Source organism: Micromonospora sp. NPDC050397, assembly GCF_044901685.1.
Lineage (GTDB): Bacteria > Actinomycetota > Actinomycetes > Mycobacteriales > Micromonosporaceae > Micromonospora_G.
The window spans coordinates 1-57,671 of record NZ_JBJDPS010000016.1; the positions used below are offsets into that span (position 1 = coordinate 1).

24 protein-coding genes are annotated in these 57,671 nt (G+C 73.2%); 16 read left to right on the forward strand and 8 right to left on the reverse strand.

What is annotated here, in order from left to right; genetic code table 11:
- Positions 1-63 precede the first annotated feature (63 nt).
- Entirely contained in the window at positions 64-5,253 is a 5,190-nt protein-coding gene (locus tag ACI2K4_RS30920) for a type I polyketide synthase (protein WP_404516438.1), read from the forward strand.
- A gap of 89 nt (positions 5,254-5,342) precedes the next feature.
- Here ACI2K4_RS30920 and ACI2K4_RS30925 read toward each other — a convergent pair whose 3' ends face one another.
- On the reverse strand, positions 5,343-6,392 hold the full coding sequence (locus ACI2K4_RS30925; protein ID WP_404516440.1) for a methyltransferase: 1,050 nt from the start codon (positions 6,390-6,392) through the stop codon (positions 5,343-5,345).
- A gap of 449 nt (positions 6,393-6,841) precedes the next feature.
- Here ACI2K4_RS30925 and ACI2K4_RS30930 point away from each other — a divergent pair, with 449 nt between their 5' ends.
- From ACI2K4_RS30930 to ACI2K4_RS30990, 13 genes are all read left to right on the forward strand, one after another.
- Positions 6,842-25,642 (forward strand): non-ribosomal peptide synthase/polyketide synthase, encoded by an 18,801-nt coding sequence (locus ACI2K4_RS30930; protein ID WP_404516441.1) that lies wholly within the window; start codon positions 6,842-6,844, stop codon positions 25,640-25,642.
- A gap of 44 nt (positions 25,643-25,686) precedes the next feature.
- Positions 25,687-26,898: a cytochrome P450 gene (locus tag ACI2K4_RS30935; protein WP_404516443.1), complete on the forward strand. Its 1,212-nt coding sequence runs from the start codon at positions 25,687-25,689 to the stop codon at positions 26,896-26,898.
- Between the two features lie 89 nt (positions 26,899-26,987).
- Positions 26,988-27,917 (forward strand): sulfotransferase domain-containing protein, encoded by a 930-nt coding sequence (locus ACI2K4_RS30940; RefSeq protein ID WP_363306434.1) that lies wholly within the window; start codon positions 26,988-26,990, stop codon positions 27,915-27,917.
- A gap of 61 nt (positions 27,918-27,978) precedes the next feature.
- Complete coding sequence (locus tag ACI2K4_RS30945) at positions 27,979-28,878, forward strand: TauD/TfdA family dioxygenase (protein ID WP_363306435.1); 900 nt, start codon at positions 27,979-27,981, stop codon at positions 28,876-28,878.
- Between the two features lie 122 nt (positions 28,879-29,000).
- Positions 29,001-30,125 (forward strand): 3,5-dihydroxyphenylacetyl-CoA synthase DpgA, encoded by a 1,125-nt coding sequence (gene dpgA, locus ACI2K4_RS30950; RefSeq protein WP_404516444.1) that lies wholly within the window; start codon positions 29,001-29,003, stop codon positions 30,123-30,125.
- Between the two features lie 20 nt (positions 30,126-30,145).
- Entirely contained in the window at positions 30,146-30,862 is a 717-nt protein-coding gene (dpgB, locus tag ACI2K4_RS30955; protein ID WP_404516445.1) for an enoyl-CoA-hydratase DpgB, read from the forward strand.
- A complete protein-coding gene (dpgC, locus tag ACI2K4_RS30960; RefSeq protein ID WP_404516446.1) occupies positions 30,859-32,259 on the forward strand; it encodes a (3,5-dihydroxyphenyl)acetyl-CoA 1,2-dioxygenase DpgC in 1,401 nt (466 codons plus the stop codon). Before dpgB ends, dpgC begins: the two co-directional genes overlap by 4 nt.
- Positions 32,256-33,557 (forward strand): PLP-dependent aminotransferase family protein, encoded by a 1,302-nt coding sequence (locus tag ACI2K4_RS30965; RefSeq protein ID WP_404516447.1) that lies wholly within the window; start codon positions 32,256-32,258, stop codon positions 33,555-33,557. The genes dpgC and ACI2K4_RS30965 overlap by 4 nt, the downstream gene beginning before the upstream one ends.
- A 58-nt stretch (positions 33,558-33,615) precedes the next feature.
- Positions 33,616-34,764 carry a glycine amidinotransferase gene (locus tag ACI2K4_RS30970; RefSeq protein ID WP_363306438.1) on the forward strand — a complete coding sequence of 383 codons (1,149 nt, stop codon included), beginning with the start codon at positions 33,616-33,618 and terminating at the stop codon, positions 34,762-34,764.
- 50 nt (positions 34,765-34,814) lie between these two features.
- The gene (locus ACI2K4_RS30975) at positions 34,815-38,030 is read left to right on the forward strand and encodes an amino acid adenylation domain-containing protein (protein WP_404516448.1); all 3,216 of its coding nucleotides are present in this window, start codon (positions 34,815-34,817) and stop codon (positions 38,028-38,030) included.
- Positions 38,027-39,655, forward strand: a complete 1,629-nt coding sequence (locus tag ACI2K4_RS30980; protein WP_404516449.1) for a condensation domain-containing protein — start codon at positions 38,027-38,029, stop codon at positions 39,653-39,655. The genes ACI2K4_RS30975 and ACI2K4_RS30980 overlap by 4 nt, the downstream gene beginning before the upstream one ends.
- The gene (locus ACI2K4_RS30985) at positions 39,646-41,133 is read left to right on the forward strand and encodes an argininosuccinate lyase (RefSeq protein WP_404516451.1); all 1,488 of its coding nucleotides are present in this window, start codon (positions 39,646-39,648) and stop codon (positions 41,131-41,133) included. The genes ACI2K4_RS30980 and ACI2K4_RS30985 overlap by 10 nt, the downstream gene beginning before the upstream one ends.
- Complete coding sequence (locus tag ACI2K4_RS30990; RefSeq protein WP_404516453.1) at positions 41,130-42,035, forward strand: kinase; 906 nt, start codon at positions 41,130-41,132, stop codon at positions 42,033-42,035. The genes ACI2K4_RS30985 and ACI2K4_RS30990 overlap by 4 nt, the downstream gene beginning before the upstream one ends.
- A 24-nt stretch (positions 42,036-42,059) precedes the next feature.
- On the opposite strand, the gene ACI2K4_RS30995 is transcribed toward ACI2K4_RS30990, so the two are convergent.
- The 5 genes from ACI2K4_RS30995 to ACI2K4_RS31015 form a co-directional block, all read right to left on the reverse strand.
- Positions 42,060-43,502 (reverse strand): tryptophan 7-halogenase, encoded by a 1,443-nt coding sequence (locus tag ACI2K4_RS30995; RefSeq protein WP_363306443.1) that lies wholly within the window; start codon positions 43,500-43,502, stop codon positions 42,060-42,062.
- 145 nt (positions 43,503-43,647) lie between these two features.
- Entirely contained in the window at positions 43,648-44,019 is a 372-nt protein-coding gene (locus ACI2K4_RS31000) for a nuclear transport factor 2 family protein (protein WP_356536412.1), read from the reverse strand.
- A 235-nt stretch (positions 44,020-44,254) separates the two neighbouring features.
- Positions 44,255-47,293, reverse strand: coding sequence for an AAA family ATPase (locus ACI2K4_RS31005; RefSeq protein WP_404516454.1), 3,039 nt, complete (start codon positions 47,291-47,293; stop codon positions 44,255-44,257).
- Entirely contained in the window at positions 47,262-49,991 is a 2,730-nt protein-coding gene (locus ACI2K4_RS31010; RefSeq protein WP_404516456.1) for a LuxR C-terminal-related transcriptional regulator, read from the reverse strand. The genes ACI2K4_RS31005 and ACI2K4_RS31010 overlap by 32 nt, the downstream gene beginning before the upstream one ends.
- A 144-nt stretch (positions 49,992-50,135) precedes the next feature.
- Positions 50,136-50,735 (reverse strand): TetR/AcrR family transcriptional regulator, encoded by a 600-nt coding sequence (locus tag ACI2K4_RS31015; RefSeq protein WP_404516457.1) that lies wholly within the window; start codon positions 50,733-50,735, stop codon positions 50,136-50,138.
- A gap of 387 nt (positions 50,736-51,122) precedes the next feature.
- On the opposite strand from ACI2K4_RS31015, the gene ACI2K4_RS31020 reads away from it, so the two are divergent.
- Together ACI2K4_RS31020 and ACI2K4_RS31025 are read left to right on the forward strand one after the other, a co-directional pair.
- Complete coding sequence (locus ACI2K4_RS31020) at positions 51,123-51,329, forward strand: MbtH family protein (protein ID WP_356536418.1); 207 nt, start codon at positions 51,123-51,125, stop codon at positions 51,327-51,329.
- A 25-nt stretch (positions 51,330-51,354) separates the two neighbouring features.
- Complete coding sequence (locus ACI2K4_RS31025) at positions 51,355-53,589, forward strand: pyridoxal-phosphate dependent enzyme (RefSeq protein ID WP_404516458.1); 2,235 nt, start codon at positions 51,355-51,357, stop codon at positions 53,587-53,589.
- A 90-nt stretch (positions 53,590-53,679) separates the two neighbouring features.
- Here the strand turns inward: ACI2K4_RS31025 and ACI2K4_RS31030 are convergent, their stop codons facing one another.
- Both ACI2K4_RS31030 and ACI2K4_RS31035 read right to left on the reverse strand, forming a co-directional pair.
- Positions 53,680-56,181, reverse strand: a complete 2,502-nt coding sequence (locus ACI2K4_RS31030; RefSeq protein WP_404516459.1) for an ATP-binding protein — start codon at positions 56,179-56,181, stop codon at positions 53,680-53,682.
- A gap of 908 nt (positions 56,182-57,089) precedes the next feature.
- Positions 57,090-57,665: a hypothetical protein gene (locus ACI2K4_RS31035; RefSeq protein WP_404516460.1), complete on the reverse strand. Its 576-nt coding sequence runs from the start codon at positions 57,663-57,665 to the stop codon at positions 57,090-57,092.
- Positions 57,666-57,671: the final 6 nt, after the last annotated feature.

Below are 57,671 nucleotides of genomic sequence, written 5' to 3' on the forward strand. Positions count from 1 at the left end.
ATGTCGACCGAGGACGGGCTACGTCTCCTCGATATCGCGGAGCGGTCGGCGGACCCCCTGGTCGTGGCGGCGCGCTTCGACCCCCGATCCCTGGCGGCCGGCGACGCCTCCACCCACCCCGTGCTGCGCGGCCTGGTCCGGAAGCCGGCCGGACCCCTGCGCCGCACCGTTACCGGGGCCACCCCTGCGACCAGCACCCCGGACCGGGACACGAAGCTGCGGGACGCCCTGCTCCGGCAGGCCCCCGCCGGACGCCGGGCCACTCTGCTCGACCTGGTCCGTGCCCAGGTGGGCACGGTACTCGGACACACCGATGCCGACGCGATCGCGCCCGACCGTGCGTTCAGGGACCTCGGCCTGGACTCGCTCACCGCCGTCGACCTGCGGAACCGGCTCGCCTCCGCCACTGGCCTGCGGCTGTCCGCGACCCTCGCCTTCGACCACCCCGACTGCTCCGCCCTCGCAGGGCACCTCCTCGGCCTGCTGATCGGCGCCGAACGCACCGCCGCCCCCGGCCAGGACACCCACGGGACCTCCGGAACGCCCCCGGCCGACGACCCGATCGCCGTCGTCGGCATGGCCTGCCGCTACCCCGGCGGCGTCGCCACGCCGGAGGACCTGTGGCGCCTCGTCGACTCGGGCGGCGACGCCATGGGCCCGTTGCCCGCCAACCGGGGCTGGGACCTCGACACCCTGTACGACCCCGACCCCGACGCACCCGGCCGTGCCTACGTCCGGGAGGGCGGCTTCCTGCACGACGCCGGGAGCTTCGACGCCGAGTTCTTCGACATCTCGCCGGTGGAGGCACTGGCGACCGACCCCCAGCAGCGGCTGCTCCTCGAAACCGGCTGGGAGGCCTTCGAACGGGCCGGCATCGTCCCGGCGACCCTGCGCGGCAGCCGCACCGGAGTGTTCGTCGGCTCGCACTACCAGGAGTACGGCCCCCGCCTGCACCAGGCCGGTCAGGGCACCGAGGGCCACCTGATCACGGGCAATGCCGGCAGCGTGGTGTCCGGACGACTCGCTTACGTCCTGGGCCTCGAAGGCCCGGCCGTCACCGTGGACACCGCCTGCTCGTCGTCGCTCGTCGCCCTGCACATGGCCGTAGGTGCCCTGCGGTCCGGTGAGTGCGACCTCGCCCTGGCCGGGGGAGTCGCGGTCATGCCGGGACCCGGCGCCCTCATGGGCTTCAGCCGCCAGCGCGGTCTGGCACCGGACGGGCGCTGCAAGCCGTTCGCCGACGCGGCGGACGGGACCTCGCTCGCCGAGGGCGCGGGCGTGCTGCTGGTGGAACGGCTCTCGGACGCCCGCCGCAACGGACACCGCGTGCTCGCCCTGGTACGCGGCACGGCTACCAACCAGGACGGCGCCTCCAACGGGCTCTCCGCACCCAACGGTCCCTCCCAGCAACGCGTCATCCGCGCCGCCCTGGCCGACGCCCGACTGGCCACCTCCGACATCGACGCCGTGGAGGCGCACGGCACCGGCACCCGGCTCGGAGACCCGATCGAGGCGCAGGCCGTCCTCGCCACCTACGGCTCCGACCGCGGCGCCGAGGCGATTCCGGTGCGGTTGGGCTCGGTGAAGTCCAACATCGGACACACCCAGGCCGCCGCCGGGGCGGCCGGCGTCATCAAAATGGTGCAGGCGCTGCACCACGGAGTGCTGCCGCCCTCCCCGCACCTCGACAAGCCGTCGCACCACGTCGACTGGACGAGCGGCGCCGTCGAACTGCTGCGTGCCCCCGTGGCCTGGCCCGTCACCGACCGGCCCAGGCGCGCCGGGGTGTCCTCGTTCGGCATCAGCGGCACCAACGCCCACGTCATCCTGGAGGAGGCTCCCCGGGAGGAGCCCGCCCCGGCCGCCGACATCACCGGCGACGCCCCCGAGCCGGCCGGGAGCACCGTGCCCTGGGTGCTCTCCGGGCGCTCCCCGGCCGCGCTGCGCGACCAGGCCCGCCGCCTCCTTGCCCGGCTGAGGCAGCACCCGGACGAGGACGCGCCCGCCCCGCGTGACGTGGCCGTCGCCCTCGCGACCCGGCGAACGGCCTTCGCGCACCGGGCCGTCGTCACCGGCGAGCGACAAGAACAACTGGAGTCGGCGCTGGAAGCGCTCGCCGCAGGCCGGCCCGCGCCCCACCTGGTGACGGGAGGCGAACGGACCGGGCGTACGGCGGTGCTGTTCACCGGACAGGGCAGCCAGCGCGTCGGCATGGCCGCGGAGCTGCACCGCACCCACCCGGTCTTCGCCGACGCGTTCGACGCCGTGTGCGCTCTCTTCGACAGGCTGCTCCCCGGCGAACCGCCCCTGCGGGACGCCGTCTTCGACACGGGTGAGAGGGCCGCGCACCTCCTCACCGGAACGCTCCGGGCCCAGTGCGCGCTGTTCGCGGTCGAAGTCGCGCTGTACCGGCTCCTCGCCTCCTGGGGCCTGCGCCCCGACGTGGTCGCCGGCCACTCCCTCGGCGAGATCACCGCGGCCCACGTCGCGGGCGTACTCACCCTCGCCGACGCGTGCACACTCGTCACCGCCCGAGGCCGGCTGATGCGGGACCTGCCCGAAGGCGGCGCGATGGTCGCCGTACGGCTGACCGAGGCCGAGGTCGAGCCACTGCTGGTCGGCCGCGCCCACGAGGTCGGGCTCGCCGCCGTCAACGGCCCCGACTCCGTCGTCCTCTCCGGCACCGGGGACGCCGTCGCCGAGATCGCCGCCCGCCTCGAAGAACGCGGCGCTCGGACCCGTCGGCTGAGGGTGTCCCACGCCTTCCACTCGCCGCTGATGGATCCCGTCCTGGCCCCCCTCCGCGCCGAACTGGGCGGCCTCGTCTGCGCCGTGCCCGAGATCCCGGTCATGTCCCATCTGACGGGTGAACTCCTGCCATCGGACCGGCCGGTGGACCCGGAGCACTGGGTGCGGCACGTGCGCGAGCCGGTCCGCTTCGCCGACGGCGTCGCCGCGCTGGCCGCCCGGGGCGTGACCACCTTCCTGGAGATCGGGCCCGATGCCGTCCTGTCCGCCCAGGGCCAGGACAGCGCCCCCGGTGCCGAGTTCGTCCCGACGCTGCGCCATGAGGAGGGCGAGGCGGCCGCCGTGATCCGGGCGGCCGGACAGCTCTTCGCCCGTGGCGCCGCCATCGACTGGTCCGCCGCGCTCGCCGTTCCGGACGGCGCCCCGCACACCGTGGACCTCCCCACCTACGCCTTCCAGAGGGCCGACTACTGGCTGCCCTCGGACGGCCTGTCCCCGGACGGGAATCCCCGGGGCCGCACCGGCCGTCCCGGCGCCGCGCCCCACGAGGCGCTGTTCGACGCAGACGACACGGGGCTCCACGACGCCGCCCTCGCCGCCGAACTCGGCCTAGGGGACGCCGCGTCGACGGCCGTGCTGCTCCCCCTCCTGGCCGCCTACCGGCGTCGTCGCGACGAGGAGGCCCGCGTCGGCCGCCTGCGTCACCGCGCCGTCTGGACACCGACCACCGTCCCCTCGGCGGCACCGTCGGGCACCTGGCTGCTCCCCGTCCCCGCACAGCAGGCCACCGACCCCTGGGTCACCGGGCTCGTCGCGGCGCTGTCCGCCGGGGGCACGAAGCCGGTCCTCGTGCCTGTCGCGGACGAGGGGGCACTGGCCGGAGGGCTCCGCGCGTCCGTCGACCACCTCGGCCCGGTCTCCGGTGTCCTCTCCCTGCTCGCCCTCGCCCCCGGGCGGCATCCCGCCCACGAGGCGGTGCCGCAGGGGACCGTACTCACCCTGGCGCTCCTGCGCGCCTTGGAAGAGCGCGGAGGCCCAGCCACCGTCTGGCACGCCACCCGCGCCGCGGCGGCGGTCGGCGCCGCCGAGCACGTCCATGAACCCGGCCAGCTCGCCGTACAGGCACTCGGACGCGTCGCCGTACGGGAGTGCTCCGGCCACTGGACGGGCACCGTCGACCTGCCCCGGCGCATCGACGGCTGGACCGGCAGCCGGCTCGCCGCGGTCCTGGCCCACAGCGCGGCCGGCAACGAGTCCGAACACGACCTCGCCGTCCGCGGCGCCGGACTCTTCGCCCGCCGCATCGCCCCGTCCCCCGACGCCCCGACCTCCACTCCCACCGCCGAGTGGCCGCCCACCGGTACCGTGCTCGTCACCGACGGCACCGGACCGCTCGGCCGCCAGGTGGCCCTGCACCTCGCCCGCTCCGGCGCCGAACACCTCCTGCTGCTGTCCCACACGGCCCCGGAGCACGCGGCGTCCACGGACGCGAGCCGTGCTCTGTGCGCCGAACTCACCGCCCTCGGCGCACGCGCCGACGTCGTCGTCAGCGACCCCGGCGACCGCGCGCAGGCGGCGGTCCTGCTGGACGGGCTTCCCGCGAGCGGCCCGCTGACCGTCGTCGTGACCCCGGCGACCACCGCTCCCGACGACAGCCACCTCGCCCGGCGGACCGTCACCGCCCTCCGGGAATCGGTGCGCAACGATGCCCGTGCCGCCCGGAACCTCCACGAGCTCACCAAGGAACGGACCGAGCCGGTCGCCTTCGTCCTCCTCACCACCCTCACCGCCTTCGTGGGCGCCCCGGGACGGGCAGGACAGGCCTTGAGCGGCGCCCTCCTGGACGCCCTGGCCGAGGAGCGCCGGGCCACGGGACTGCCCGTGACCCACATCGCCTGGGGACCGTGGGCCGGTGCCGAGGGGGACACCGCGGTCCGTGACGACGGCCTGGTGCCGGTGGCCGCGGACCTCGCCCTACAGGCTCTCGACCGTGCCGCACGCGCCCGCGATACGGGGATCGCCGTTCTCGAAGCCGACGCGGAACGACTCGCGGCCCACGTGTCCGCCACTCCCGGAGCGCGGCCACTGGCCATGCTGTTCGACGGTGTCCCGGCGGTCCGCGACGCGATACGCGGGGCCGGCGGAGTGCGCGAGGACCCGTACACCGAGGACCCGGACGCGTTCCGGCGCCGCCTCGGGAGGCTGTCCGAGGGTGCGCGGAGAGCCGAGATGCTGCGGCTCGTGCGCACCCACGCCGCTCTGGTACTGGGGCATGCCACCGACGACGCGGTGGCCCCCGACCGCGGCTTCGTGGAGATGGGCTTCGACTCGCTCACCGCGACCCGCCTGCGCAACCGACTCGGCGCTGTGACCGGTCTCCAGATCAGCGCCGCCACCGTCCTGGACCGTCCCACCCCGGACACGCTGGCCGAGCACCTGCTCGCACTCTGCACGGCCTCACCGACCCGTACACGCCCCCGCCTGCGCCCCCGCGAACGCGGCTGACACCGAGGCCTCGGCAGTACGTCGCCGGGCGGGCACCACGACAGTGCGGGGCCGGCCCGAAGGCCGGCCCCGCACTGTCGCCCGAGGCGTCAGCGCTTGACGCCCAGACTCAGCCCGTGCTCGTAGGGCAGCCCCGCGACCGTGCCGACCTCCTCGAACCCGGCCTCGCGCAGCCAGCGTTCCCAGTCGCTCGCCGGGTAGGCCATGCCCCGGCCGCTCGCCAGCACGTTGAAGTACAGTCCGAGCCGGGCTCCGAATACCCCGTCCGTCTCGTCGTCCGAGACGTGGTAGCCGTACACCATCACCCTGCCGCCCGCCGGCAGCGCGTCGTACGCCTTCCTCAGCAGGAGCAGGATCGATTCCTCATCGAAGATCTCCAGCACATGGCTGAAGAGCACCGCGTCCGGGCCCTTCGGGAACGGATCGGTGAAGATGTCACCGGGCACCACACTCACCCGGTCGGACCGCGCCCCCGTCTCGGCGCCGGACGCGAGCCGGGAGACGCTCGGCATGTCGAACACCGTCGTCCTGAGCTTCGGACGGCGGGAGACCAGCCTCGCCGAGGTGCTGCCGTCCCCGCCGCCCACGTCGAGCACGTGCCGTACGTCCCCGAAGACCGGCTGCTCGATCAGGGCGTCGACCGAACGGAGCGTGAAGGCGGTCATCGCCCGGTGGAAGACCGCCTCCAGCGGAGGGTTGCGGGACAGCCGCCCGTACAGGGTCGGCTCGTCGCCGGGATGGGCGGCCAGGGCGGTGTTGGTGCCCGCCCGCAGAGCCTTCGTCAGCTCCGCGAACGCGGGGTAGTAGACCTCCTTCCAGCCGGTCAGGATGTGACTCCAGCTGTCCGGCTCCTCGTCCGAGGCCAGCAACTCCTCAGCTACCGAGGAGTTGTGGTAGACGCCCTCCCGACGCTCCAGCAGCCCGGTCGCACAGACCGCCTGGAGCAGCACCCGGAGCTGGTGCGCGGGCAGAGCGCAGAACGAACGGATCTCCGCCGCGCTCGCGCCGGGACTCTCCGACAGGAAGGCGAAGATCCTCAGCTCGGCGGCGGTGGTGACGGCGTTGAACAACGCCGGAGCGTTGACGAGGAAGTGGAAGCGTTCGAGGACCGGATCGTCCTCGCGGGCGGCGTTCTTCATCGTTCTCCCGGGAAGGAAAGGCGTCGGCCGGCGCGCCACGGTGGTTCCGGCGTGCTGAGGGCTGTCCCGCGATCCCTGGTGGATCGGCGCGCGGCGGACGCGGTGCGTGGCGAGGCGGAGGGACGTCCGCGTACGGGATGAGTTCGGGCGCTCCGACACCCGCGGCCAGGTGGCCGTAGCTGTCGTCGTGCGCCCGCCAGGGACTACGGGGCAGACCTTAAGCGGGCGAAAACCGGGCGGCAACGACGATGCCCGCCGTTACGGCCGCACGGCCCTACGCGACCCGGCGGTGCCCGCGCACCGGCACCGCACGTAACTGTGGCTCCCACCGATGCTGTTGCCTCCCCCTCCTCAGCACCATCTCTACTGCCCGCACCGGGCCGTGACCCGCTCGCGCGGACGGCCTGTCCGGAGGCAACGGACGACCCAGCCCGCATTGAGGAGTGCACGTGATTCCTGCGTCGTATGCGCAACGCCGGCTGTGGCTCGTGGACCGGCTGGAGGGTCCGAGCGCGCTCTACACCGTCCCGCTCGTCCTGAGGCTCTCCGGCCGACCGGACGTGAGCGCACTGCGGGCGGCGCTGCGCGACGTGGTGACCCGACACGAGGCGCTGCGAACGCGGTTCCCCCAGTTCGACGGCGAACCCGTCCAGGAGATCGTGCCCGCCGCCGCGCTCGACGGCCTGCTGACCGTCGACGAGGTCCGGGCCGACGACCTGGAGGCCGAGATCGGCCGCACCGCCCGGCACGTCTTCGACCTGACAGCCGCCATCCCCTTCCACGCCCGGCTGCTCACCGTCGACGAGCGGACGTCGGCGCTCGTGGTCGCCCTGCACCACATCGCCGCCGACGGCTGGTCCGCCGCCCCGCTCTGGCGGGACCTCTCCGCCGCCTACGCCGCCCGCCTGACCGGGACCGAGCCAGCCCTCGTGCCGCTGCCCGTGCAGTACGCCGACTACACCGTGTGGCAGCGCGAACTGCTCGGCGACTCCGACGACCCCGGCAGCCTGCTCTCCGAACAACTCGCCTACTGGCGGAAGGCGCTGGCCGGGGCTCCCCAGGAGCTCGCGCTGCCCGTCGACCGACCGCGGCCCGCCGTCTCCGCGCATGACGGGGGCACCGTACGCCTCGCCGTCCCGGCGGACCTGCACGCCCGGCTCGCCGAGTTCGCGCAGGCCCAGAACGCCACCATGTTCATGGTCTGGCACGCCGTGGTCGCCGTCCTGCTGTCCAAGCTCGGAGCCGGTCACGACATCCCAGTCGGCAGCCCGTTCGCCGGACGCGACGAGGCGGACCTCGAAGACCTCGTCGGCTTCTTCGTAAACACCCTCGTCCTGCGCACCGACCTGACCGGTGATCCCGCCTTCACCGAGGTCGTCCGGCGGGTGCGCGGCGCCGCCGTCGACGCCATGAACCACCAGGACGTGCCCTTCGAGCGGCTCGTGGAGGAGCTCGCCCCGTCCCGTTCCCTGACCCGGCACCCCCTCTTCCAGGTCAACCTCACCCTGCACAACACCCCACGCGTCCCCGTCGACCTGCCCGGTCTCGCGGCCGTCGCAGGGTTCGCGGAACTGCCGCTGGTCAAGTACGACCTCGACCTCCAGGTGCTGGAGCACTTCGACGAGCGAGGCCGTCCCACCGGTCAGCACGTCGAACTGCACTACTCCGCCGACCTGTTCGACCGCGCCACCGCCCAAGCCCTCGCGGATCGCCTCCTGCGTGTCATGCGCCAGGCCGTCCGCACCCCGCACCTCCAGCTCCACGCCTTCGACGTGCTCTCGCCCGCCGAGCACGAAGCACTGCTCGCCGCGGCGGGCGACACGGCGCCCCCGCCGCCCGCCGCGACCCTGCCCGACCTCTTCGCCGCCCGGGCCGCCGCCCACCCCGGCGCGCCGGCCGTCACCCACGACGCGGACGGCCTGACCTACGCCCGACTGGACGCCGAGTCCAACCGTCTCGCCCGACACCTGGTCGCCTGCGGCGCCGGCCCCGAAACCCTGGTCGCCGTGTCGCTGGACCGCAGCCCCGGCCTGGTCGTCGCTCTCCTCGCGGTGTTGAAGGCGGGCGCCGCGTACCTCCCGGCCGACCCCGCCTACCCGGCCGCCCGGATCGACGCCCTGCTCACGGACGCCGCCCCCGCCCTCCTGCTGACCACCGCCGTCACCGCCGCACACGCCGTCGGCGCACCCGGTCTGCGCCGTGTCCTCCTCGACGACGGGGACGTCCGCACCACCGTCGCCGCCCTCGACCCCGGTCCGCTCGTCCAGGACGAACGCCGGGCCCCGCTCCACCCCGACCACCCGGCCTACGTCATCCACACATCGGGCTCCACCGGGACACCCAAGGGGGTCGTGGTCGCCCACGCCCAGGCGACCGCGCTGTTGCGGGCGGCCGCCGACCGGTACGGCTTCGGCACCGACGACGTCTGGACCTGGTTCCACTCCTACGCCTTCGACTTCTCCGTGTGGGAACTGTGGGGTGCCCTCCTCACGGGCGGCCGGCTCGTCGTCGTCGGCCACGACACCTCCCGTTCCCCGGCCGACTTCCACGGCCTCCTGGTCCGCGAGGGCGTCACCGTCCTCAGCCAGACCCCCTCCGCCTTCCACCAGCTCGCCCGCGCCGACGCCCGCCAGGACGCCGCCGCGCTCGACGCCCGGCTCCGGCTCGTCGTGTTCGGCGGCGAGACCCTGGACCCCGCACGCCTCAGGGACTGGCACGCCCGCCACGGCGCCGACGGCCCAAGCCTGGTGAACATGTACGGCATCACCGAGACCACCGTCCACGTCACCCACCTCGACCTGGCCCCCGGCACCGGCGACGCACCCGGACCGCACGGCGGCAGCCCCGTGGGACGTCCCCTCGACCACACCCGTGTGCACGTCCTCGACGACGCGCTGCGGCCCGTGCCGCCCGGCGTACCCGGCGAGATGTACGTCACCGGCACCGGATTGGCCCGCGGCTACCTCGACCGGCCCGCGACGACCGCCGCCCGGTTCGTGGCCTGCCCCTTCGAACCGGGCACCCGCATGTACCGCACCGGCGACCGGGCTTGCCGCGCCGCCGACGGCACGCTCACCCACCTCGGCCGCACCGACGACCAGGTGAAGCTGCGCGGCTTCCGCATCGAGCCCGGCGAGGTCGAGGCCGCGCTTCTGGGACACCCCCCGGTCGCCGAGGCTGTCGTCGTGATCCGTACCGGCACGCCGGGCGACCGGCACCTCGTGGGCTATGTCGTCCCGAGCGACCCGGACGGCGCCACCGGCGACAAGGGCGCCGAGCTGGCACGCCGAGCACGTGAACACGCCGCCGCGGTGCTGCCCGCCCACATGGTGCCCTCCGCCTGCGTGGCGGTCGACCGGCTGCCGCTCACCGACAACGGGAAACTCGACCGCGCCGCGCTCCCCGCCCCGGACCGGGAGGACACCGTGGACGGACGGCCCCCCGCGACGGCGCGCGAGGAGATCCTCTGCGCGGCGTTCGCGAACGTCCTGGGTCTGCCCGAGGTCGGAGCCGACGACGACTTCTTCGCGCTCGGCGGCCACTCCATGCTCGCGGTTCGGCTCCTCGACGACCTCCGCGGCCAGGGTGTCAGCGTCGACATGCGGACCCTGTTCACCGCCCCGACACCGGCTCGGCTCGCCGCCGCCGCGGGCCCCGAGCCCGTCCTGGTCCCCGGGGGAGGCGTCCCGCCCGGCGCCACCCGGCTCACGCCCGGGATGGTCCCCCTCGCCGGCCTATCCGAGGACGAGCTGCGCACCCTCACAGACGCCCTGCCCGACGGCGCGGCCGGCGTCGCCGACATCTACCCCCTGGGCCCACTCCAGGAGGGACTCTTCTTCCACCACCGGCTCCACGCCGAGGCGGCCCCCGGGAACGGCGCCCTGAGCACGGCCGCGACCGGTACCGGCACCCGCTCCGGCGACGGGGACCCCTACGTCGTCCGCTACGTCCTGCGCTTCGGGACCGCGCAGCTCCTCGACTCCTTCCTCGCGGCCCTGTCCCAGGTGATCGACCGACACGACGTCCTGCGTACCTCCCTCGCATGGACTGACCTGCCGCACCCCGTGCAGGTCGTGCACCGGCACGCCGAACTCCCCGTCACAGAGACCGACCTGGGAGACGCACCCGACCCGGTGGAACACCTGCTGGCCCACGACGACGAACCGCTGGACCTGCGTCGCGCCCCGCTGATGGACGCCCGGACCGCCACCGAACCCGGCACCGGCCGCCGGCTCCTCGCCGTCCGCATGCACCACATCACCCAGGACCACACCACGCTGGACCTGGTCCTGCGCGAGGCCACCGCCCTGCTGGCCGGCCGCGGCGACGACCTGCCCGCCCCGCACCCCTACCGGGCCTTCGTCGGCCAGGCGCTGCTGAGCACCCCTGCCGAGGAGCACGAGGCCTACTTCGGCCGGCTCCTCGGCGACGTCACCGAACCCACCGCCCCCTTCGGTGTTTGGGAGGTGCGGGGCGACGGCGCCGACGTCACCGAACGCCGCACCGTTCTCGGCGAACCGGTGGCGGCCCGGCTGCGCGAACAGGCCCGGCGCGCCGGAGTGAGTGCCGCGACCGTCCTGCACGTCGTGTGGTCCCGGGTCCTGGCTGCCGTCTCCGGACGGGACGACGTCGTCTTCGGCACCCTGCTGCTCGGCCGCATGCAGGCCGGTTACGGCGCGGGGGACGTGCCCGGCCTGTTCATCAACACCCTCCCGGTCCGGGTCCGGACCGCCTGTACAGACGTGGCCGGCGCCCTCGACGACATGCACCACCAGCTCGCCGAACTCATGGTGCACGAGCACGCCTCGCTGGCCGCCGCCCAGCGCGCAGGCGGAGTGCGGGCCTCCGCGCCACTGTTCACCGCCGTGCTCAACTACCGGCACAACGCCACCGCGGGCCCCGGCACGGTCCTGCCGCCCGGCACGGAGATCCTCGCCTTCCGGGAGCGCACCAACTACCCGCTGCTGGTCTCCGTCGACGACGACGGCAGGACGCTCGCGTTCGACGTCCAGGCCGCCGCCCCGGTCGATCCCGACCTCGTCACCCGGCTGCTGCACGCCACCACCGAGCGCGTCGTCGACGCCCTCGAACAGGCCCGGGACACACCGCTGTCCGACCTCGACGTCCTGCCCGCCGCCGAGCGGCACCGCATCCTCACGGAGTGGAACGACACCGGCCGGCCCGGCGCGGCCGGTGTCCTCACCGACGTCCTCGACGACCGCGCGGCAGCCACCCCGCACGCCCCGGCCCTCATCCACGACCGGGGCGGCCCGTCCCGCGACGCGGTCAGCCCTCCGGACGCCGACCACGGTGTACCCCGACACCTCGACTACGCCGAGCTCGACGCCCGCGCCAACCGCCTCGCCCGTCACCTGATCGGACATGGCGTCGGGCCCGAGGACCGGGTCCTGATCCTCATGGACCGCTCGCCCGACCTCGTCGTCGCGCTCCTCGCGGTCCTCAAGGCCGGCGCGGCCTACGTTCCCGTCGACCCCGACCAGCCCGCCGGACGCATAGCCCACCTGTGCGCCGACGCCGCACCCGCGGCCGTCCTCACCGGCACCGCCCACGCCGAGGACGTGCCCGCCTCCGCCCCGGCGGCGATCGTCGTGGACGACCCCGCCGTGCGCTCCGCCGTCGCTGCCCACGCCCCGGGCCCGGTCACCCAGGAAGAGCGCACCAGTCCGCTCCGCCCCGCCCACCCGGCGTACGTCATCTACACCTCAGGTTCCACCGGCGCGCCCAAGGGCGTCGTCGTCCCCCACTCCGGAGCGGTCAACCTCCTCGCGTTCCGCTGGCCCGGCCTTACCGCCGAAAGCCGCCTGCTGCAGTTCGCGTCGATCGGCTTCGACGTGGCGACCTGGGAGATCCTGACCGCACTCGCCGCCGGCGCCTGCCTCGTCACGGCCCCCGCTGTCCGACTGCTGCCCGGCGCCGGCCTCGAGGACCTCGTGGAGCGGCAGGCCGTCACCCACCTTCAACTTCCGCCCACCGTCCTCGGCATGGTGGAGCGCGACCACCGGCTGAGCTCCGTTCAGACCCTGCTGGTCGCGGGCGAGGCACTCGGCCGGACGCTGGTTGACCGGTGGGGCGCCGACCGCTGGTTCGGCAACGCCTACGGCCCGACGGAGATCACCGTCATCGCCGCCGCCGACGGCCCCCTGTGCCCCGGCGACGCCCCCACCATCGGCCGTCCCCTGCCCGGCGTCCGCCTCTACGTCCTGGACGCCCGCCTCCGCCCCGTCCCCGACGGCGTCGACGGCGACCTGTACGTCGCCGGCGCAGGCGTGGCCCGCGGCTACCTCGGCCGGCCCGGCCTCAGCGCCGAACGCTTCGTCGCCGATCCCCACGGGGCCGCAGGCACCCGCATGTACCGCACCGGCGACACCGTGCGCCGCACCGCCGGAGGACGCCTGCTGTACGTCGGACGAACCGACGACCAGGTGAAGATCCGCGGCTTCCGCATCGAACCGGGCGAGATCGAGACCCGCCTAGCCGCGCACGAGGCCGTCGACCACGCCGTCGTCGTCGCCCGGGACGACATCCCCGGCGCCCACGGCGAAAAGCGCCTCGTCGCCTACGTCGTGCCGGCCCGACCCGCCGCCGCCCAGCCCGACATGCTGCGCGCCTACCTCGCGGCCGGGCTCCCGGGCCATCTGGTCCCGGCCGCGTTCGTCACCCTGGACCGGCTGCCGCTGTCGGTCAACGGCAAGCTCGACCGGTCCGCCCTGCCCACCCCGGACCCCACCACCGGCACGGGTGTCGCACGCCCTACGGGTACGTACGACGAACTGCTCTGCACCGCCTTCGCGCACGTCCTCGGGGTGCCGCGCATCGGCGTCGACGACGACTTCTTCGCGCTCGGCGGTCACTCGCTGCTCGCGGTCCGCCTGATCGCCCGCGTTCGCGCCGTACTGGGCGTCGAAATTCCCGTGCACGCCGTCTTCGAGGCTCCCACGCCCGCGCGACTGGCCGCCCGGTTGGCGGGGGCGGCGGGGGTCGGTGTGCGTCCGGGGGTGTGGGTGGGGGTGCGGCCGGAGCGGTTGCCGTTGTCGTACGCGCAGCGTCGGTTGTGGTTCGTGGACCGGTTGGAGGGTGCGAGCGCTCTGTACAACATTCCGTTGGTCGTGCGGTTGTCCGGGCTGGTGGATGTTCCGGCGCTGCGTGCCGCTCTGGGGGATGTGGTGGTGCGGCACGAGGCGTTGCGGACCCGGTTCCCGCAGGTGGAGGGGGAGCCGTACCAGGAGGTGGTGCCGGCCGGTGAGGCCCGGGTCGAACTGCCGGTGGTGCCCGTCGTGCCCGGTGAGCTGGAGTCGAGTGTCGACGCGGCCTGTGCGTACGTCTTCGATCTGGCCGGTGAACTCCCGGTGCGGGCAACGCTCCTGAGTATTGATGAGGAGAGTTCGGTCCTCGTGCTGGTCGTGCACCACATCGCCGGTGACGGATGGTCCCTGGCACCCCTGTGGCGGGACCTGACCACCGCCTACACCGCACACCGCTGCGGAACCGCCCCGCGCCTCGCGCCGCTCTCCGCCCAGTACGCCGACTACACCCTGTGGCAGCGCGACCTCCTCGGCGACGCGGACGACCCCGGCAGCGTGCTGGCGGAGCAGGTCGCTTACTGGCGCGGGGCGTTGGACGGCATCCCCGAGGAACTCTGCCTTCCCACCGACCGGCCGCGCCCGTCCGTCGAGAGCCACCGGGGGGCGGCCGTACCGGTCCTGGTGTCCGCCGAACTGCACGCGCGGATGGCGGAGCTGGCACGTGCCGAGGGTGTGACGATGTTCATGGTGTGGCAGGCGGCGGTGGCCGTGCTGCTGTCGCGTCTCGGCGCCGGGGAGGACATCCCGCTGGGCAGCCCCGTCGCGGGCCGTACCGACGAGTCCCTGGAGGGCCTGGTCGGTTTCTTCGTCAACACCCTGGTCCTGCGCACCGACCTGTCCGGCGACCCCACCTTCACCGACGTGCTCGCCCGGGTCCGCCGGGGCGCGCTGGGAGCCCTGCACCATCAGGACGTCCCGTTCGAGCGGCTGGTGGAGGAGCTGGCACCGCCACGGTCGATCGGCCGCCACCCCCTCTTCCAGACCGTTCTGGAAGTGCAGTCCACGCCCCTCCTCGTCCCGGAGCTGGACAGGGCGGAAGCGGAGGTGCTGCCGTACACGGCCCGCGACGCCAAGTTCGACCTCGACCTGCAGGTCGCGGAGCGCTTCGACGCCGAGGGGCGCCCCACCGGCATGGAGGGCGAACTCGTCTACGCGGCCGACCTCTTCGACCACTCCACGGCCGAGACGCTGACCACCCGGCTGCTGCGCGTCCTCGACGCCGTGGCCGCCGATCCGGGACGGCCCGTGCACACCGTCGACGTGCTCGACGGGGCCGAGCGGGAGCGGCTGGTGGGGGAGTGGTCCCGGAGGCAGCCGGAGATCACCGGCCCGGACGCCCGTGTGTTCGTACTCGACGACCGCCTCATGCCGGTTCCTCCCGGCGTCGTGGGACTGCTCCACACCACCTGCGACCAGGCCGCGGACGACGCGGTCGCCTGTCCGTTCACCGAGGAGGAGTCCGTCATGCGACCCACCGGCGCACACGCCCGCTGGGACGACGAGGGCTGCGTACACATCGTCACCCCCGGCGCCGGAACGGCGCCGGAGACCGACGCCGAACCGCCCGCCGCCCCCGCCCGGCGGGGGACCGGACTGCGCGAGGAACTGCTCTGCTCCGTCTTCGCCCAGGTGCTCGGTGTGCCGGAGGTCGGCACGGACGACGACTTCTTCGCCCTCGGCGGCCACTCCCTCCAGGCCGTGCGACTGGTCAGCCGCATCCGCGCCGTCCTCGGCGTCGAATTGCGCGTGCGGGACCTCTTCGAGACACCGAGCGCGGCCGGACTGGCCGCCCGGTTGGCGGGGGCGGCGGGGGTCGGTGTGCGTCCGGGGGTGTGGGTGGGGGTGCGGCCGGAGCGGTTGCCGTTGTCGTACGCGCAGCGTCGGTTGTGGTTCGTGGACCGGTTGGAGGGTGCGAGCGCTCTGTACAACATTCCGTTGGTCGTGCGGTTGTCCGGGCTGGTGGATGTTCCGGCGCTGCGTGCCGCTCTGGGGGATGTGGTGGTGCGGCACGAGGCGTTGCGGACCCGGTTCCCGCAGGTGGAGGGGGAGCCGTACCAGGAGGTGGTGCCGGCCGGTGAGGCCCGGGTCGAACTGCCGGTGGTGCCCGTCGTGCCCGGTGAACTGGAGTCGAGTGTCGACGCGGCCTGTGCGTACGTCTTCGATCTGGCCGGTGAACTCCCGGTGCGGGCAACGCTCCTGAGTATTGATGAGGAGAGTTCGGTCCTCGTGCTGGTCGTGCACCACATCGCCGGTGACGGATGGTCCCTGGCACCCCTGTGGCGGGACCTGACCACCGCCTACACCGCACACCGCTCGGGGAGGACCCCCGAGTTCCCGCCACTGCCGGTGCAGTACGCCGACTACGCGCTCTGGCAGCAGCGGCTGTTCGGCGACGAGAACGACTCCGACAGCCGGCTCACCGCACAGGTCGAGCACTGGCGGACCGCCCTCGACGGAGTCCCCCACGAGATCGCCCTGCCCTTCGACCGGCCCCGCCCGGGGAAACCCGGACGCGGCGGCGGCTGGGCCGACATCCACGTGCCCGCCGAACTGCACGCGCGGATGGCGGAGCTGGCACGTGCCGAGGGCGTGACGATGTTCATGGTGTGGCAGGCGGCGGTGGCCGTGCTGCTGTCACGTCTCGGCGCCGGGGAGGACATCCCGCTGGGCAGCCCCGTCGCGGGCCGTACCGACGAGTCCCTGGAGGACCTGGTCGGGTTCTTCCTCAACACCCTGGTGCTGCGCACCGACCTGTCCGGCGACCCCAGTTTCACCGAGGTGCTCGCCCGCGTCCGGGCCACGGCGCTGGACGCCCTCGACCACCAGGACATCCCCTTCGACCGGCTCGTCGAGAAGCTGGCCCCCGCCCGCTACACCGACCGCGTGCCCTTCTTCCAGGTGCTGGTCGCCGTGCAGAACATGCCGCAGGCCCACGTCGCGCTGCCCGGCCTCGAGGTGGCGGCCGGACCCGGCAAACCCACCACGGCCAAGGTCGACCTCGACGTCCAGGTCGTCGAACTCCATGACGAGGAGGGCGCGCCGAGCGGCATGACCGGCGGCCTCACCTACGCCACCGACCTCTTCGACCACTCCACCGCCGAGACCCTCGTCGCCCGGCTGCTGCGCGTCCTGGAAGCCGCCACCGCCGACCCCGCCCGGCACGTCTCCCGCATCGACGTCTTCGACTCCGCCGAACGGCGCCGCCTGCTCACCGAGTCCAGCGGCGCCCGCAGCGACACCCTGGCGCTCACCGTCCCCGAACTGTTCACCGTCCGCGCCTCCCGCGCACCGAAGGCCGTAGCCCTCGACACCGGCGCAGGCCCCGTCACCTACGGAGACCTGGAGGCCCGCTCCAACCGCCTCGCCCACCACCTCATGGACCTCGGCGTCGGCCCGGAGACCGTGGTAGCCGTCGTCATGGACCGCTCCCCGGACGTGGTCACCACCCTGCTGGCGATCCTCAAGGCCGGCGGCGCCTACCTCACCCTCGATCCCGCCCAGCCGGGCACCCGCACCGCCGAGATGGCCGCCCGTGCCGGAGCCGAGCTGTGCCTGGCCGACGGCCGATACGCCGAGGCGGCCCGCGGCCTGTTCGCCACCGTCGTCGTCGCCGACGGGTCGGACGACGCGTGGGCCGACCGTCCCGCCGTCGCAGTCGGCGGACGGAGCCTGCCCGACCAGCTCGCCTACGTCATGTTCACCTCAGGCTCCACCGGCGAACCCAAGGGCATCGGCACCACCCACCGCGACATCGTGGACCTGGCCGGCGACCGCTGCTGGCAGTTCTCCGGCGCCGCCCGCGGCATGTTCGCCGCCCCGCACACCTTCGACGGCTCCACCGTCGAGGTCTGGGTGCGGTTGCTCACCGGCGGCAGCCTGATCGTCACCCCGCCCGGCAGGACCGACGCCGCCCGCCTCCGAAGCCTCGTGGCCGACCACGGACTCACCCACGCCCATCTGACCGCCGGCCTCTTCCGGGTCATCGCCGAGGAGGACCCCGCCGCCTTCACCGGCGTCCACGACGTCCTCACCGGCGCCGACATCGTCCCCAGGGAGGCCGTCCGCCGGGTCCTCGAAGCCGCCCCCGGCATCGTCGTCCGCAGCAGCTACGGGCCGACCGAGTCGACGGTCATCGCCACCCAGATCCCGCTCACCGACCCCGAGGCACTGGGCGACGTAGTGTCCATCGGCCGACCCATGGACAACACCGGCGTGTACGTCCTCGACGACAGCCTCGCCCCGGTCCCGGCCGGCGTCGCCGGCGAGGCGTACATCGCCGGCGCCGGACTCGCCCGCGGCTACGTCGGCCGCGCCGCACTCACCGCCGAGCGCTTCGTGGCCTGTCCCTTCGACGCGCCCGGCGCCCGCATGTACCGCACCGGCGACATCGTGCGCCGACGGGCCGACGGCGCACTGGAGTTCGTCTCCCGGGCCGACGACCAGGTGAAGATCCGCGGTTTCCGGGTCGAGCCCGGCGAGGTGGAGAAGCTCCTGGCCGGCCATCCGGCCGTCGCCCAGGCCGTCGTCACCGTCCGCGAGGACACTCCGGGGGACAAGCGCCTGGTGGCCCACGTGACCCCGGCGCCCGGCCATACGCTCCCCGACGTGCGCGAGTTCGTCGCCGGACGCCTGCCCGAGTACCTGGTGCCGGACGCCGTCGTCGTACTGGAACGGCTGCCGCTGACCGCCAACGGCAAGGTGGACCGCGCGGCCCTGCCCGCCCCCGAGTCGGTGAGCGCCGGCGTGGTGCGCCGGCCGCCGTCCCTGCGCGAGGAACTTCTCTGCTCCGTGTTCGCACAGGTCCTGGGCGTGCCCCGGGTCGGCGTGGACGACGACTTCTTCGCGCTCGGCGGCCACTCCCTGCTGGCCGTGCGCCTGATCAGCAGGATCCGCTCCGTCCTCGGCGCCGAGATTCCCGTGCAGGCGGTCTTCGAGACCTCCACCGTCGCCGGTCTCGCCGCCGCAGTCGGGGACGTCGGCGCCACCGGCACCCTGCGGCCCGTCCTCGCCTCCGGTCCCCGGCCCCGGCGGGTGCCCCTCTCGTACGCCCAGCGCCGCCTGTGGTTCGTGGACCGGCTCGAGGCCGCCGGGCCCCTCTACAACATCCCGCTCGCGCTGCGGCTGACCGGCACACTGGACACCGGCGCGCTCCGCGCGGCCTGGACCGACCTGCTCACCCGCCACGAGAGCCTGCGCACCCGGTTCCTGCACGCGGACGGCGACCCCTACCAGGACATCGTGCCCCTCGACGACTTCCCCGCGTACTTCGCCGTCGAGGCCGTCGGCCGCGAGGACCTGGACGCACGGATCACCGAGGCCGCAGTACACGTCTTCGACCTCACCGCCGGACCGCCCGTGCGGGCCACGCTCCTCCACGTGGACGGACCGGACACCGGTGAGGCGGTCCTGGTCGTGGTCACCCACCACATCGTCGCCGACGGCTGGTCGATGGTCCCCATGCTGCGCGACCTGTCCACCGCCTACACCGCCCGCCGGACCGGCCACGCACCCGGCTGGGAACCGCTGCCCGTACAGTACGCCGACCACAGCCTGTGGCAGCGCGAGCTGCTCGGCGACGGCGACGACCCCGACAGCGTCCTCGGCCGGCAGGCCGCCTTCTGGCGCGACGCGCTGAGCGGCAGCCCCGAGGAACTGACCCTGCCCACCGACCGGCCGCGGCCCGCCGTCGCCAGCCGCGAGGGCGGCTGGGTCCCGATGGCCGCACCGGCCGGCCTGCACGCACGCTTGACGGAACTGGCCGTCGCCAAGGGAGCCACCACCTTCATGGTGTGGCAGGCGGCGCTCGCCGTCCTGCTCTCCCGGCTCGGCGCAGGCCGGGACATCCCCATCGGCAGCCCCGTCGCGGGCCGCACCGACGAGGCCGCCGACGACCTCGTCGGCTTCTTCGTCAACACCCTGGTCCTGCGCACCGACCTCTCCGGCGACCCCACCTTCACCGAGGTCCTCGCCAGGGTCCGCAGGTTCGCGCTCGGCGCCCTGGGGCACCAGGACGTCCCCTTCGAACGGCTGGTGGAGGAACTGGCTCCGACCCGGTCCCGCTCCCGCCACCCCCTCTTCCAGGTCCTGCTCGCCGTACAGAACGTGCCCAGCGCCTCCGTGGACCTGCCGGGCCTGGAAGTCGAGGCCCTCCCGACCGAACTGGGCCGCGCGAAGTTCGACCTCGACCTGCATGTCGCCGAGCGGTTCGACGACGAGGGCCGCCCCGCCGGCATCGACGGCGGGATCACCTACGCCTCCGACCTCTTCGACCGCACGACCGTCGAGTCCCTGGTCGAACGCCTCCTGCTCGTCCTGCACGCAGTCGTCGCCGACCCCGCCGCCCGCGTCCGCGACATCGCCCTGCTCGACCCCGCCGAGAACCACCGCGTCCTCACCGAGTGGAACAGCACCGAACGGGCCGCACCGGCCGACACCGTGCCCGGCCACTTCCGTTCCCAGGCCGCGCGTACCCCCCACACAGCCGCCATCGTCGCCGACGGCACGCGGATGACCTATGCCGAACTCGACGCCGCCTCCGACCGGCTGGCCCAGTACCTCACCCGGCACGACGCCGGCCCCGGACGACTCGTCGCCGTCGCCATGGAACGCTCGCCGGAGACGATCGTCGCCCTCCTCGCAGTCCTGAAGACCGGCGGCGCATACCTCCCCGTCGACGTCGGCTACCCCGCCGCACGCATCCGGCTGATGCTGCGCGACGCCGCCCCCGTCGCCGTCCTCACCACCACCGGCATCGAGGAGCGGCTGCCCGGGACGGGCGAGGACCCGCCCCGCATCGTCCTCGACGATCCGCGGACCCGGGAGGCGGTGGCCGCCGAGGACGCCGTACCCCCCGCAACACCGCCGCACCTGGACTCCGCCGCCTACACCATCTACACCTCCGGCTCCACCGGCACCCCCAAGGGCGTCGTCGCCACCCACCGCGCCGTCGACCGCCTCGTCCGCCCCGCCGACTACGCCGATGTCCGGGCCGGGGACGTCGTCTCCCACCTCGGGTCCGTCTCCTTCGACTCCACCACGTTCGACGTCTGGGCCACCCTGCTCAACGGCGCCACCCTCGCGGTGGGACCCGCGGGCTCCCCGTCCGTAGCTGGAATCCGCGACTTCCTCGACCGGCACGGGGTCAGCGTCGCCCTGCTGCCCACCGGACTGCTCCACCAGGTGATCGACCTCGACGTCGAGGCACTGCGCGGCGTCCGCTCCGTACTGACCGGAGGCGAGGCACTCTCCGTCGAGCACTGCCGCACGCTGCTCGACACGCTGCCCGGCACACGGCTGATGAACGGCTACGGACCCACCGAGAGCGTCACCTACACCCACACCCACCCCGTCACCCGTGAGGACGTCGACAGCGGCCGGGCGATCCCGCTCGGCCGCCCCCTGGCCCGCACCCGCGCCTACGTCCTCGACCCCGCCCTGCGACCCGTCCCCGTGGGCGTGCCCGGCGAGCTGTACATCTCCGGCGACGGGCTCGCCCGCGGTTACACGAACCGCCCGGGCCCGACCGCCGAACGGTTCACGGCCTGTCCGTTCGAGGACGGCGGCGCCCGGATGTACCGCACCGGCGACCTGGTGCGGTGGCGGGCCGACGGCGTGCTGGAGTTCGTCGGTCGCGCCGACGACCAGGCCAAGATCGGCGGCTTCCGCGTCGAGCCCGGAGAGGTCGAGGCCGCCGTCTCCGCCCACCCCGACGTGGCCCAGGCCGTCGTCGTGGTCCGTGAGGACACCTCTGGTGACAAGCGCCTCGCCGCCTACGCCGCACCGGCTGACCCGACCGTCAACGGCCAAGAACTGGCTCACCGAATAAGGGAGTTCGTCGCCGAACGGCTGCCGGACCACCTGGTGCCGCCCTACGTCACCGTCCTGGACCGGCTGCCGCTCACCCCGAACGGCAAGGTCGACCGGGCCGGCCTGCCCACCCCCGACCCCATGGCCGCCGTCAGCGTCGGACGCGGCCCGGCCTCGCCGTACGAGGAACTGCTCGGCGTCGTCTTCGCCGACGTGCTGCGCCTGCCCCGCGTCGGCGTGGACGACGACTTCTTCGCCCTGGGCGGGCACTCCCTGCTCGCCGTACGGCTGGTCAGCCGCATCCGTGCCGTACTGGGCGCCGAGACCTCCGTCGCCACCGTCTTCGAGCACCCGACCGTCTCCGGCCTCGCACGGCAGCTGACCCGGGACGGGGGCCGCGCCCGCCCGGTCGTCGTGCCGATGCCGCGCCCGCCCGTCCTGCCCGTGTCCTACGGGCAGAGCCGCCTCTGGTTCGTGGACCGCATCGAGGGACCCAACCACCTCTACAACATCTGCCTCGTCCTGCGCCTCACCGGCGACCTGGATCCGGAGCTCCTGCGCACCGCCCTGGCCGATGTCGTCGCCCGGCACGAGAGCCTGCGCACCACGTTCCCCCTGGTCGACGACGAACCGAGCCAGCACGTCCTGTCCACCGGCGAGGCGGCCGTGGACCTGCCCGTCACCGCGGTCACCCAGGAGGAACTGGCCGAACGGCTCGACGCGCTCGCCTCCCACTCCTTCGACCTGGCCGCGGAACCGCCCCTCAGGACCGCGCTGTTCTCGCTGCGCCCCGGCGCGTGGGTGTTCTCACTGACCGTCCACCACATCGCGGCCGACGGCTGGTCGATGGGCCCGCTCTGGCGGGACCTGTCGCACGCGTACCGGGCACGCGCCGCCGGGCGGGCCCCGGAGTGGGAGCCGCTGCCCGTGCAGTACGCCGACCACACCCTGTGGCAGCGGGACTTCCTCGGCGACGTGAACGACCCCGACAGCGTGCTCGCCACCCAGGTCGCCCACTGGAAGGACCGGCTCCGCGGCGCGCCCCAGGAACTCGCCCTCCCCGTCGACCGGCCCCGACCGGCGGTCTCCGACCATCGGGCCGGACTGGTTCCGCTGCACATCCCGGCGCCCCTGCACGCACGGCTGGCCGAACTGGCGCTCGGACAGGGCGTCACCATGTTCATGCTGCTGCACGCGGCGGTCGCGGTCCTGCTGTCCAAGAGCGGCGCCGGCCGGGACATCGTCATGGGCAGCCCCGTCGCCGGACGCACGGACCAGGCCCTGGACGACCTCGTCGGCTTCTTCGCGGGCACCCTCGTGCTGCGCACCGACCTGTCGGGCGACCCCGACTTCCTCGAACTGCTCGACCGGGTGCGCACGGCCTGTCTGGACGCCTTCGAGCACCAGGACGTGCCCTTCGAACGCTTGGTGGAGGACCTGGCCCCGGCCCGCTCCATGGCCCGCAACCCGCTGTTCCAGGTGATGCTCGCCGTACAGAACAACCACCGGGGCACACTCAGCCTGTCCGGCGTACAGGTGGACGAGGAAGCGGCCGGGAGCCTGACGGCCCGTTTCGACCTGGATTTCGAGATCCGGGAGAGCTTCGACGAGACCGGCGCGCCCGCGGGACTCGACGGAGAGGTCGTCTTCGCGGCCGAACTGTTCGACCGCTCCACCGTGGAGACGCTGGCGGCCCGGCTCGTGCGGGTCCTGGAAACGGTGGCCGCCGACCCCACCCTGCCGGTGGCCCGAGTCGACCTGCTCGACGACGCCGAACGGCTACGCGTCCTTCGGGAGTGGAACGACACCGCCGGCCCCCGCCCCGACGACACCCTCGCCGGGCTCTTCGGCCGGCAGGCCGCCCGCACCCCCGACTCCGTCGCCCTGGTCCACGACGGCGCCGAGGTGACCTACGCCGAACTCGACGAGCGCTCCGACCGCCTCGCCCGGCACCTGATCAGCCTCGGCGCCGAGCCGGAAGCCCTGGTCGGCGTGGCCCTCGACCGGTCGGTGGAACAGATCGTCGCGCTCCTGGCCGTCGTCAAGACCGGCGCCGCTTACCTCCCCGTCGACCCCGGCCAGCCGCGGCGGCGCACCGACCTCGTCCTCACCGACGCCTCCCCGGTCCTCGTCCTGAGCACCGCGCGGACCACCGCGCGGCTCGGCGGCGCGGACGCGGCGACGCGGGCCCGGTGGATCGACCTCGACGGACCCGCGACCGACGGCCTCCGCAGCGCGCAGGCACCCGGAGCGGTGACCGACGCCGAACGCGCGACGCCGCTGCGCCCGCACCACCCTGCGTACGTCATGTACACCTCCGGCTCCACCGGCACCCCGAAGGGCGTCTCCGTCCCGCACCACGGCGTGGTCAACCAACTGGCCTGGATGCAGCGGGAGTACCGCCTCGAACCCACCGACCGGATGCTCCAGCGGGCGTCGTTCGGATTCGACGCCTCCGTATGGGAGATCTTCTGGCCGCTGCTGAACGGCGCCGCGGTGGTCCTGAGCGGCCCCGGTGCGCACGCGGACCCCGTCCACCTCGCCGAACTCGTCGACCGGGAGCGGGTGACCGTCGCCCAGTTCGTCCCCTCCGTGCTGCGGGCGCTCCTCGACAGCGGCGCCGCTGAACGGTGCGCCGGCCTGCGGACCGTCCTCTGCCTCGGCGAAGTGCTCCCGGCCGCCGTGCGCGACCGCTTCCGCGAGACCCTCGGCGTACCGCTGCACAACCTCTACGGCCCCACCGAGGCGTCCGTCGCCGTCACCGCCTGGCCGTGCGACGAAAACCCGGACGGCGAGACCGTGCCGATCGGCCGCCCGCTGAGCAACACCAGGGCGTACGTCCTCGACGACGGCCTGCTGCCCGTTCCCCCGGGCACGCCCGGCGAGCTGTACGTCGCCGGCGACGGCCTCGCCCGCGGCTACCTCGGCCGGCCGGTGCTCACCTCCGAGCGCTTCGTGGCCTGCCCGTTCGGACCGGCGGGGACACGGATGTACCGCACCGGCGACATCGTGCGGTGGACGGTCGGCGGCCACCTGGAATTCCTCGGCCGCGCCGACGACCAGGTGAAGATACGCGGCTTCCGCATCGAACCGGGCGAGATCGAGGCAACCCTGGCCGGACACCCGAAGGTCGCGCAGGCGGCCGTCGTCACGCGCGACGGCCCCGGCGGCGAACCCGCCCTCGCCGGCTATCTCGTCGCCGTCCCCGGCGCCGCCGACGACGGGGCGGCGGCCCTGGTGGGGCAGGTCAGGGAGTACCTGGCCGACCGGCTCCCGGAACACCTCGTGCCGCCCGCGCTGGTACCACTGGACACCCTGCCGCTCACCCCCAACGGCAAGCTGGACCGCGCCGCCCTGCCCGCCCCCGACCACACCGCCCTCGGCGACGGCGGCCGGAGCCCCGCCACGCTCCGCGAACAACTGCTGTGCTCCGTCTTCGAGCAGGTCCTCGGCGTCGCGCCCGTCGGCGTCGACGCGAGCTTCTTCGAGCTCGGCGGCCACTCCCTGCTCGCCGTACGGCTCGTCAACCGCATCAGGGCCGTCATCGGCGCCGACGTCCCCGTCCGTTCCGTGTTCGAGGCCCCGACCGTCGCCGGCCTGCTCGCCTGGATCGCCCGCGAGGGACGGCAGGGCGCCACCGACGTCCTCGTGCCCATGCGGTCCTCCGGCGGGCGGCCCCCGCTCTTCTGCGCGCACACCGTCCTGGGCCTCGGTTGGGAGTACGGCTGGCTCGCCGACGCCGCACCCGGGGAACAGCCGCTCTACGCCCTGCGCCCCCGCGGCATGGACACCGGCGCGGACGAACTGCCCGAGTCGCTGTCCCGGATGGCGGCCGACTACGTCGCGCAGATCCGCGCCGTGCAGCCCACCGGCCCCTACCACCTGCTCGGCTGGTCCTTCGGCGGCAACGTCGTCCAGGAGATGGCGGCCCAGCTCCAGGACGCGGGGGAGGAGGTGGCCGCCCTGATCCTCCTGGACGCCAGCCCGGTGGACGGCCCCGCCACCGCCGAGCAGCGGGCGGGGTTCGCCGCACAGGAGGAGGCGGTGGCCGGCGCGCTCACCGGCGAGGAGCACGAGGCCTACCTGCGCATCGTCCGCAACAACACCCGCCTCCTCCTGGCCCACCGGACCCGCAGGACATCCGGAACCCTGCTGCTGATCTCCGCCGACTCCGAGGCGAAGGCCGCACTGTGGCGGCCGTTCGTCTCCGGCGGGGTACGGGAGCACACACTCGACTGCGCCCACCGCGAAATGCTCCTGAACCCGGACGTCGTCCGGCGGATCTGGGACATCGCCGCGGGCGAACTGCGACAGACCGACACCCGCCCGGAACCGGCGTGACCCCGGACCGGCCGACAGCAAGCCACTGCGAGACGAGGATGGCCGTGGGCGAGCCCCTGTACACCGTCACCACCATGCCGACGCAACGCCGGCCCGACCGGCCCTTCGACCCACCGGCCGAACTGCTCGAAGCCCGCCGCCACGGCCCCATCAGCCGCTACGTCTTCCCCGGCGGCGTGGACGGCTGGCTGGTCACCGGATACGACCTCGTCAGGTCCGTGCTGGCCGACCGGCGCTTCAGCTCCCGCTGGGAGCTCCTGCGCCACCCGACCGTCGACCACGGCGACGTCGAGCTCGAACCGGCACCCCCGGGCGAGTTCCTCTTCATGGACGAACCCCGCCACAGCCGCTACCGCAAGCCCCTGATGGGCAAGTTCACCGTGCGGCGCATGCGGTTGCTCACCGAACGCGTCGAGGAGATCACCGCCGCACACCTCGACGCCATGGAACTGGCCGGCGGGCCCACCGACCTGGTGACCGCGTACGCCAAACCCATCCCCGCCGTCACCATCTGCGAACTGCTGGGTGTCCCGCACGAGGAACGCGCGGCGTTCCAGAAGCAGGTGGACGCCTTCCGGGACCTGGAGTCCGACCGCGACGACCTCATCGCCGCCTACCACGCCACCCGCACCCACCTCGGCGCTCTGGTGACCGCCAAACGCGCCCGTCCCACCGACGACGTGCTCAGCGAACTCACCGAAGGCGACCTCACCGACGAGGAACTGGTCGGCATGTCGCTCTTCCTGCTCGCCGCCGGACTGGACACCACGATGCACATGATCGGTCTCGGCACCTTCGCGCTGCTGCGCCACCCCGAGCAGTTCGCCGCCCTGCGCGCCGACCCCGCACTCACCGACCCGGCCGTCGAAGAACTGCTGCGCTACCTGAGCGTCGGCAAGACCTTCATGCGGACGGCGCTGGAGGACGTGGACCTCGGCGGCCACACCGTCAGGGCCGGAACCTCGCTGATCCTGTCCTACAACACCGCCAACCGCGACCCCGACCGGTTCACCGACCCCCACGTCCTCGACCTGCGGCGCCAGGAGGGCGCCCACATCGCCTTCGGGCACGGCATCCACCAGTGTCTGGGCCAGCAACTGGCCCGCGTCCAGATGAAGGTGGCGTTCCCCGCCCTGGCGAACCGCTTCCCCACCCTCCGCCTCGCCGTGCCCGCCGAAGAGATCGCCCTGCGCCCCGAGGCGGAGATCGCGGACGTCTACGGCGTGAAGAGCCTCCCGGTCACCTGGGACGCGTAACTGTGGCGAACGTGGATGCCGTGCGAAGGCCCCCACGGCAGATTGTGACCGAAACCGCCGCCTCTCCGTTCCCTGTGAGGGATGTCGCCATGGCCGAACAGACTCTGACCCCAGCGCCGCGCCGGTACAGGTCGCCGCAACAGGACAGCGCACGCTGGGACGACTTCCCGCTGCGCGAGGGCGACATCGTCGTCAGCAGCCCGGCGAAGTCCGGCACGACCTGGGTGCAGATGATCTGCGCACTGCTCGTGTTCCAGACCCCCGAACTCCCCGAGCCGCTGTCGACGCTGTCGCCGTGGCTGGACCAGCTCTTCACCCCGCAGGACCAGATGTACGCGCAGCTCGCCGCGCAGGAGCACCGGCGCGTCCTCAAGACGCACGTCCCGCTCGACGGGCTCCCGCTCGATCCGCGCGTCAGCTACATCGTCGTAGCCCGGCACCCGCTCGACCGTGCCCTGTCCATGTACCACCAGGCCTCCAACGTCCGCGCCGAGTGGCTGCACGCCTTCAACAGCGAGGACTCCCCGGAGTACGAGGGACCGGCGTCCCTCACGCTTCCGCCGGCCCGCGAGTACCTGCTCAACTGGTGCCGCGCCGGCGAGTCGGACGCCTGGGAACAGGACGTGGCCGCCGCCGAGCTCCACCACCCGCTCGACGCCTGGACCCGGCGGGAGGAGCCGAACGTCCGACTGATGCACTACGACGACCTGTGCACCGACCTCGACGGCCAGCTGGCGGAGCTGGCCGAGTGGCTGGGCATCACCGTGGACGAGGCCGTCCGGCCGGAGTTGGTGCGCGCGGCGACCTTCGACGAGATGAAGGGCCGGGCCGCCCGGCTGGCGCCGGACAAGGAGATCCTCGCGGACCCCGTGAAGTTCTTCCGGGCCGGACGCTCCGGGGGCGCCCGCGACGTCCTCACCGAGGCGGACCTCGACGCCTACCACGAGCGCGTCGGCGCCCTCGCCCCGAAGCCGTTCCTGGACTGGCTGCACGGCGGAACGGCGGGCGCCCGGCCCTGACCCCCGCACGGCTGCCCGCCGACGCGTCGCCCCGCCCCCGCGCCTCGAAGGAGACCCCGCTGTGACCACGTCCGCAGCACCGCAGGCCCCCACCACCACCCCGCCCGCCGACGGCATCGACATCCGCCGCGTCTCCGGCGCCCTCGGCGCCGAGGTCCGCGGGATCGACCTGGACTGCCTCACCGACGCCCAGTTCGACCGCGTCCACGAGCTGATGCTCGAGCACCTCGTGCTCTTCTTCCCGGACCAGGACAAGCTGACCCCCGAGGGACACGTGGCGTTCGGCCGGCGCTTCGGCGAGGTGGAGGTCCACCCCTTCCTGCCCAAGCTCGAGGGCCACCCCGAGATCACGGTGATCCAGCCCGACAAGGGCGGCAAGGCCGACGAGTGGCACATCGACGTCAGCTTCAGTCCCAGCCCGCCGATCGCGTCGATCCTGCACCTCATCGACACCCCCTCCGCCGGCGGCGACACCATGTGGAGCAACCAGTACCGGGCGTACGAGACGCTCTCCGAGCCCTTCCGCGCGATGCTCGACGGGCTCACCGCCGTCCACGTCCTGAAGATCCCGCCGGTCGTCGAGATGTCCGCCGAGCACCCCGTCGTGCGCGTCCACCCGGTCACCGGACGCAAGTCGCTCTACGTCACCCGGATGTGGACCTCGCACATCCCGCAGCTCACCCGGCAGGAGAGCGACACCGTCCTGCAGCACCTGTTCGAGCACTCCGAGCAGCCGGCCTTCACCCTCCGGCACCGCTGGGACCCGCACACCGTGGCCCTCTGGGACAACCGCGTCACCCAGCACATCGCCATCAACGACTACCAGGAACACCGCCGCGGCCAGCGTGTCACCGTCAACGGCGACCTGCCGTCGAGCGACACCCCGAGTCTGCCCGAGTACCGGCGCAACGGCGACGAGCGGTACTACCCGCGCCGCATCAACGCCAAGATCGGCTACTGAGCGAGCCGGCCGGCCGGGCCCGTCGGGCCACACCGCCGTCGTGCGACGACGGCGAGCAGCGGTGCGGTGCCCCGAGCCCCCTCGGCCATCGCCACCGGACCACGCGCCCCACGGAGGAAAACGTGCGCGGAACCAAGCAGCCGGCCGACCGGGCTCCCGGGCGTCCGGAGGAGCGAACAGCCGCCGGCACCCCGGCACTGGTCGGAGTCGGCACCGCGGTGCCGCCCGTCTCGTACACCCAGCGGGAGGTCCTGGACACCTTCGGCATCACCGACCGGCGCATCCGCTCCGTCTTCCTCGGCGGCAACATCGAGCGCCGCAACCTGAGCCTGCCCACGATCGGCCCCGACGGGAAGCCCGTCGAGGAATCCCAGGGCGACCTGCTGCGCAAGCACACCGAGACCGGGCTGCGGATGGGCCGCGAGGCCGTCGAACGCTGTCTGGCGGACGCCGGGGCGGAGCTCGCCGACATCCGCTACCTGTGCTGCGTCACCTCCACCGGGCTGCTCACCCCCGGCCTGTCCGCGTTGCTCATCAGGGACCTCGGCATCCACCCCTCCTGCCAGCGCCTCGACGTCGTCGGTATGGGCTGCAACGCCGGGCTCAACGCGCTCAACGCCGTCGCGGGCTGGGTCGGCGGCCACCCCGGCGAACTCGCCCTCATGGTCTGTGTCGAGGCCTGCTCCGCCGCCTACGTCTTCGACGGCACCATGCGCTCCTCGGTGGTCAACAGTCTGTTCGGGGACGGTTCGGCCGCCGTCGCCGTCCGAGCCCCCGCGGACCCCGGCGCCGGGGCGCCGCCGTCCGGTCCGGAGCTGCTGAGGTTCACCAGCCACATCATCCCCGAGGCCGTCGCCGCGATGCGCTACGACTGGGACGACGCGCACGCCAAGTTCAGCTTCTACCTCGACGCCGACGTGCCCTACGTCGTCGGCGCCCACGCCGAGACCGCGGTCTCCCGCCTCCTCGACGGCACCGGACTGCGCACCGGGGACATCACCCACTGGGTGGTGCACTCCGGCGGCAAGAAGGTCATCGACGCGATCCGGGTGAACCTCGAACTGTCCCGGCACGACGTGCGGCACACCACCGGGGTGCTGCGCGACCACGGCAACCTCTCCAGCGGATCCTTCCTGTTCTCCTACGAGCGGTTGCGTGACGAGAAGTCCGCCGTGGCGGGCGACCTCGGAGTCCTGATGACGATGGGGCCGGGCTCGACCATCGAGACGGCCCTGGTGCGCTGGTGAGGAAGGGAGCTGGTGCGACCGTGAGGACCGGACCCGACCGGACGGCGCTGCCCGAGGAGCTGGGCATCCTGGTCCGGCTGGACGGCGGCAGTCCGCTGCCGACGCTGACCGCGGCGCTGGACGCGGTCTGCGAACAGGCCGGGGGACTGCGCGAACGGGCGGTCGTGGTGCTGTGGTTCACCCCGTCGCCGCTCCAGCCCCGGGAGTGGCCCGGCGCGGTGTCCATCCAGGAGGTCAAGCGCTGGGAGCGGGCTCTGCGCCGGCTGGAGCGGCTCGACCACGTCAACATCGCCGTCGTCGAGGGCACGTGCGGCGGACCGGTGCTCGACCTGCTGCTGGCCGCGGACTACCGGATCGCGGGCCCCGACCTGCGCCTGTTGCTGCCCGTCAACGAGGGGCACTTCTGGCCCGGCATGACCCTGTACCGGCTCGTGCAGCACATCGGGCTGGCCCGCGCCCGCCGTATCGTGCTGTGGGACTCGGCCGTCGAACTCCACGACGCCACGGACCTCGGCATCGTCGACCAGGTCAGTGAGGAGCTCACCGAGGCCGTCCACACCGCGGCCGTCCTGCGCGGCCGGCTCTCCGACCGGGAGACCCGCATCCGACGGCGGCTCCTGGAGGAGGCCGCGTCCGCCGAGTACGACGACGCGCTCGGTGTCCATCTGGCAGCCTGCGACCGCGAGCTGCGACGCCTTTCCGACAGCGGCCCGGAGCACCCGGAGGCGGCGCGATGACCGACTGCCCGTCCCCGTCCACCGGGGTACCCGCTCCGGTACCCACCGACGCCCCGCCCCCGGCCCCCGGCCCCCTCTGCGGTCGCTTCGACCACGACGCAGGCCGTCTCGCGGAGCACGCCGCCGCGGCCGAACGGGCCCTCACGGCCCTGCCGCCGGTCCCGGCGAGGTCCCGGGAGGAGAGGATCCGCGCCGCGACCGTGCACGCCGAAGTGCGCGGCGTACGGAGGGCCTTCCTCGCCCGGCACACCGACACCGTCTACGGCCTGCTCACCGACGGCCTCAACCGCCGCCCGCGCCTGCCGGAACTTGTGGACGCCGCCGCGTACCGGGTGCCCGGACTGGTGCCGACCCGCGAGCAGATGGCCGCCGAACTCCGCCACGTCCAGGCGGAGAAGGAGGGCCGCGAGATCGACCAGGGCCGCTTCTGCGGCGCGGTGCTGCGCTCGCCCGTCGCCGGCCGGCACCTCGTGGAGACGATGCTCGGACCCACCCCGCGCGCCCTGGAACTCCTGGACCGCTTCCGCGCGGAGGGCCGGGTCGAACTGGACACCGTCCACGTCGAACGCCGCGGCGCAGCCGCCCACGTCGAGTTCCGCAACCCCCGCCGGCTCAACGCGGAGAACAGCCGGCTCATCGCCGACCTCGACACCGCCGTCGACCTCGTCCTGCTCGACGACAGGGTCCGCGTCGGCGTCCTGCGCGGCTGCGTCACCGACCACCCCGCACACCGGGGACGGCGCGTCTTCAGCGCCGGTGTCGACCTCACCGACCTGCGCGACGGCCGGATACCGCTGGTCGGCTTCCTCCTCGGCCGCGAACTCGGCTACGTCAACAAGCTCCTCCACGGCCTGCTGACCGACCCGGCCCCCGGCGCCGGCGGCGAACGCGGCGTCACCAAGCCGTGGATCGGAGCCGTCGACACCTTCGCGATCGGCGGCGGCATGCAACTCCTCCTCGCCCTCGACCACGTCGTCGCCGAGGAGGGCGCCTACGCCAGCCTCCCCGCCGCGGAGGAGGGCATCGTGCCCGGTGCCGGCAACCTCCGGCTCACCCGGCAGACCGGAGCCCGCCTCGCCCGGCAGGTCGTGCTCGGCGGACGCCGGATCGCCACCACCGACCCCGAGGCCGCCACCGTCTTCGACGAGGTCGTGCCCGCCGACCGCATGGACGAAGCCGTGGAACGCGCCGTGGCTGCCCTCTCCGCACCCGCGGTCGCCGCCAACCGGCGGATGCTCGCCCTCGCCGAGGAATCCCTCGACCACTTCCGCGCCTACCTCGCCGAGTTCGCCCTCGCCCAGGCGGAACGCGCCTACGCCCCCGACGTCCTCGACAAGGTCGAACGCCGCTGGCAGGAGCGCGAACGGCGGCGCGCCGCCCGGGGGAGCCGCACATGAACGACGCCCCCGACCTCTACGCGGCGGACCTGCACGGCTCCCTCCGGGACCCGGTGCTCGGCGCCATCAGCTTCCTCAACGAGGTGATGGACCGCCACCCCGACGCCATCTCCTTCGCCCCCGGCGCGCCGCACCCCGACTTCGTCCAGGGCCTGGACCCGCACGCCCTGACCGAGCGCTTCCTCACCCACCTGCGTACCGTCCGCGGCCTCGACCCGGCCCGGGCCGAGCGCACGCTCTACGCGTACGGACCCGCCCAGGGCCTCATCAACGACCTGGTGACCGACGCACTGCGCACCGACCAGGGCATCGACGCCGCCCCGGACGACGTCGTGATCACCGTGGGCGCCCAGGAGGCCATGCTGCTCACCCTGCGGGCGCTGTACCGGGACACCGGCGACCTGCTCGCCGTGGCCGACCCGTGCTACCCCGGCATCGTCGGGGCCGCACGGCTCCTCGACATCCCCGTGACAGACGTCCGCGAGGGCCCGTCCGGACTCGACGCCGGCCACCTCGCCGCCCGATGCCGGCAGGCCCGCGCCGAAGGCCGCCGCATCCGAGCCTGCTACGTCGCCCCCGACTTCTCCAACCCCGGCGGCACTCGCATGCCGCTCGCCGCACGGCACGCCCTGCTCGACCTGGCCGAGCGCGAGGACCTGCTCCTCGTCGAGGACAACACCTACGCCTTCACCGCCGCCGAGGACGACGCCCTGCCCGGCCTCAAGGCCCTGGACACCCGACGCCGCGTCGTCCACCTCGGCACCTTCGCCAAGGTCGGGTTCCCCGGCGCCCGCGTCGGCTACGCCGTGGCCGACCAGCGCGTCGGCCACAGCACCGGTGAACGGTCGCTCGCCCGGGAACTCGCCGAACTCAAGACCATGGTCACCATCAACACCCCGCCGCTGTCCCAGGCCGTCGTCGGCGGTCTGCTCCTCGAACACGGCGGCTCCCTCCGGGCGCTGGCCCGCCGCAAGGCCGCACGCTACCGGGCCAACCTCGCCCGGCTGACCGACGCCCTGGACCGGCACCTGACCGACGGCATGCCGCCCGGGATCTCCTGGCACCGCCCGGCCGGCGGCTTCTTCGTCCGCGTCGAGCTGCCCGTACCCGCCGACGACGCCCTCCTTGAGGTCTCGGCGTCCCGCTACGGCGTGCTGTGGGCACCGATGCGGCAGTTCTCCCTCACCGACCGCGGAGACCGGCAGATCCGGCTCTCGTGCAGCTACCTGGAGCCCGACCGGATCGAGACCGGCGTGCGGCGCCTCGCGGCCCTCCTCACCCGGGAGGCCGCGGGATGACGCGCGCTCACCGCACCCGGGCCGTCACCCCCCGACGCCCCACGAAAGGGACCCGCCGATGCGCCTGAACAGTTACGACGACTTCACCCCCCTGAAGGAGGTCGTCCTCGGCTCGGCGGACGGCTACCTCGACCGGGTGCGCGACATGTCGTTCGACATGTTCATCAGCGACAACCTCTCCGGGGCCCGCGGCTACTACCCGTCCCTGTCCACCTGGCGCGACGGGGAGCAACGCCGCAACCGCAACGCGCCGCAACGGCTCGCGCAGAAGGAGCACTTCCTCGGCGAACTCGTCGAGGACGTGGAAGGCATCGCGGCGCAGCTCACCGCGCTCGGCGTCACGGTGCACCGGCCCCTGCGCCTCCCCCCGGAGACGAACCGGGTCGCCACTCCCGCCTTCGAGGCCGCGGTCACACCGCCGCTCAACCTGCGCGACAACACCCTGATCATGGGCGACGAGATCATCGAGACCCCGCCCATGCTGCACGACCGCTACTTCGAGACACAGTTCCTCAAGCCGGTCTTCCTGGAGTACTTCCGCAACGGTGCACGCTGGACTGCCATGCCGCGCCCCATGATGACCGACCACTCCTTCGACCCCGCCAACGTCGCCCACGCGGCCCCGAACATCGAGGTCCCCCTCGACCCGCAGGCCTCGCCGTTCGACGTGGGCGTCGAGCCGATGATCGACGGGGCCAACTGCCTCCGGCTGGGCCGCGACCTGATCGTCAACGTCTCCAACGCCAACCACGTCCTCGCCCTCGACTGGCTGCGACGCCACCTCGACGGCAGATTCCGCGTGCACCGCATGGACCGGCTGACCCAGAGCCACATCGACTCCGTCGTGGTCCCGCTGCGCCCCGGCACGCTACTGCTGCGCGACCCGGGCGTCGTCGACTACCTGCCCGATGCCCTGCGCGGCTGGGACATCGTGGTCCCGCCGCCGCCCGGCGTCGACGACTACCCGCAGTACGAGAACGACGACCCGATCCCGGCCAGTCCCTACATCGACCTCAACGTGCTCTCCGTCGACGAGCACACCGTCATGGTCAACGACGCCTGCAAGACCCTCGTGGCCACCCTGGAGAAGCACGGCTTCACCGTCGTCCCCGTCCGGCACCGGCACCGGCGCCTCTTCGGCGGCGGGTTCCACTGCTTCACCCTCGACACGGTGCGCACCGGTGGCGCCGAGGACTACCTGGCCTGAGCGTCCCGCCCGGTCCGCACACAGGTTCACCGACCAGCAGGAGCGACCCGATGCGCGAAACAGCACCCGACCCGCTCGCCGGCCCGCCGGCGGCGCCTGCCCGCCCGGAGGACGCCGCAGCGGCCCTCGCCCACGTGTGCGCCGCCGATCCTGCCGCGGTACGGCTCGCCGTACGTCTGAAGGTCGCCTCGGTGCTGTTGGGAACCGCCCCGCCGGACCCCGACGCCACCTGGCGCGACCTGGTGCGCCTGATGGGCACCGACGAGGGACGCGCAGGGGCGGAGGAGGCCTGGGCGAACGCGTCCGAGACGGCCGGCACGACCGCCGAGCAGCTCGCCCGCCACGAACTGCGCGCACTGCACCTGATGGCGGACGACCCCGACCAGCCGCACACCCGACACGGTCTCCTGCCGCCCGAGGAGGCCGAGGCCGTCGTCGCACGCGGCGCCGGCCCCGTGCGCCCGCTGCCCGGCCGCCGCTTCCACGAACTCTTCGAGGAGCGTGTCCAGAAGCATCCCGACGCCGTGGCGGTCGTGCACGGGAGAACCACCCGCACCTATCGCGAACTCAACGACGAGGCGAACCGGATCGCCTGGGCCCTGCTGCGTGCGGGGCTGACCCCGGAGGACGCCGTGGCCGTCGTCACCGAACGGCACGCGCAGTGGCCCGCCGCGGTGCTCGGCGTTCTCAAGGCGGGTGGCTGCTACCTGCCACTGGAGCCGGACTTCCCCGCCTCGCGCATCGCGCGGACCCTCACCCGCGCCGAATGCCGTTGGGTCCTTGCCGACCCCTGCGTGCCGTCACTCGACGAGGCCCTGGACGGCCGTGGCGCGGTCCGCCGGATGAGCGTCGGGGACCTCGTCCACGGCGACGGCCCCACACACGACCCCGCAGTCGCCGTGGCGGGCGGCCAACTCGCCTACGTGTACTTCACCTCGGGGTCGACCGGTGAGCCCAAGGGCGCCATGTGCGAGCACGACGGCTTCCTCAACCACCTGTATGCCAAGATCGAGGACCTCGGCATCCAGGAGGGCGACACCGTCGGGCAGACCGCACCCCAGTGCTTCGACATCTCCCTGTGGCAGCTCGTCTCGCCGTTCCTCGTCGGCGGACGCGCGCTGCTGGTGGAGCAGGAGGCGGTGCTCGACGTGGGCCGCTTCGTGGACCTCGTCAACCACCACGGTGTCCAGGTGCTCCAGCTCGTCCCCACCTACCTCGAACTCGTCCTCGCCGAAGCAGCCCGCGACCGCGCCACCCTCCCGCACGTACGTGTCATGGCCGTCACCGGCGAGGCGCTCAAGAAGGAGCTGGTCCGCCGCTGGTTCGAGAGGTTTCCAGGCGTCCCCCTCGTCAACTGCTACGGGCTCACCGAGGTGAGCGACGACTCCCACCACGGCGTCATGCGCGCCGTGCCGGACCACCGCTCCGTGCCGCTCGGTGACACCATCCGCAACTGCCGCGTCTACGTCATGGACGAACAGCTCCACCTCGTCCCCGACGGCGCCCCGGGCGAGATCGTGATCGCCGGTGTCTGCGTCGGCCGCGGCTACGTCAACGATCCCGACCGCACCGCCGCCGTCTACCGTGCCGACCCCCTCCGCCCCGGCGAACGGCTCTACCGTTCCGGTGACTTCGGCCGGCGGCTCCCCTCCGGGGAACTGGAGTACCTCGGCCGGCGCGACGCCCAGGTGAAGATCAGCGGATTCCGCATCGAGATCGGTGAGATCGAGGACCGCCTGCTCCAGGTCCCCGGGATCCGCGACGGCGCGGTCGTCGTCGCGGGCACCGAAGACGACCCTCAACTCGTCGCCCACTACACGGGCGAGGACGCTCCCGACGAGGAGGAGACCGCACGGGTCCTCGGCACCTACCTGCCGCACTACATGGTGCCGCCCCGGCTCCACCACGTCCGCGAACTCCCGCTGTCCGGCAACGGCAAGATCGACAAGAAGGCCCTCACCGCACACGCACGCGAGAGCGCGAGCCCCCGGGAGGCCGACGGCACCGCCGCGTCGCGGCCCGGCACCGCCACCGAACGGCGGGTCGCGGCAGCATGGGCCCGGCTGCTGCGCGTGCCGGAGGAACGCATCGGACGCGACAGCCGCTTCACCGACCTCGGCGGCACCTCGCTGTCCGCGATCCGTCTCGTCATCGAACTCGAACGCGTGGTCACCGTCGCCGAACTCGGCGACACCCCGACGGTCGCCGGCGTCGCCGCACTGCTGGACAGCAGGTCGGCCCCGTCCCCGGAGACCTCCGTTGCCCACCCCGCCCCCAGGACAGCCCCGGCCCGCGCCGCCGAGAGCCCGCCACCCCTCCCGGTCCTCGACGCCCGTACCACCGACCCCGACCCCGCCGCCCGCGCCACCGCGCACCGCGCCGCGGCCCTGGACACCCTCGCCGCATCCGGCGCCGTCATGCTCCGCGGCGTCGGCGCCCGCACCCACGCCGACGTCGCGCGCGTCGCCGCCGCGCTCGGCATCGAACCGCTGACGGAACGGGAGGGCTTCGCGCCCCGCACCGCGCCGGCACCCGGCGTGTACTCCGGCAGCCACTGGCCCGCCGAGGACCCGATGTGCATGCACCACGAGCTGAGCCACGCCGCCACCGTCCCCGGCACCCTGCTCTTCGCGTGCCTCACCGCACCCACCGGCGGCCGCACCACCGTCGCCGACTCCCAACGGGTCCTCGCCGCGCTGCCGCCGGGCCTCACCGCCCCCTTCGCCGAGCACGGCTGGCTGCTGCGCCGCGCCTACCACGACGTGGGCCTCTCCTGGCAGGAGGCGTTCGGCAGCACCGACCGGACCTCGGTCGACGCCTACTGCGCCCGGTCCGCCGTCGCCCACACATGGCTTCCCGACGGCAGCCTGGTCACCCGCCAGCGCCGCGCCGCGGTCGTGGCCCACCCCCGCACCAAGGTCCCCTGCTGGTTCAACCAGATCGCATTCCTCAACGGCCTCACCCTCGAACCCGCGATCCGCGAGTACCTCACCGACGTGTACGGCCCCGACGGACTGCCCTTCGACACCGCCGCAGGCGACGGCACCCCCGTCACCGCAGACACGGTCGAGCGCATCAACGCCGTCTACGACAGGTTCACCGTGGGCGAGCCCTGGCAGGAGGGCGACGTCCTCCTCGTCGACAACATCCGCACCGCCCACGCCCGCGAACCGTACGAGGGCGACCGGGAGATCGCCGTCGTCCTCGGCGACCCGGTGCGACTGTCCGGCCACGTCCTGCCACTCGACGACGGCGCACTCTCGTGACGCGTCGCAGATCCACCGTCCAGGACGGCCTGACCGCCCCCGACGACCCGGCCGGAACGGTCACCGCGCCGGCGACCTACGCCCAGGAACGCGCCTGGCTGGCCTCCCGCCTGGCGCACGACCCTCCGACCTACTGCGCCGTCGACGAGTTCCTCCTGCACGCGTCCGTGACCGCCGACGACCTCGTGCGCGCCCTGCACGTCCTCATGGACCGCCACGAACCCCTGCGCACCGTCCTGCGTACCGTGGACGGACGGCTCCGCCAGGAGGTCCACCCCGGCCCGCAGCCGCGGATCGACGTACTCGACCTGAGCGCGCACGACCCCGGGGCACAGATCGAGGAACGCCGCTCGCTGCGCACCCGGCTGGCCCGCGGCCCCTTCGACCCGCACCGGGCGCCCCAGTGGCGCGCCGCCGTCCTCGGGCTGGGGGAGGGCTCATGGGCCGTGGTGTTCGCCGCCCACCACACCGTGTACGACAGCGCCTCCGGCCTCAACGTCCACGCAGAACTCACCGAACTCTGCGCCGCCGCCGAGGAAGGGCGCGCCCCCCGCCTGCCCCGGCTGTCCTTCGGCTACGGCACCTACGCACGGCGCGAACGCCGGCGGACCGGCACCCACCCTGCCGCCCCCCACTGGCGGGCCCGGCTCTACGGACTGCCGCCCGTGCACGCCGTGCCGCTGGACCGGCCGCGCCCGCCCGCCCGCACATTCCTCGGAGCCGAGGTGCGCACCGCCCTGCCGGCCGCTGTCACCGCCACCCTGACCGGTGCCGCCCGTTCTCACGGCACCCGGCCCGCGATGATGCTCCTCGCCGCCTGGACGGCACTGCTCCACCACCACTCCGGCGCCGACGACCTCGCGGTCGGCCTGCCCGTCGCAGGGCGCGGCGACCCGGCGACCCGCTCCATGATCGGCACCTTCGTCAACATGCGCGTCCTGCGAGCCGACCTCTCCGGCGACCCCGACGGCACCGAACTCGTCCGCCGCACCACCACCGCCGTCCGCGCCGACGAACCGCACGACATCCCCTTCCAGCGCCTCGTCGCACTCCTCCCGGCACCGCGCCTGCCCGGCGTGCCGCCCCTCTACCAGCTCGCCTTCAACCACACCCCGGCCAGCGGCCTCGGCCCGCCCGTCTCCTCCTGCGAGGAGGACCTCCTCCTCGACGTCGCCGGCACCGGCGTCCGCCTCGTCTACGACGCCGCCCTCTTCGACCGCTCCACGGCCGACAGGCTGCTCGCCGACTACCTCCGGCTGCTCGCCGCCCTCCTCGACGCACCCGGCACCCGACTCTCCGCGCTGCTCCCCGGGACCGTGCCCCGGCACACCTCGTGCCCCGCCCCCGCCCCGGCCGCGGCCCCCGCGAGAACCGCGCCGCGCGACGCGGCCGAGGAACGGGTGGCGGCCGTCTGGCGGTCCCTGCTCGGCACCGACGCCGTCGACGTCCACGAGGACTTCTTCACCGCCGGCGGCCATTCGCTCCAGGCCCTGCGCCTGCTCGCCCGCCTCGCCCCGGAGCACGAGGGCCGCCCCACCCTGCGGACCTTCTTCGCCGACCCGACGGTGGCCGGACTCGCCACCGCACTGAAACGCACCCCTCCCGGGAGGACAGCATGGCGGTGACCGGACGGATCGACGGCACACCGAGCGACGTGTGGAACGAGGAGGTGCTCGCTCCGCAGTTCGCCCACGAAGCCGCGCACCTGCTGCCCCACTACGTCGCCATCGAACGGGCCCTGCTGCGCGATTACCTGCGGATGGGACTGGTCGACGCTCCCGGAGCTGCCGCCCTCGACGCCCGCCTCGGCTCGCTCGACGCCGACGCGATACGCGCCGACCCCCGGCGGAACATGTCAGACATCTCCTTCGCGCTGGAATACCACGTACAGTCCGGCCCCACCCCTCCGTTCGCCGCCTGGCACGTCGACCGCAGCCGCAACGACGCCCAGGTCTGCGCCCAGCTCATGGCCGCCCGAACCGACTTCGCCGCCGTCGCGACGGACCTCCTGGACCTCGGACGGGCCGTCACCGCCCTCGCCGCCCGCCACACCGACACGCCCATGCCCGGCTACACCCACGGCCAGGCCGCCCAGATCATCACCCCCGGCTACCACCTCGCAGCCCTTGCGGCCGAGACCAACGGCGCACTGCGCCGTATGCTCCACACCTACGACGAGACGGACGCCTGCCCCCTGGGCTCCGGAGCCATGGCCGGGCAGGAACTGCCCTGGGACCGCGCCCGGCTCGCAGACCACCTCGGCTTCGCCCGCGTCCAGCCGCACGCGCTGGTCGGCGTCGCCTCCCGCACCTGGACCACCTCCATGGCATCGGACCTCGCCGGACACGCGGCCGTCCTGAGCCGCTTCACCACCGACCTCATGACCTGGGGCGGCAGCGGCTTCGGATTCCTCGACCTGCCCGACGACCTCGCCGGCATCTCCGCCGCCATGCCGCAGAAGCGCAACTTCCCCGTCCTCGAACGTATCCGCGGACGCTGCGCCCAGGTCGTCGGTCGCGCCGGCGACCTCACTGCCGGACAGCGCAACACCCCCTACAGCAACACCGTCGAGGTGTCCAAGGAGACCGGCGTCCACCTGCACACCCAGGCCGTGGCCATGCGCTCCCTGCTGCGGCTCACCCACGCCGTCGTCACCGGCGTCACCTACCGCACCGACCGGATGCGCACCGCCTGCGCCGACGACCACCTCGGCGGCTTCACTCTCGCCAACCGCCTCACCCTGGAGTGCGGCATCCCCTGGCGCACCGCCCAGATCGTCGCCGGACGCTACGTCAGACGGGCCGTCGAACAGGGACTGCGGGCCGATCGTCCCGACCCGGAACTGCTGCGAGCCTGCGCCGCCGAGTCCGGCCACGAGGCGGAACCGGCCGACCTACTGCTCGCCGAGTCCTTCGACATCGACCGCGGGCTGCGTGCCAAGCGCTCGGCGGGCTCCGCCCACCCGGACCGGGTCGGGGAACTGCTCGCCGACGAGGAGCGCGAACTCCGACGGCTCGACGCCGAGTGGTCGCGCCGCGCCACCCGTCGGGCCGAGGCGGCCCGGAGGCTCGACACCCCCGTGACCGTGCGTGAAAGCGCGTGAGCGGGCCGACGGCCGCCGCCCGCCGGACGGCCGTGGACATCGACGAGGGCACCGGCGCCGCCCGCGGCACCTTCGGTGAACTCCTCCAAGGCGTCCTGCCCGACGGCACGGCCTTCCTCGTGACCCTCCCCATCAGCCTCGGCAGCCGGGCCCGGTTCCGCTACGACCGGCACGGCCCGCTGCAGGTCTACCCCGCGCACAAGACCAAGTCGCTGACACTGGCGCGGGCCATGCTCGACGCGCACGGAGCCGGCGGCGGAGGCACCCTCCTGCTCGACAGCGACCTGCTCGTCGGCAAGGGCCTCGCCAGCTCCTCGGCCGACCTGGTCGCCACGGCCCGCAGCGTCGGCGCCGCTCTCGGCCTCGACACCTCGCCGGCCGCGGTCGAGGACTGGCTGCGCCCCGTCGAACCCACCGACGGGGTCATGCATCCCGGCATCGTCGTCTTCGAGCACCGAGCCGTCCGGCTCCGTGCCCTCCTCGGCGCGCTGCCGCCCGTCACCGTCGTGGCCGTCGACGAGGGCGGACAGCTCGACACGGTCTCCCACAACCGCCGCTCCCCGCACGTCCCGCCCGGATCGAGGGACGACTACGCGCGGCTCCTCGGTGACCTGGCCCTCGCCGTCCGTGCTGCCGACCTGGACGCCGTCGGAGCCGTCACCACGCGCAGCGCGGTCCTCAACCAGTGCCGACTGCCCAAACGCAACCTCGACGCCATGACCCGCATCGCCCGAGGCATCGGCGCGCCCGGTGTGGTGTGCACGCACAGTGGGACCATGCTCGGCCTCCTGCTGGACGCAGGCGCCGCCGGACACCCGGAGCAACTCGAGGCCGCGCGCGTCGCGTGTGCGGCGCTCCCGGGGACCCTGTCCGTCTACCGGTCGGCCGCGGCGGAGCGGTAGACGGACAGAAGGGCCGCAGCCGGGTCACACAGGAGCTGACTCCGGGCTCCTCGCCCAGTGCATACCGTCCCCGGCGACGACCAGTCCGCCTTCAACGGCCGGCACGTCGTCGGCCGGCTCGCCGAAGGCGGCCTGCATCTGGATGCGGTGCCCCTCCTGGTGGACGTCGCGTGACTGCCGGTGCAGATCCCTCTTGCGCTGGTCGCGGTATGACTCGGAGGTCAGCGCCGTGTCGTCCGAGGCGCCGCCGCCCACCAGGCCGACGAACGCCTCCGCGCCGGGGGAGGGGTCCCGGGTGACGCGCCGGGCGTCGTCGAAGTACTGCTGCTCGTCCCGGGTGACGTCGTAGAAGCCGACGAGGAAGTCGTGAAAGGCCTGGTACTCCTTGCGGTACCGGGCCTCGTACTCCGCGAAGCACTCCTCCTCGTCCAGCTCGCCGCGAAGCACGGTGTTGACGGATCGCGCGGCGAGCAGCGCGCTGAACGTGGCCAGGTGCACGCCGGAGGAGAACAGCGGATCGATGAAGCCCACCGAGTCGCCCACCAACGTCATCCCCGGACGCCAGAAGTCTTCGTGCAGGTACGAGTAGTCCTTGCGCACGCGGACCTCGCCGTACGGCCCGGTGGTGACCCGTTCGGCCTCGGAGAGGTAGTCGGAGACGAGGGGGCAGTCGGCGATCATCGCGGCCAGGGCCCGGTCGCGGTCGCCCCGGATCCGGTCCGCGCACTCCTTGCGGACCACCGCGCCCACCGAGGTGAGCGTGTCGGTCAGCGGGATGTACCAGAACCACCCCGACTCGAAGGCCACGCACGTGATGTTCCCGCTGTTCGGCTCGGGGGAGCGCTTCCCGCCCTCGAAGTATCCGTAGAGGGCGATGTTCTGGAAGAACTCCGAGTAGCGGCGCTGACCGCCGATCCGGCCCTGCAGGCGGCTCTGGTTGCCCGAGGCGTCGACGACGAACCGGGAGCGCGCCTCCCGCTCGGCGCCGCCCTGGTACTCGTAACGGACCCCGGACACCCGGCCGTTCTCCTCCAGGACATCGCGGACCGCGGAGCGTTCCCGGACCGTGACACCCTTGCGCCTGGCGTTGTCCAGGAGCAGCTGGTCGAACTTCATGCGCTCGACCTGATAGGCGAACGATGTGGGGCCCGCGAACTTCTCGGACAGCGCGAAGTCGAAGCTCCACGGCTCGGAGTTGGAGCCCCAGCGGAACGTGCCGCCGCGCTTCCTCGTGAATCCGGCGCCGTGCAGCTCATCGGACACGCCGAGAAGGGCGCAGATCCCGTGCACCGTCGACGGCAGCAGGGACTCACCGATCTGGTGTCTGGGGAAACTCTCCTTCTCCAGGAGCAGGACCCGGTGGCCCTGCATGGCCACGAAGGTCGCGGCCGACGACCCGGCGGGGCCGCCTCCGACGACGATCACATCGAACGACTCCGCCGATTCCGAATCGCCGGTACTGCTCATACGGGGCCTTCCGACGGAGCGAGGGGACCGGCCGACGTGATCGGCCGGCGGCGACCATGACGCGGTCGTCCGTACGGAATCCTGGTGGGCCGCGGTCGGCGCGGCATCGGTGTGAGCCGTCGTTACACCGGGCGGCGCCCCGCGCTCACACAGCCGCCGAGAAGAAGTACGTGTTGCGCAACTCGAAGAGCAGGTCGTCGTCGAGTCGGAAGAAGTCGGCGAACCGCAGGTCCACCTCGCTGCCGTCCTTCAACGTCCCGCGGAACTCGCCCTCGACAGCGGCGTCCTGAGGGCCGACGACCAGCCTGAGCACCGTGTGGCTCCCCCGGTCGATGACCCGCTGACGGCGGTAGAAGGCGTCGAGCCCCTCCCTCCCGACGATGGGGTCGTAGCCCGGCCGCTCGTAGACCGCGTGGGCCGAGAAGAGCCGGACGACGCCCGGCACGTCACCGTCGTCCACCAACGCGTAGTAGCGGTGCACTCGTTCTGCGATCTGCTCCACCTCGAAAGCGGTCATGCCGTTTCCTTCCGGTCGAGAGGGACGGTCAGCGCTCCGCGCGACGGGGAGCTGACTGACACGAGGGTGGGGGATGGAAGGGGCCCAGTCCCGCTGAGGGGTCGGACCCGGCGGCAACAGGCGAACCGCCTGGCTCCGCGACCTCTCCAAGAGTAAGCACGGTTGACCCTGTTCGGGCAGAGCGCCGGAAAGGAAGTACGTTCCGTGACCGCGGGAGACCGACCTGCCCCGGCCTTCAGAGCTCTTGCCCGCCCTTTGCCAGGACGTCCCCGGCGGGCCGGGGGCGGCCCAGCGCACCGCGCAACTCCTTGCGCCCCGAGAGGCCGAGCTTGCGGTAGACGGAGGTGAGGTGGACCTCCACCGTACGGCGCGTCACGAAGAGTACTTCCGCGATCTGCAGATTGGTCCGACCGGTCGCCGCAAGCCGTGCCACCTGCCTCTCGCTGCGGGTGAGTTCGCCCGACCTGCGGGCAGCCGAGCGCCGGGGCCGCGCCCCCGCGCTCAGAAGCAGGCCGTGCGCCTCGTCGTGGAGGGCGCGGGCCCCGAGGGTGTGGGACTCCTCCCACGCCAGACGCAGCACCGTCCGTGCCTCGCCGGTGTGCCCGGCCCGCAGCAGCGCACGACCGCGGGCCACGCGCGCCCGCGCCAGCGCCAGGGGGGCGCCTCCGTGCTCCAGCGTGCTCTCGGCGTCCGCGAACAGCTGAAGCCGACCCGGCTCGTCACTCGCAGAGGCCAACAGTTCCAGGGCTGTCCCCAGGGCGACGGGGAGGCCGGAGGCGCGGGCCAGTTCCTCGGCCCGGGTGGCGAGCCGGCCCGCCTCGGCGCGGTCGCCGATCGCCAGGTGGGCGTGTCCGGCCCAGTACCACCAGGGCGAGACGGCCGGGTTCGCCCGTTGCCACAGGTCCTGCCGGCGGCCGCACTCCGTCAAGTCCGCCACGGCGGCCCCGGGGTCCTCCAGGACCAGCCGCAGGCGCCCGCGGGCGCCGAGGAACTCGTTCCACTGCCAGGCGTCGTCGATCACGTCCGGCGGCACCGCGCAGGCCAGGACCTCGGCCGCGTCGACGTCGCCCCTGTCGAGCAGGGCATGCAGGCGTACCGCCACAGCCAGCGCCTGATGATGGGTGAACCGCGGGCCGGGCGTCGAACCCAGGGCCTCGGCCGTGGATCGCAGCGCGTCGTCGAGGCGACCCAGGCGTTGGGCTGCCTCGCCGTCCAGGGCGAGCAGACCGGACCGCAGCCGGTCGGGCACGGTGTCGGTGCCCTCCAGGAGCTGCTGGTAGACGTGTGCGGCGTCTGCCGGTCGGTCCGCGTAGGTCAGTGTGGCCGCCGCTGCGGCCAGTGTGACGGGGGAGTCCGTGATCGGCGTGGCGACGCGCAGCACCCGGTTCACCGCGGCCAGAGCCTGGGAGACGCGCTCCGTCCGGCTCGTCGCGAGGAAGGCGCGGCCCGCGAGGAGGGCCCGCTCCTCCGGGCTCGCACCGGGCAGGTCCAGGCGCAGGGAGACCGTTTCGAGGAGGCTCGAGCAGGCGCCGAGACTGTCCGTCGCGGCCATCAGCATGTCCGCCTCCAGCAGCTGCAGACGTGCCCTTCCGGCGGTCGAACCGTTGTCCTGGGCGGCCAGCAGCGCCGCCGCGTGTCCCGTCCTTCCGGTGCGGGTCAGGGCGCCGACGAGTGCGCTGAGCGCCGGCAGACGCAGGTCGGGATCGGTCAGGCGGTCGAGCACGGACGTCAGGTGCCCGATGCAGGCCTCCGGGTCCACCCGGCTCTCGGCGACGCCCAGTTCCGCCACCAGCGCGGGGTCGCAGGCGTCCTCGTGGCCGGGCGTGACACAGGACCTCAGGAACTCCACGGCGTGTTCGGCGGCCCCGTGGAGCATCGCGGCGCCGGCCGCCTCCCGCAGGACCGTGCGCGCCCACGGCGTACGCGCCACGGCGGGTGCGCCGAGCAGGTGCTCGGCGATGTCGTCGGCCGACGCTCCGCTGTCGTGCAGGAGCCGCGCGGCCCGCCCGTGCAGGTCCGTGAGGGTCCGGGGCGGCGTGCTCCTCAGGACCGCTGCGCGGACGGCGGGGTGTGCGAGGGACCAGGCTTCCGGACCGGAGCCCCGGGCCAGCCCGACCGCCTCCAGACGCCGGAGGGAACGTGCGAACGCGCTTGTCTCCAGCCGGGCAAGACCGGCTCCGGCCGTGGTGAGCGTCCCCTCGCCCAGAACGGCCACCGCCTGTGCGGCGCTTACGGCGGCGGGGGGCTGCCCGTGCAACAGGCGCCTCGCCCGCTCACCGAACACCGGGATGTCGTGCTCGCCCGCCGCCGTCAGCCCGGCGCTGGTCAGGGGCAGGCCCAGCTCGCGCATCCCGGCCACCAGGCCCGTCACCAACGAGGGGATGCCGCTGGTCGCGGACAGGCAGTCCGCCTGGAAGCCCGCGTCCACGGTGCCGTCCGTCAGGCGGCGCACGACCGTGCCGATGCCCGCCCCGGTCAGCGGCCGGGGCCTGACTACCTCTGACATCGAACGGGTCACCCACTCCAAGGGCGCCGCCGACTCCTCGCCGTCGCGCCAGCCCAGGGCCAGCAGGACGGGCCGGTCGTGCCGGGCGCGCAGCATCCGGACGAGCACCCTGACCGACTCCAGGTCGGCGCGGTCGGCGTCGTCGATCGAAAGAAGCGTCGGACGCGTCGCCGTGGCGGAGCCCACCACCTGCCGGTACGTCAGGAGCGGACCGTGCGGCGGCGCGACGACGGCCGGGGAGGCGGGCAGCACACGGACCTGCCCGACCGAGGCCCGTGACCGGCCGACCCGCGCGAGGGCCTGACCGTCGACGCCCGCGGCGTCCGGAGCACCTAGGCGGAGGGTCCGCACACGGGCCCCCGCCGTCTCCACGACGCGCAGGCCGCGGTGTTGCGCCTCGTGGGCGAGGGCGCGCAGAAGCGTCGTCCTGCCGATACCGCCCGGCCCCTTGACGACGACGAGACCGGCCCGCCCCGATGCGGTCCGCCGGACCAGTTCGCGCAGCACCGCCGTCTCGCGCTCGCGTTCGACGAGCGGCGGGTTGCCCCGTCGGGCCGTCGGCTGCTGGTCGTGGGCGCCCGTCGTAGCGATACAGACCGCCTCCCCAGGGCATGCCCCCCGGCCCTGATCGCACCATGATCGAGTGAAATGTCGATGGTAGGAAGCGGAATCCTGTGTGGTCAAGCAAACATCTGCCCGGTGCGAAAACACTGTGGTCCGGGGTTCGGTGTGCCGCTCATTCCGTTCCGATGTTCGGCGGCAGCGCATCACGCCCGCTGATGTCCAGCTTGCGGTATGCGTTGGTCAGGTACCTCTCGATCATCCGCTTCGACACCTGGAGCCGCTGCGCGATGTCAGCGTTGCGCAGACCGTTCGCGGCCAACCGTGCGACCCGAGCCTCGGACGGGGTGAGCTCCGGGGCGGCGGGACTCCGGCCGATCTGTACTCGGATCTGCTGCGTCACCCGGTCCGCACCGCAGACGACGGACAGCGCGCGCGCCCGCCGCAGGGCTTCGCCGGCCCGCCTCCCCTCCACGCCCTCCCTGCTGCCGTAGGCGTACAGTGCCCGGCACAGCTCGTCGAGGTTCGTGGATCCCTCCAGCACGGACACCGCCTCCGCCAGCACCGCCGTGCCGCGTCTGCCGGGCGTGACCCGGCCCAGCGCCACCAGCGCCCGCCCCACGGCGGAGGGGGCGCCCCAGCGGCGGGCCCGCTCCAGCTCGAACTGTCCAGCGGCCAGAGCCTGTTCCTGGTTTCCGAGCCGGTGGTGCAGCAGTGCCGCGCGCGAGGACCAGGGCAGTACGGCCGGATTCGTCCAGCCGATGCGCTCCAGCCGCTCGCCCGCCGTACGGAAGTGGTGGAGGGCGATCGGGTCCCGTCGGCGCCGGGCCGCGAGCAGGCCGCGCGCCATGTGCAGCAGCGCGGCGTGGTACTGGTCCTGGCGCCGCGGCGGATCGCCGGTGAGGAACTCCTCGGCAAGCTCCGGCTCGTCGCCGTGCAGGGTGACGATGGCGAGGATTGCGGAGCAGATGGCCGGCAGGGCGTTGGCCTCAGGGTCCGGCACGGCATCGGGCCGTACGACGGCCCGCCGGGCCTCGGCCGTCCGGCCGTGGGAGAGGGCCACCAACGCGCGCTCCGCCCGCAGCACGGCCGCCTCCGCGCCCGTACCCCGGGGGTCGACGCGCCGTCCCACCGCATCCAGCCAGTGGACCGTCATCTCGGTGTGCTCTGCTGCGGCCAGGGCGTTCACCAGCAACGGCAGGGGAGTGTGGGCGTGCCGCGGGTCGGGCGGTTCCAGGGCCAGCAGGGGACCCCCGAGGTCCGCCACCCGCTCGGCCGACGCGTTGTTGGTGACGAACGCGACGTGGACCAGCGCGGAGAGCAGCTCCCTTTCCCCCTGGGTCCGCACGGGCGGTCGCCGGCCCAGCCCGTCGAGCCTGCGCAGTGCGGCCCGGAGGATCACGGGGTCCTGGTCGCCCAGGGCGTAGTGGCGGGCCTCCAGGCGCAGCGCGAGTTCGGCCGCGGCGCCGTCGCCCGCGTCCGCGCTCCCCAGCTCCGCGGCCAGGTCCCGCGTCAGGACGGCGATGCCTGACTCCGCCGGCTGGTACAGCAGCGGTCCCAACTGGACCGCGATCGCGCCACGGTCGCGGGCGGAGTCGAACAACGGCAGGGCCTCGACCACGTGCCGCAGCGCGGCGACGGTCGCGAACTCCCTTTCCACCGCCACCAGATCGGCCAGCACCCGGGCGCGGAGCAGCCCGGTGCACGAGCCGTCCGACAGGGCCTTGCGCAGATACCGGGCCGCGTCGCGCGGCGCCCCCCGCGCCTGCGCGCTCCCGGCGGCGGCCCGCAGGATCCGTACCGCCTGCGGAGCCCGCAGCGTCTGCACCGCCAGGAGATGCCCGGCCGCGGCCTCCATCGGATGCCCGGCCCGGTGCAGCAGCACCGCCGCGTGGTTGCGCAGCACGGTGAGATCGTCAGCCGGAATGCCGTCCGCCAGCGCGTCCCACACCAGGGTGCCGGACCCGTCGGCCCCCGGCCGGCCCAGCCCCCAGAGGTCCAGTGAGCCGACCGCCTCGGTGTACCCGGGAGTGTCCAGACCCGCCAGCCGCGCCGCGACCCGCTGGTCCGCCTCGAAGCCCAGGACGCACAGCGCGTGCACGACCCGGCGGACCGAGCCGGGCCGGGACCGCAGGAACGCCGACAGGTACTGGCACAGGGGGTCCGAGCGGAGCGTACGCGCGAGCTCCGCGTGCTCGGCCCGCGGTTCCAGGCCGAGGGCGTACGCCTCGTCCAGCAGGGACCGCAGCATCAGCGGACTGCCGGCGGACCGCACCCGCAGGGCCTCCACGAACGCCTCGTCCGCAGGACCGCCCAGGGCCGCCTCCACCAGGTGGCGCACCGACCCGGGACCCAGGGCGCGCAGCCCGATCCTGACGTCCGCCCCGTCCACCAGCCCCCGCAGCACCGAGCCGGGGTCCGGTACGGCGCCGGACGGCAGCGAGAAGGCGAACACGACGCGTCGGCCTCGCCGCTCGGAAACGCTCCTCGAGAGCTCGGCCAGCGACTCCGCGTCGGACCAGTGCAGGTCGTCGACAAGGACCAGCACTCCGTCCTCTCCGGGCAGGCCCTCCAACACGGTCCCCAGCGGCACCCGCTCAGCGGTCGGCCCGCGAGGCGCGTCCTCCCGCGACCGCCGCCCGCTGCCCGCCTCCGCCGTCGCCTCGTCGCAGCCCGCGGACTCCACCAGTTGGTCGACGACCCCACCGGCCAGCCACCGCTCCGAGCGGGACGCCTGAGCCCGGAGCACCCGGAACCGCTCCGCCCGCTGCGCGAGGGCCTCCAGGAACGACGACCTGCCCGCTCCGAGCGGCCCCTCGACCAGGAGCACGGAGCCGTGTCCAGCCGCGGCACCTCGCAGGCGGACAGCGGCCGACGCCAGTTCCGCCTCGCGTTCCAGTAGCACCAGTGTCGTCCTGTTCCCGAGTGGTCCGGCGGCCGTCGCCGCAGGTACTCCTACCCACCCTGGGACCGCCGAGCGACAGGCCCCCGTGCCGCACGTCACCGTGCGGGCCACCGTACGCGCTCCCCGGACAGCCGCGGCGGACCGCTACGGGGACAGCGTGCACCGCGTGAAGATGTCCGTCAGCTCCCGCGCCAGACGGTCCGGATCGGCCACGGCGAACAGCTCGTGATGACGGACGGCGTTGTCGATCGCGCCGTGCACCGCCAGTGCCAGCACCGCCGGGTCGGGGATGCGGAACTCGCCCGCACGGCAGCCCTCTTCGAGCAGTACCACCAGGCCCTCCACCGACAGGGCGCCGCGCGCGACGTCGTCGAGACCGGGCGCCGCCCCTTCCCGGACCAGTTCGGTGATCTCGCTGAGCGCCCGCGCGTGCGCCGGAAAGACGGTCATGAAGTCGAAGTGCGAGGATATGTAGGCGCCCAGCTTCCCGCGATACGTCATCTCCTGTGCGACCCTGTCGGCACGCAGCGTCCCCGACTTCTCCAGGACGGTCCGCGCGACCTCCCGCAGCAGCTGAGGCTTTCCCGCGAAATGGTAGGAGATCAGGCCTGTGCTGCTGAGATTGGCCTGTCTGCAGATCGCTGTGAACGAGGTTCGTGCGTAACCGATCTCGGCCAGCGTTTCGATCGTGGCCTGGACGATCTGTGCTCTGCGTGCGTCCTGGGTGAAGGTGCGGCCGTGCACGGGGTGGGAGGGCGGTTCCCTGTACATCGTGTCCTCACAGTGGTGGTGACGGGCGCTTGGTCTGTACCGGGCGGTGCGGCCCCGCACACCGCCGGGCGATGCGGCGGAGCAGGAGGAAGGCACCCCTCCCGGGTGCCGAACCCCTCTCGGGTGCGGAACAAGGGGTGTCGCGTCGCAGTGCCTCCCCATCCGTGTCCCGGGCGGTTGCCGCTGGTCTGAACTCCCCTGCCAGGGAACCCTGTTCTAGCAGGGAATTCGCGGGTCGGCGTCCCTCTCGCCGCCGTAACGGTGGATCCCACCGAGGACCGGCCCGACGCGTGCCGTGAGGATGACGGCGCTGCGGTGGACCGGCTGCCGCGCGAAGACACGGAAAGGTCGGTGGGACGGATGAACCCGTTCGACGACCCGGACGCCACCTTCCTGGTCCTCGTCAACGAGGAGGGACAGCACTCGCTGTGGCCCGCGTTCGCGGAGGTCCCCGACGGCTGGACCGTCGCCCACGACGAGGACAGCCGTGAGGCGTGCATGGACCACATCGAGGCGAACTGGACCGACCTGCGGCCCAGGAGCCTGATCGAGGCCATGGAAGGCTGACCGCGGCACACCCCGAGGAGCGCGCATGCGACACGACACCCTCGTCGACGCCATCGGAAACACCCCGGCCGTCCGGCTGCGGGTGGACGCCCCCGAGGACGTCGAGGTCTACGCCAAACTCGAACTGCTCAATCCCTACGCCATGAAGGACCGCGTCGCCCGCCGCGTCATCCTCGAGGCCCGCCGCACTGGCGTGCTCCGAGAGGGCGCCCCCATCGTGGAGAGCTCCTCCGGCACCATGGCCCTCGGTGTCGCCCTGGTCGGCACCTATCTCGGGCACCCCGTGCACATCGTCACCGACCCCCGGATCGACCCCGTGACCCTCGCCAAGCTCGAGGCGATGGGCTGCAGCGTGCACGTCGTCGGGGCCATGACGGCCCAGGGCTGGCAGAGCGCCCGCCTCGAACGCCTCGCGGAACTGATGCGCGACCTGCCGGGCGCCTGGTGGCCGCAGCAGTACAGCAATCCGGAGAACCCGGCCGCCTACCGCACCCTCGCCGCCGAACTCCTGGAGGACCTCGGCACCGTCAACGTCCTGGTCGGCTCGGTCGGCAGTGGCGGCTCGCTCTGCGGTACCTCCGCCGCGCTCCTGGAACACCTGCCCGACCTGAAGGTGGTCGGCGTCGACTGCGTCGGGAGCGTGCTGTTCGGCCAGCCCGACGTCGCCACCCGCAGACAGAGCGGCCTCGGAAACAGCCTCTACCCCGACAACATCGACTACCGGCTCTTCGACGAGATCCACTGGCTCTCCGACGACGAGGCCTTCGACGCGACCCGGAGCCTCGCACGGGAACAGAAGATCTTCGCCGGCAACACCTCCGGCTCCGTCTACCGCGTCCTCACCCACCTCGCGTCCCGTGCCGCCCCCGGGACCCGGATCGTCGGCATCATGCCGGACCGAGGCGACCGCTACACCGACACCGTCTACCGGCACCGGCCCGAGGGCCCGATCGCCGCCGTACCCACCGAGGTGCTCTTCGGCACGACCGTTCGCACCTGGTCCTGCGCCGCCATTCCGCGCGGGGACCGCCCGGTCCTGGTCTTCGTCGAGTCCAACACCACCGGCACCGGCATGCTGGCGCTGCGCACCGCGACCCGGCTCGGCCTCGCCCCCGTCCTCCTCACCAAGGACCCCACCCGCTACCCGGAGCTGGAGGGGACCGGCTGCACCGCCGTCCTCTGCGACACCGAGGACGAGGCGGCCGTCCGCGCCGCCGCCGACTCGGCTGCCGCGGGGCGCACCGTCGCCGGAGTCACCACCACGAGCGACTTCTACCTCGCCCACACGGCAGTCCTGGCCAGGTCGCTCGGACGGCCCGGACACGCCTCAGGCACCGCGGGGCTCTGCCGTGACAAGTCACTGGCACGCGCCGCCCTGGGCGCAGCGGGTGTACCGCAGCCCGCCCACGTCGTCGTGGACAGCGCCGACGCGGTCGCGGCGGCCGTCGCCCGGGTCGGCCTGCCCTGCGTGGTCAAACCGGCGGATGGCTCAGGCTCGCAGGACGTGCGCTGGTGCGCCGACGTGGCGAGCGCCCACGCGCAGGCCGCGCAGATCCTCGACGCCACCGAGAACATCAGGGGCCAGGCGCGGCCGGGCAGGGCACTCGTCGAGGAGTTCGTGGACGCTCCCGAGTACAGCGTGGAGATGTTCTGCGCCGACGGCGAGGCCCTGTGCGTCGGGATCACCCGGCGGACCGCCACCGCACTGCCGTACTTCGTCGAGACCGGCCACCTCTTTCCCGCCGCTCTGCCCGGCACGGCGGAGGCCGAACTGACGGAGTGCGCGCGGCAGGCGCTCAAGGCGATCGGCTTCGAACTGGGCCCATCCCACATCGAGATCAGACTCACCCCGCAGGGACCTGTCGTGATCGAGATCAACGGACGCCTGGCCGGCGGCATGATCCCCGAACTGGTTCGCGCCGCGACCGGAATCGACCTGCTGGACCAGCAGCTCCGCGCCGTCACCGGTCGGCCCCTCGCCCTGACCGCGGACCGGAGCCGGTACGCCGGACTGAGGTTCCTGACCGCCACGGGCGCCGGACTCCTGACCGGCATCGGCGGGACGGCAGCCGCCGCCGGCGTCCCCGGCGTCGAAGCCGTCGTGACCACCGCGGTCCCCGGCCGCACGGTCCGCCCGCCCCGGGACGCCTACGACCGGCTCGGTCATGTCATCGCAGTCGGCTCGACACCTCACGAGGTCGAGACCGCCCTGGACGCGGCGATGGCACTGATCAGGGTGGAGACGGCACCAGGGCCCTGAGGACTCAGCTGCGGCGGACCCGGAGCTCCGTCCTCGCCCTGCCCGCCGAGTCAACCCGGCCGCCCGCGTCGCGGGCCCGCCCCGCGGCCCCTACGCGCCCCGCAGTTGTGGCCGGACGTCCCGGCCCCCGACCGGTACACGGGGATCCGGCAGCGGGTGCGGCGCCGGAGTTGCCGAGGGGAGATCGGCCAGCTGCTGCGCCGCCCACGCCGCGATGTGAGCCCGGGACCGCAACCCCAGCGTGGTGCGGATATGGCGAATGTGCGTCTCCACCGTGCGCACCGAAACATGGATACGCGCCGCTATCTGACGGTTAGTCAATCCCTCTACGACCAAGGCGGCCACGTCCTGCTCCCGCCTGCTCAGCGGATGCACGGCCCTCTCGGTCCGGGACTGCGCGGGCTCGTCGCCGAGCGCCAGGCACAGCGCCTGCCGCCAGGGCATCTCACGGCCGGCCTGCAGCCAGGTCTCGGCCCGGCCAACGGGAAGCGCCCGCAGCACCGCGTCGCGCGCCTCCCCGACACGCTGCCGCCACCAGCCGCTCTCCTCGAACCCGCCCCCATCGCCCCGCACTCGCTCCGCCGCGCCGAGCAGCCGTACTCCCCGGTCGTACCGGTAGCCGCGGCTCGCGACCAGCGCCAGCCCCTCCAACGCCCGTGCGGAGTCCGCGTGATGGTACGTACGACAGCGCAACGCCTCCGCGAAGTGCTCCTCCGCCCGTTTCAGGTCGCCCTTCTCCAGAGCGAGCGCGCCGACGGTGGACAGCACGGAGCTCAGCCACTGCGGGGCGACCCGGCCGCGGAGTACGGGCAGTGCTCGGGTGAGCTCACCCTCCGCGCCGGCCGGGTCGCCGTTCTCCAGCAGGTGCCGGGCGAGCGCGCCCCGGCTCAGCGCCACCAGAGTGTCGTTCTGGTACCGCAGCCCGATCTCCAGTGCCTCCTCCAGGTCGTCGACCGATGGCCGGTGCTCGTCCCGCACCTGGCGCAGGATCCCCCGTACCAGCAGCAGCCGCCCCAACAAGGGTGAACGGCCCCGCAGGCGCTCCTCCCGGACCGCCTGGTCCATCCGTCGCACCGCCCCGCCGTGCCCCGCGCCTCGGCCGGTCAGGGCCGCTGCCTCCAGTGCGAGGGCGTGGTGGTCGGAGTGCGGCCCGGTCTGCTCCAGAGCGTGCTCCACGAGCCCGGCCACCTCGGCACTCCGCCCCCGCGCCGCCTCCACCGCGGCCAACGCCGCGACCAAGAGCAACTGGCGTTCGTCGGAGCCCTGTCCCATGCGCCGCACCGCGTGCGCGAGATTGACGCGTTCCTCGGCAAGCCGCTCCAGCGCCGCGACCGGCACCACAGCCTCGCTCCGCAACGGGAGGGACAACGATGTCAGCCAGCCGAACAGGCGCTCGTACACCGCCGTGTCCTCGTCCTCGGCGAGGAGCTGCTCCTGTCCGAAGCACTGCGTGGACTCCAGCAGCCGGAACCGGGCGGCGCCGCCGTCCGCACCGCTGGGGGGAGCGATGACGGACTTCGACTCCAGAGCGACCAGCAGCTCAGGCAGCGCGGCCGTCGCCGCCGGGACGTCCGCCGTGACCGCAGTGGCCGCGTCCGGACCGAATCCGCCCGGCAGGACCGACAGCCGGCGCAGCAGGGCCTGCTCCACCGGGCTGAGCAGCGCGTACCCCCACTCCAGCGAGGCGCGCAGGCTCTGGTGGCGGTCGTCGGCGAGCCGCCAGCCGTTCGTCAGCAGCGCCAGCCGGTCGTGCAGCCGGGAGCGGATCTCCGCGGGCGGAAAGACGCGTACCAGCCGGGCGGCCATCTCTATCGGCAGCGGAAGTCCGTCCAGGCGTGCGCAGATCTCCGCCACGTCAGCGGCGTTTCCCCGGGTGAGCCGGAAATCCGGCGCGACCGCGCGCGACCGGTCCATGAAGAGTGTGACCGCGTCGGAACGCAGCCCGTCGGCAAGCGAGTTGACGGACTCGGGATCGCTGAGCGCGAGACCGGTCACGGAGAACACCGACTCGCCGGGCAGACAGAGTGGCTCCCTGCTGGTGGCCAGCACGCTCAGGCGTGGCCGTCCGGGGAGCAGTTCGGTCAGCAGCGTGCCACAGGTGTACAGCACATGGTCGCAGTCGTCGAGGACGAGCAGCTGGTCCCGGGCCGAGGCCCCCGCCGCGCTCTGGTCGGACTCGTCGCCGAGCGCGTCGAGGATCCGTCGGCGCACCGCGTCGGCGTCGGTGACCGCACCGAGCCGGACGACCGAGACGTCGCTGCGGCGGCCGCGCGCCTCCTGACCCGCTATTTCCAGGGCCAGCCGCGACTTGCCCGCGCCGGCCGGCCCGGTCAGCGTCAGCAGCCGCACCTCGTGCAGCAGGCGGGTCAGCTCGACCAGCTCGTCGGTGCGTCCGACGAAGCTGCTCAGCTGTGTCAGTAGTTCGCTGCTCAGCCCGGCCTCCACGCCGCCCGACTTCTGCCGCAGCCGGTACGAGCGCTGGCGGCAGGCGTTGGAACAGTGGCGGGCTCGGGGCTGCGAGGTGCGGGACTGCTTGGTCCGGGGCAGTGAGGTGCCGCAGGTGTCGCACGTGACAGTCGTGGGGGTGGACATGGCACACACCTTTCGTGGTGTCGGCGGGTGCAGTGACGTGCTGGTGGATTCGGAAGGCGAAGCCGTTTCGTGGAAAGCGGGAAATCGGGCGTGGGTACCCGAAGGGAAACGCGCTTGATGGGGGACGTGGGGAAGTCGCGGCAGATGCCGAGAACGGAAAAGTGGATGTCCTTTGGGATCGGAGCGCAGTCCGGGCTGAATTCAGAGGAAGTTCGGTTGCGTTCTGGGGGCAGCCCGGTCGGTCGGGAAGGTGAGGAAGGGACGCTTGGGGGAGTGCCTGCCGTCAGTCGCCGCGCTCGGCCCGGGGCAGCCGCTGGTGAACCCGCCGAAGCGTCTCGCCGCCCGTTCTCCGACGCCCAGGGTGTCTGCAATGCGGGTGACCACGGCTCGATACCGTCTTTCTGCGCTCAGATGTGGGGGGAGGGGGGGGCGTCGCGAGGGCGAATGCTGTTCACGCGAGGTGTCCCATTCGTTCCGCGTGATTGCCTCAGAGCCTAGGAATGGCCGCCTCCGCGGGTCAAGTAATTCCTTACGGGCAACAAAAGACTGTGGTCCGGGGTTCGGTGGCGTTGCGCGCCCGTTTATTCGTTTTGGCGAGCCCGTTTCACGCCTGTTTCGGAAAGTGTGTCCGCGCCGACTGCCGAGGATTTCCGTGCGAACGCGGACCGGAACACCCGTTCCGCCGGAAGCGTGCGCCGGATCCGCTCCGTTTCAGGCCATGGCTCGTGAGCGAGAGGCGTCGGGAACTCTCCCGAGAAGTGCGGAACTCGAGCCCGGCAGGGACGGACGCCGCGCGCACCGGACACCGAGTGGCAGCTCTGCGGGGGCGATCCCGGTGCATCGCCCCCGCTCGGACGGGACCCGCATCTCGGCGGCGAGCCGAACCCAACTCCCGGCCCCGGGTGCGGCTAGGGCATCTGCTCGGCCGCTGTGACGGAGAGCTCGGAGGGCTCTGCCAGGGCCGTGCGGCAGTCCATCTGAAGACACGGCACACCGAGCGCGATCCAGGCCCGGATGTCGCGTTCGAGTGCTTGGACGGAACGGTGGGCGCCACGCTTGAGCTTCTTCTGAGTGAGCTCGGCAGACATAAAGCAGGGGCCAAGAGGAAATGCCCGTGCCTTCCACAGGCTGAGCAGAGCGTTCGACCGTTCGCGGACCGGGATCTGACAATCGAAGACCTGGCCTTCCACCAGCCGCACGTGCCGGGTGAGCCTCTTCACCGTCCGCTCCGCGGCCGTGACGCGGTCATCGAGCTCGTCGAGGCGGCCGTCGGCTTCCTCGGTCGTGGTCTTCAGACCGGAGATGTCGTCGCGGATGGAACGCAGCTCGTGGTCCAGGTCCTGGGTGTGGCCGAACCGGGACTTCAACCGCTCGTGCTCGCCCTCCAGAACGTCCAGCCGGCTGTCGAGACCGCTCACCTGCAGGTCGATGTTGCGGACCCGCCGGCCGGTGTCCCGGAACTGGGAGTCCGGAGCGTCGCCCACTTCCCC

Coding starts and splice junctions, on each gene's coding strand:
- ACI2K4_RS30925 (WP_404516440.1), bottom strand. CDS start 6,392: ATGAAGAACGCCGCCCGCGAGGACGATCCGGTCCTCGAACGCTTCCAC.
- ACI2K4_RS30940 (WP_363306434.1), top strand. CDS start 26,988: ATGGCCGAACAGACTCTGACCCCAGCGCCGCGCCGGTACAGGTCGCCG.
- dpgC (WP_404516446.1), top strand. CDS start 30,859: ATGACCGACTGCCCGTCCCCGTCCACCGGGGTACCCGCTCCGGTACCC.
- ACI2K4_RS30965 (WP_404516447.1), top strand. CDS start 32,256: ATGAACGACGCCCCCGACCTCTACGCGGCGGACCTGCACGGCTCCCTC.
- ACI2K4_RS30970 (WP_363306438.1), top strand. CDS start 33,616: ATGCGCCTGAACAGTTACGACGACTTCACCCCCCTGAAGGAGGTCGTC.
- ACI2K4_RS30975 (WP_404516448.1), top strand. CDS start 34,815: ATGCGCGAAACAGCACCCGACCCGCTCGCCGGCCCGCCGGCGGCGCCT.
- ACI2K4_RS30985 (WP_404516451.1), top strand. CDS start 39,646: ATGGCGGTGACCGGACGGATCGACGGCACACCGAGCGACGTGTGGAAC.
- ACI2K4_RS30995 (WP_363306443.1), bottom strand. CDS start 43,502: ATGAGCAGTACCGGCGATTCGGAATCGGCGGAGTCGTTCGATGTGATC.
- ACI2K4_RS31000 (WP_356536412.1), bottom strand. CDS start 44,019: ATGACCGCTTTCGAGGTGGAGCAGATCGCAGAACGAGTGCACCGCTAC.
- ACI2K4_RS31005 (WP_404516454.1), bottom strand. CDS start 47,293: ATGCGCTGCCGCCGAACATCGGAACGGAATGAGCGGCACACCGAACCC.
- ACI2K4_RS31020 (WP_356536418.1), top strand. CDS start 51,123: ATGAACCCGTTCGACGACCCGGACGCCACCTTCCTGGTCCTCGTCAAC.
- ACI2K4_RS31025 (WP_404516458.1), top strand. CDS start 51,355: ATGCGACACGACACCCTCGTCGACGCCATCGGAAACACCCCGGCCGTC.
- ACI2K4_RS31030 (WP_404516459.1), bottom strand. CDS start 56,181: ATGTCCACCCCCACGACTGTCACGTGCGACACCTGCGGCACCTCACTG.